Origin of the sequence: Histidinibacterium lentulum (assembly GCF_003789055.1) — a bacterium.
Classification (GTDB): Bacteria; Pseudomonadota; Alphaproteobacteria; order Rhodobacterales; family Rhodobacteraceae; genus Oceanicola; species Oceanicola lentulus.
The window spans coordinates 56,349-110,219 of record NZ_ML119085.1 but is presented as its reverse complement, the minus strand read 5'-3'; the positions used below and the strand labels follow the sequence as shown (position 1 = coordinate 110,219).

The window sequence follows — 53,871 nt, the reverse complement described above, 5'->3', positions numbered from 1 at the left end:
GAACAGGGAGTGCTCGAGGTCGTCTGCCGGGTGCAGGACGAGGATGCGCCCGCCCTCCGCCCCGAAGGCGACGACCGCTTCGGCATCCGGGGCGCTGTCGGGCAGACGGGCGGCGGCATCGGGGATGTCGAGGGCCGCAAGGAAGGCGAGAGGATCGTCGGTGCCGAGACCGAGGGCCGCCGCCAGTTCCGCGGCGGCGGTGAGGGCACCGGCGGGCGGGCTCTCCGGGGTGCCCAGGCGTGCTGTTCGCCAGTCTCCGTCTCCCAGCGAGGGAGGCCAGGGCCACGGAGCGTAGAGCGGATCGTAGAGATCGGTCCGGGGACCGTCCTGCAGGATCACCAGGGCTTCGAGGCGTTCGGGAAAAAGGCAGGACAGGGAGGTTTCGGCGCAGGCGAGGCGGAACGGGTCGAAGTTTGCCCGGCAGCCTTCGATGTCGAAGACGATGCCGTCCGCGAGGCCGTCAAGGGCGTCGCAGGCCGCCAGAACCGCATCGGCGACGAGGGTCAGGTCGGCCTCGGAGAAAGCCTCGTGCAGCGGGCCGCGCAGGGGGGCGAGAGTCTGGATACCGTGCGCCTCCTGCAGGAAGCGCCGGGCCCCGCCCAAGGCTGGAGAAACGAGGTAAAGGCCATCGTAATCGCCGGGGACCGAGACGGCGGCGGCGAGGGCGGCCAGCGCCCCGGCGCCCGTCCCGGCGGCGTAGACATGATCGGGGAGGCGACCGTAGGCTGCCAGCGCGAGATCGTCGGCGCGGGGCAGGGTCTCTGCCTCGAAGGGCGCCTCGAGCACGGCGGCGCCCCCGGTCAGCAGGTCGTCGCGGGTCAGGGGGGAGGGGTCGAAGAGGTGGAAGAGCCGGCCCGACCAGTCGACGGGGAGGTGCAGGTCGAGAGCCTGCCCGGAGGCCATGAGGACCTGCACCCGGCAGTGGGGCACGGGGTCCGTGCCCTCGACATTGGCGAGGAGGGGCAAGTCGACTTCCGCCACGGACTGGCAGGCAAGCGCCGGCGCGCTTGCGACGAGACCGGGAATGAGACAGCGCAGCAGCATGGACCCTCTTGATCTGGGACGATTTGGTCGCACCCGGCGCGCCCTGTCAAAGGCCGCGGGCAGCAAGGCTTCCCATTTCCATCGCGGGCGGTCCGGTTTATCACGTCCTGCACCAATGAGCCGCGGAGGGCGCAGCATGGCCGAGGACCTGGTCAACAGCTTCATGACGGGACCGGACGAGACCGGCCGATTCGGCCAGTTCGGCGGGCGGTTCGTGTCCGAGACGCTGATGCCGCTGATCCTCGATCTGCAGACGGAATACGAGCGGGCGAAGACGGACCAGAGCTTCTGGGACGAGATGCACGACCTGTGGACCCATTACGTGGGCCGTCCCTCGCCGCTCTATTTCGCGGAGCGGCTGACGGAGCGGTTGGGCGGCGCCAAGGTCTACATGAAGCGCGACGAGCTGAACCACACCGGCGCCCACAAGATCAACAACGTGCTGGGGCAGATCATCCTGGCCCGGCGCATGGGAAAGAGCCGCATCATCGCCGAGACTGGCGCGGGCCAGCATGGCGTGGCGACGGCGACGGTCTGCGCGAAGTTCGGGCTGAAATGCGTGGTCTACATGGGCGCCCATGACGTGGAGCGGCAAGCACCCAACGTGTTCCGGATGAAGCTGCTGGGGGCGGAGGTCGTGCCCGTCACGAGCGGGCGCGGCACGCTGAAGGACGCGATGAACGACGCGCTGCGCGACTGGGTGACGAACGTACGGGACACGTTCTACTGCATCGGCACGGTGGCGGGGCCGCATCCCTATCCGGCCATGGTGCGCGATTTCCAGTCGATCATCGGCAAGGAGACGCGTGAACAGATGATGGCCGCCGAGGGGCGGCTGCCCGACACGCTGATCGCGGCGATCGGTGGCGGATCGAACGCGATGGGCCTGTTCTATCCCTTCCTCGACGACAAGGAGGTCCGGATCATCGGCGTCGAGGCCGGCGGCAAGGGCGTCAACGAGAAGATGGAGCATTGCGCCTCGCTGACCGGCGGACGGCCCGGGGTGCTGCATGGCAACCGGACGTATCTCCTGCAGGACGAGGACGGTCAGATTCTCGAGGGGTTCTCGATCTCGGCAGGGCTGGATTACCCGGGAATCGGGCCGGAACATGCATGGCTCCATGACATCGGGCGGGCGCAGTACGTGGCGATCACCGATGCCGAGGCGCTTGAGGCGTTCCAGCTCTGCTGCGAGACGGAAGGCATCATCCCGGCGCTGGAGCCGAGCCATGCCCTTGCCCATGTCATGAAGATCGCGCCGAAACTGCCGCGGGATCATCTCCTGGTGATGAACATGTGCGGGCGGGGCGACAAGGACATCTTCACCGTCGCGAAGGCGCTGGGCTGGGATCTCTAGCCGAGCGCCCGCGTCGCGTAGAGCTCGAGAATCTCCAGCGGCACGATCTCCAGCGCGGCGCGGTGGGTGGCGGCGAGGTTCACCTGGGGCGCCACACCATCCTCGTGGGCCTGAAGGAAGCGCCCGGCGCAGAGGCACCAGTGATCGCCGGCCTTGAGGCCGGGGAAATTGTACTCGGGTCTCGGGGTCGAAAGATCGTTTCCCACATATTTCGAGAAGGCGAGGAACTCGTCCGTCATCACCGCACAGACGGTGTGGCTGCCGCGGTCGGCGGCGCAGGTATCGCAGGCACCGTTGCGGAAGAATCCGGTGACGGGATCGAGCGAGCAGGGCAGCAGGGTTTCGCCGTGCACGTTCAGGGACGGGTCGGGGGTCATTGTGGCTCTCCTTCGCGTATCGAGGGTAGCGGAGAGGCGGCGCGCGTCAAAGCGGCGCGGCGCGCCAGTCGATCCATCTTCCGTGAAAGTCGATGCGGCCGAGGTCGTGGAGTTCCCCGCCGGGCCAGAGCCTGAGCGTCAGGGCCGCTCCCGGGGTGGCACCGTCGTTCTCCATTGCAAGCCAGGCGAGCGGCGTCTCGGGCGTCGCGCGGGCGCCGGCTGCCTCGATTGCGGCGCGGGCGCGCTCCCGGGTCGAGGTCGGGAAGTACTGCCAGGCGATGGTGTTGCAGACCATGTGCAGCCCTACGTGGTGTCCGGCGAGCCGGTCCTCGATCCACGCCGCGGCGTCGGCCTTGTCCACAACGGGTTCGGCCACGGAAAGCGCGGCGGAGGTCAGGCGCAGCCGCTCGGGCTGGTCGGGCCAGATATAGGAGAGGATGCGCAGGCGGTCCCGAGACGGGTCGAGGGGCAGCAGGTCGCAGCCGCGCCGGCCGGCGATCGACGGAACCGCGCCGCGTGGCGGAGGGGAGCGCCAGTCGGGGGTCAGTGTGAGGGCAGGATCGGCGGCGCCGAGCCGGCCATCGGGCGTCAGCAAGGCGAACCTGTCGGCCATGAGGTTCAGGCCCGCGCTCGCGCCGAGTTCGCTCAGGGTGGCGGGACCGGGCCAGCGGGCGCCAAGCCAGGCGAGGGCGGAGAGGATCGCCGCGGAGCGGCGGACCTCGTTGGTCTGGGGCGGGCTGTCGAGGATACGCCCGATCTCCGGTTCCCGGGTGTGGAGCACCTGGGCGACGGCCTGCCAGAGCCGTGCGTCGGGCACGTCATGAGGCGGGTAAACCGCGGCGAGGGCCGGATCGCCTCCGAGTTTCAGCGCGTGGAGTGCCCCGGCAAGGCGCAGCGGGACGGAATCGCCTGCGGGGCCAAGGTCTCCATCCCAGGCGAAGAGCCGGTCCGTGAGCGGCGTTCCGGGGGACAGCCGATCCGCCAGAAGGCGCAGGAGGCGGGCCATGAAGGGAGAGCCGAGGTCCGCGCAGGAGGCGGCCTGGTATCGCAGGGCGCGGTAGAGGGCTGTCGTCACCGGAACTTGTCGGCAAGACGGCGCAGGGCGCTGCGCGTATCCTGCGGAGGGTCTTCGGCCGGCGGTCCGGCTTTCGGGTCTGGGGACGGCGCCTCAGGTGCCGCCCGGTCCGCGGGCTTCGGTTTCGGCGGCGGGGGCCTGCGGCGCGCGATGGCGTTGAGGAATTCCGGGCCGTCGCCGCGGGCCAGCGCGGGCGCCCCGTCGCCTATGCCGCGGAGTACGTCGTCGAGCCACTCCTCCTCGGCTTTCGGGAAATCATGGAGGACGTAGCCCGAGACCGCCTCCTTCCGGCCCGGATGGCCGATGCCGAGGCGGACGCGGTCGTAGTCCGGCCCGACGTGCTGGTGGATCGAACGCAGCCCGTTGTGGCCCGCATGGCCGCCGCCGGTCTTCAGCCGGACCTTGCCGGGGGCGAGGTCGAGCTCGTCGTGGAAGACGGTGAGCTCGGCGGGGTCGATCTTGTAGAAGCGCAGGGCCTCGCCGACGGACTGGCCGGAGAGGTTCATGAAGGTCTGGGGTTTCAGCAGGACGACGCGACTGTCGCCGAGCCGGCCCTCGGTCACGAGACCCTGGAATTTTGCCCGGAAGGGGGGAAAGCCGTGATCCTCGGCGATCCGGTCCACGGCCATGAAGCCGATATTGTGCCGGTTGCGCGCGTATTTCGCGCCGGGATTGCCGAGGCCGGTGAAGAGGATCATGGGCGCCTTCTAGCCCGTTACGGCAGGCGATTGAAGAGCGCCGCGAGGGCCAGCCCTGCAGGAGTGCGAGGCGGCGGCGCGCCGCCGCCTCGGCTGGCCTTACCGCAGCTCCATCGCCGTCTGCAGGTAGGTGTCGGCGAGATCGCGCAATACGGCCGGATCGCCGTCTTCCGAGGCCAGATGCACCTCTTCGAGGGTCGCGGGCAGCTCGGTCAACGTCTCGTTGATCTTCGCCAGCGCGATCTCGAGGGTGTAGGTATACTGGTGGATCTCCTCCATGTCCGCGACGGTGAGATCGTCCTTCTCGAGGATCGCGGAGACCCGGGCATTGTAGTCGTTGAAGTTGGCCACCGCCTCGGCGAACGTTTCCGAGGGTTCGGCGGCGTAGTGATCGATCTCGTCGGCGGCAAGCGGCCCGGCGAGTGCAGCCGCCAGCGTGGCGGGCAACAGGTATTTCAGCATGCTGTGTCTCCAGTTCTGACATGAACCTTGCGCGCCGATGGGCCAGCCGCAAAGTCTGACAATTATTGTCAGAATTCGCGGCGCGCCGCAACTGGCGTCAAGCCCGGGGAAGTATTGTCATGGGACCGGCGCGTCGGCGGTCGGCACTGCAAGCCGTCCGCGCACACGAAAAAGGGGGCCAGCGGCCCCCTCTCGCAAACCTGCTCAAGCGATCAAGCGTCAGTCTTCGACGGTCTCTTCCTCTTCCTCGGTATCGCCGCCGGAGGAGCGTAGGCCGGAGGGTGCGCTGATGTTGGCGATCACGAAGTCGCGGTCGATCGTGGGCTTCGCGCCCTCGGGCAGGGTCACGCTGGAGATCGTGATGGTGTCGCCGATCTGCAGGCCGGTCAGGTCCACGGTGATGCTTTCCGGGATGTCGCCCGCGGTCACGATCAGTTCGACCTCGGGGCGGACCACGGTGAGCACGCCGCCGCGTTTGATGCCGGGAGCGGCGGAGTGGTTCTGGAAGTCGACGGGGATGAACAGCGCGACTTTGGAGGTGCGGCGCAGGCGCATGAAGTCGGCATGGACCGGCAGGTCCTTGACCACGTCACGCTGCACATTGCGGCAGATGACACGCACGTCGTCCTCGCCCTCGACCTTGAGGTTGAAGAGCGTCGACAGAAAGCGGCCGGCGCGCAGGCGCTTGAGCAGCATGTTGAATTCGAGCTCGATCGCGAGCGGCTCCTTCTCGCCGCCGTAGACGACCGCGGGCACCATGCCGCGACGACGGGCGTCGCGTGCGCCGCCCTTGCCTGTCCGCGCGCGCGTGGACGCGACGAGATCGGGGGTTTCACCAGCCATGGGATGTTCCTTCTAGTTCCCGCACCCCGGTCCGTCCCCGGGGCCCGCTTTTCGAATGGGAGGCTGTGGCGCCGCCCGGTGAAGGCTGGCCCTTAGCGGGATTCCCATCCTTTGAAAAGGTCCCGCATGCGGGGTTTCAGAGGGCCGAGCCGAGCCAGAGGCGGCCATAGGGGGCGAGGCGGATCGTGTCGTCATGCTCCCACGGGACCGGTGCGCCGGTCAGGCGGTCGGCAAGCGGCTGGCCCGGAGCGAGATCGAGGAGATGGCCGGGGACGGAGAGCGGCGTTTCGGTGAAGTTGAACACTGCCGTGAGCCGCCCGGTGTCGGCGTGGCGGTGGAAGGCGAAGAGGCCGCGCGCGCCGGTGTCGATCACCTCGGTGGGCACGTCGCCCGCCAGTTCGGGTGTCGCCTTGCGGGCGGCGAGGATCGCCAGAACGCCCTTGTGAATGCGGCTGGCGGGGCTGCCGTCACCGAGGGCGCGGATGGCGGCCCAGTCCATCGCGGGGCGCTGCATCCAGCGGCCGTCCTGGGCCTTCTCGGGATCGTCCAGGAAGCGGGTGTCGTTCGTCAGGCCCAGTTCGTCGCCCATGTAGATGAGCGGCATCCCCCCGAAGCTGGCGATCAGGGCATGACCCATCAGGATGCGCTCGATGGCGAGGTTGCCCGCCTCCCAGTCGTCGCGCTCCAGCGCGTCCTCGAGCCCGGCGAGGGAGGCAAGTGTGCCGTTGGTGCGCTTGTCGCCGGTCTCCTCGTTCACCTGGAAATCCGCGCCGCGGGCGAAGGAGCCTGGAAAGCGCCCGGCGTAGAAATCGGCGAGAAATCCGCGGTGGCCCGGACCGGTCATGCCGCCCACGGCCTCGGCATCCTCCTCGGTCACGGCCCAGCCGATGTCATCGTGGCAGCGGAGATAGGTGGCGAATTGCGCGCGGCGGATGGTGCGGGGGAAGTGGCGGGAGAGGACGTGGGTCATCAGCCGCGTGTCGCGGGAGGCGAGCGCGGACCAGTACTGCACCATGAGCGAGTTGTGATAGGCGAGATGCGCCTCGCGCCCGGCATGTCGTCCCGCGCCGAGATAGGGGACGAGATCGCGGGGCGCCACGATGGCCTCGGCCTTGTGGATCACGGCGGGCGCCACGATGCGGGTGGCCTGAACCAGCGCCTGCAGGATGTCGTGCACCTCGGGCAGGTTCTGGCAGTTCGTGCCCATGCGTTTCCACATGAAGGCCACGGCATCGAGGCGGAAGACCTCCACGCCCTGGTTGGCGAGGTGCAGGATCGTGTCGAGGATGGCGAGGAAGACCTCGGGGTTTTCCCAGTTCAGGTCCCACTGGTATTCGTTGAAGGTGGTCCAGACCCAGCCCAGCCCCTCGTAATGGGTGAAATTGCCGGGAGCCTGGTCGGGGAAGACCTCGAGGAGGGTGCGTTCGAAGGCTTGCGGTTCCTCGGGGCTGGGGAAGATGCGGTAGTACCTGCGGTAATGGGGGTCGCCTGAGCGGGCGGCCTCGGCCCAGGGATGCTCCTTGGCGGTGTGGTTCAGCACGAGGTCGATGCAGGGGCTGATGCCGGCGGCGCGGAATCTCGCCGCGAGCTTGCGGAAGTCGGCCATGGTGCCGAGGCGGGGGTCGATCTCGCGGTAGTCCATCACCGCGTAGCCGCCATCGTTCTCGCCGGGCCGGGGCTTCAGCAGGGGCATCATGTGGGCATAGGTGACGCCGAGGTCGGTGAGGTAGGGGATGTGTTTCGCCACGTCCTTCAGCCGACCGGCGAAGCGGTCGACGTAGAAGACGTAGCCGACCATCTTCTCCGAAAGGAACCAGTCGGGATCGAGGTCGCGCTGAAGGTCCAGGCGGCGCAGGTCCGCCGGGCGCTCGGCGCGGCGGGTCTCTAGGAGGGCGCGGAGACGGTCCATGAACCCTGCGGCCATGGCCTCTGGGTAGAGACGTCGGAGCGCGTCCGTCAGGTCGCGCTGACCGCGCTGCCAGCGCATGTCGAAGAGGGCGGATTCAGTGACGGCCGAGCGGCCGGGACGGGGGGATTGGGACATGAACACCTCCGGTCCGGAAGTATCGCAGGCCGGAGGCGGCTGTTGAAGGGCCGGTGCGCGCGATGGCAGACCGGCGACCCTCAGTTGGAGAAATCGCCCTCGAAGTCGCGCGGGATGTAGAGGATGTCGCGGCCCACTTCGGCAAGATTCCTATGGCCGCAGAGGGCCATGGAGACGTCGAGCTCCTTGTGGATCACCTCGAGCGCGCGGGTCACGCCCTGCTGGCCCATGGCGCCGAGGCCGTGGATATAGGCGCGGCCGATCCAGGTGGCCTTCGCGCCCATGGCGATGGCCTTGAGCACGTCCTGGCCGGAGCGGATGCCGCTGTCCAGGTGGATCTCCACCTGGTCGCCGACGGCGCGGACGATCTGCGGGAGCATCCGGATCGACGAGAGCGCCCCGTCGAGCTGCCGGCCGCCATGGTTCGACACCACGATGGCGTCGGCGCCGAGGTCGGCGGCGCGGCGCGCGTCCTCGGGGTCGAGGATGCCCTTCAGGATCACCGGGCCGCCCCACATGTCCATGATCCGCTTGACCTTCTCCCAGTCGAGTGCCGGGTCGAACTGCTCGGCTGTCCAGGACATCAGCGAGCTGACATCGGTCACGCCCTGGGCATGGCCCACGATGTTGCGGAAGGTGCGGCGGTGGGTGCCGATCATCTCCAGGCCCCATTCCCACTTGGTCATGAGGTCGAGGATGTTCCGGGGTGTCGGCTTGATCCGGGTGGACAGGCCGTTCTTGAGGTCCTTGTGCCTCTGGCCGAGGATCTGAAGGTCGAGCGTGATGACGAGGGCGGAGCATCCGGCGGCCTTGGCGCGGCCGATCAGGTTTTCGACGAAGGCCCAGTCCTTCATGACGTAGAGCTGGAACCAGAAGGGCGCGGTGGTGAATTTCGCCACGTCCTCGATGGAGCAGATCGACATGGTCGAGAGGGTGAAGGGCACGCCGAAACGTTCGGCCGCCTTCGCCGCCTTAATCTCCCCGTCGGCGCGCTGCATGCCGCAGATGCCCACGGGCGCGAGGGCCACGGGCATCGTCGTCTGCGAGCCGATCATGGGCATGGCGGTGGTGCGGTCCGTCATGTCCACCGCCACGCGCTGCCGCAGGCGCAGGAGGTCGAAGTCGGAAGAATTCTCGCGGTAGGTCTGTTCGGTCCAGCTGCCGGAGTCGCAGTAATCGTAGAACATCTTCGGCGTGCGCCGTTTGTGCAGGCGGCGCAGGTCCTCGATTTCGGTGATCACTGGCGGCATGGCCGGACTCCCCTGGCCCGATTGGTCATGTGGCTTGACCAATACCCTGATTTCGGGGGCGTGCAATGCGGCATGTTGCAATTGGTTCGGTATCGTACTAACTAGTACGAAGTCGCACCAAAAGGAGTCGCGCCATGTCCTTGTCCCGTCGCCGGACCCTTGCCCTCATCGGAGGCGGCACGATCCTAGCCGCCACCGGCGGGGTGGCCTGGGAAGTCACCCGCCCCCTCACCGATGCCGTGGCCCCCTGGGACCTTGCCGGCAGTTATCCCGATCCCAGGATGCGGGCGCTGAGCTGGGCGATCCTCGCGCCAAACTCGCACAACCTGCAGCCCTGGAAGGTGGACCTGTCACGGCCGGACGAGGTCGTACTCTATCCGGACCTCGACCGGCTGCTGCCAGAGACGGACCCGTTCAACCGCCAGATCACCATCTCGCTCGGATGCTTCCTCGAGCTGATGCGGATGGCCGCGCTGGAGGACGGGCTGGCGGTCGAGGCGGAGCTGTTTCCCGAAGGGGCCGATCCGGGCGGGCTCGACGGCCGGCCCGTCGCGATCTGCCGCTTTCGTCCCACGACCGAGGCGCGCGATCCGCTCTTTGCCCAGGCCGCAATCCGGCGCAGCAACAAGGAGCCCTATGACATGGCGCGGCGCGTGCCGACGGAGGCGCTGGCCCGCATCGCCGCCGCGGCGCGGCAAACGGAGGTGGGGGTGACCGACGATCCCGAGACGGTGGCAGCGCTGCGCGAGATCACCGTGCGGGCGATGGAAATCGAGATCGACACGCCTCGGACCTATGCCGAGAGCGTCGAGGTCTTCCGCATCGGACGGCGCGAGGTGGAGGCCAATCCCGACGGGCTCGAGTTCCACGGGCCGGCGTTCGAGACGATGCGCCTCTTCGGCCTCTTCACCCGCGAGGCGGCGGGCAATCCCGAAAGCGCCGCATTCGCCCAGGGCAAGACCGCCGTGCTCGGGCCCATCGCGACGGCCATGGCGCATATCTGGCAGGTCACGCCCGACAACAGCCGCGAAACCCAGATCGCCACAGGGCGGGACTGGCTGCGGATCAACCTCGCGGCGGTAGAGGAGGGCATCGGCTTTCATCCGCTGAGCCAGGGCCTGCAGGAATATCCCGAGATGGCCGATGTCTTTGCCGGTCTCCATGACCGTCTCGCGCCGGACGGCGGAACGGTTCAGATGCTCGGCCGGCTGGGCTATGGTCCCGAGATCGGACCGACTCCCCGTTGGCCGCTGGAGGCGAAGATCATGGCATGACCGATGCGAGGCCAGACAGCGGGAGAGAGCCCGACCCGGCACTCTACTTCCGGCTGTTCAACGAGATCGGCATCCTGAGCCAGCTCAGCCGCGCCAAGCTGGAGACGGTGTTGCCGGAGGGGCTGATCCTGCCGCATTTCGCGGTGCTGAACCATCTCGTGCGGGTCGGCGACGGACGAACGCCGCTGGAGATCGCGCGGGCTTTCCAGGTGCCCAAGACCTCGATGAGCCACACGCTCGCGGGTCTCGAACGGGCGGGGCTGGTGCGGCTTGGTCCGAACGAGAAGGACCGCAGGTCGAAGCGGGTCTGGATCGCGCCCGAGGGACGGGACCTGCGAGAGCGGGTCGTCGGGCGGATGGGGCCGCTTCTGGGCGGGTTCACCTCGGCCTTTCCGCCGGAGCGGGTGGCCGAGGTGCTGCCGCTGCTCGAGGAGATGCGCGCCTGGCTCGACGCGGAGCGGGAGGTCTAGCTGCCGCCGTGGTCCGCGTGGCCGTGGTCCATGGTGCCGTGATCCATCGTATCGTGGCCCATCTCTGCGGGCATCCGCTCCTGGTCGACGGGCACCTCGACGACGATCTCGCCGGCGGTCTCGAAGGTCAGGGTGACCTCGAGGCCCGCGCCGTCCTCGAAGGGAGCCGACAGGCCCATGAACATGACGTGCTTGCCGCCGCGCTCGAGAAGGACCGAGTCGCCGGCGGGGATCTCGAATCCTTCCTCGACATGGATCATGCGCATGACGTCGCCGTCCATGACATGGGTGTGCAGTTCCACCCGGGCGGCACTGTCGGAGGCGGCGGCGACGAGGCGGTCCGGGGAGGTGCCGGTGTTCTCGATCACCATGAAGGCCGCTCCGGCCATGGTGTTGGAGGCCCGTGCATAGGCGTCGCGGATCTCGATGACCGGCTCGGCGGCGGCAGGCAGAGCGATGAGCGCGGCGAGGGCCGCTGCGGGAAACGTGGGACGCATGGCGTCTCTCCTTCGGGAAACTGGGGTTCGTCTCGGCTCTCGGTCAGGCCGCGGAAGGCGGACCGCGAGCGCAAGGCGAGAGAGGCGCCGTGGAGGAGGCGTCGCGCGCCGTCGCGGGCAGGCTGAGCCGAAGGGGCGACGGCGCATGGCCCGTGACAGGGTCCGGCGCAGAGACTGCGGCGAGGGCGTGGAGCGCGCAGTCGGGGCAGATGTGGGGTGGCTCCACCGGCTGACCGGTGGCATCCACCAGCACCGTCACGAGTTGCCCGCCGGAGCAGATCACCATTTCTCCTGCGACCATCACATGTCCGCGCGCGGAGGCGAGGCTCTGCGAGGTCAGGGCGAGGAGGAGCGCAAGGGCGAAGAGAACTGCGGACCGCATGACCGACTGTCTAGCCCGGGGCGATGCTGCGCGAAGCGCGACAAAAAGGCCCGCCGCCATCAGGCGCGGGCCTTTGCCATCATCCCGTGAGAGTGCCTCAGGCGGTCTGAGCCGCCTTGGCGATCTCTTTCTTGACCTTCAGCGCGGCGGGCGACAGCTCGTCTTCCTTGGCGCGTGCAAGATAGGCGTCAAGGCCACCGCGGTGGTCCACGGTCCTCAGGGCGGCCGAGGAGACGCGGAACTTGAAGGTGCGGCCGAGCACCTCGGACTGCAGCGACACGTCCTGAAGGTTGGGCAGGTACCGGCGCCGGGTCTTGTTGTGGGCGTGGCTCACGTTGTTTCCGGAGACGGGGCCCTTCCCGGTCAGTTCACAGCGGCGCGACATTGGCTGATCCTCATCATCTGGGCTGGCGGCGATGGCGCCAAACTGAGAAGGGCGCCACCGGGCGCCCCGAATTCCATGAAGGCGTTGGCTAGGCGATGGTCCCGGTACTGTCAAGGGTCCGCGGGTGCACCCGGGCCGAGCATTCGTTCGATGAGGAGCCTCGCGGCTGCGGCAGGTGTCTCCTCGCCGCGTTCCACCCTGCGTGCGAGGTCGGCCATGAGGCCGCGCACGGGTTCGCGCCGCAGCCGCGCGAGGAGGGCCTGACGGACTTCCTCCTCGAACCAGTGCACCGCCTGATCGGCGCGCGACCGGGCGAGCCAGCCGCTCTCCCGCCGCTTCCGGTGAAGGGTGCGAATCTCCTGCCAGGCGGTCTCGAGGCCCGTGGTCTCGATCGCGGAGACGCACATCGCCTTCGGAAAGCCCTCGGGATCCTGGGGGCGCTTGCGCAGGAGCCTGAGGGCGCCCGCGTAATCCGCGCAGGTGCGCAGCGCCTGCGGGCGCAGGTCGCCGTCGGCCTTGTTCACGAGGATGATGTCGGCGATCTCCATGATGCCGCGCTTGACGCCCTGAAGCTCGTCGCCGCCGGCGGGCGCGAGGAGCAGCAGGAAGAGGTCGGTCATGTGGGCGACCTGGGTTTCGGACTGGCCCACGCCCACGGTCTCGATCAGCACCACGTCATATCCCGCCGCGGCGCAGAGCTGGGCGGCCTCGCGCGTGCGCCGGGCGACTCCGCCCAGTTCGGACTGTGAGGGCGACGGCCGGATGAAGGCGGCGGGGTCCCGCGAGAGGTGCTCCATCCGGGTCTTGTCGCCGAGGATCGACCCGCCCGAGCGGGCCGAGGAGGGATCGACGGCCAGCACCGCGACCCGGTGGCCCTGGCCGGTCAGCATCAGGCCGAAGCTCTCGATGAAGGTCGACTTGCCGACGCCGGGCGTGCCCGAGAGGCCGATCTTCAGGCAGTCCTCGGGGTCCGGCAAGGCCGCGAGCAGGTCGAGCGCCGCGGCGCGATGGTCCGCCCGGCCGCTCTCGACGAGGGTGATCGCGCGCGCCAGGGCGCGGCGGTCGCCCGAGCGAAGTCGGGCGGCGAGGTCGTCTGTCCCGGTCATGGCGCGGGGTATGGGCGTGGCGGTCGCGGCTGTCCAGAGCGGTGGCGTGGCCCGGCGGGACCGGCCCTGTCCGTGCAGCGGTCGACGCATGGAACGGACGTGATGCGGGATCGCGTTGCGCCGGTGTGGTTCCACCCGACGCTCAGGCCGCGTTTTCCTTGGCCGGTTCGGGTCGGGCGGTGTCGCCGCGCTCGGACAGCAGGACGGCGATGAAGCGCGTGGATTCGAAGTTCGACGTCACGATGATGAGGATCGAGGTCATCGGGATCGCGAGGATCGCCCCCGGGATGCCCCAGAGCGCGCTCCAGACCGAGAGGGCCACGAGGACGACGAAGGGGCTCATGTTGAGCTGGCGCCCGATCCAGCGCGGTTCCAGCACGTTGCCGACCCAGACCTGCGCCGCGACCAGCATCGCGAGGAGAACCAGCGTCGTCTGCAGCGAGGCGAACTGTCCCAGGGACAGGATTACCGGGAAGGCCACCCCGAGATAGGAACCGACATAGGGGATGTAGTTCAGCAGGGCGATGGTGATCGCCCAGAACAGGGCGAAATCGACGCCGAGGAGCCAGAGGATCGCATAGGAGATGAGGCCGAGGATGAGGTTGATCAGCGTCTTGACGGAAAGGTACTGGCTGATCTGACCGTTGATGTCGGTAATCACGCGCAGGGTCTTCGAGGCGGTTTCGGCGTCGGTCAGCGCCGCCGAGATCTTGGCCGGGAAGACCCCGCGTTCGCCGATCAGGAAGCCCGCGTAGATCACGACGAGGAACACCGTGATCCCCACCGAGGTGAACCCGCCGAGTGCCGCGAGCACGAGCTGCTGCATGTCGATCCGCTCGAGGGTCACGGCGCGGATCTCGTCCCACAGCATCTGGCTCTCGAGGTCGAAGCGCTGCGCCACCGCCTGGACCATGGCCTCGATGTTCTCCTGGTAGACGGGCAGCGCGGCGGCGATGTCCCGCACGGTACCCGCGACGACCACGGCGAACGCGAGGACCGCGACCGTGAAGGCCAGCAGAACCAGCGCCCGAAGCAGGATCTTCGGCGCGCGGCCGAGGATCGGCATGCGGCCGAGCATGTCGGAGGCGGACACCATGACGTAGACCGAGATCACGGCGGTCACGATCGGCAGGATGATCGGGCGCCCCGCGACGAGCAGCCATCCGACCGCGATCACGAGGATCACGGCCAGGACGAGATTGAGGAAGGGTGCATTCTTCACGGGGAGGTTCACCTGGCGGCGCGGAGCTGTGCCGACGCTGAGAGGAAACGGAGAGCGGGTCAACCTTCCCCTGCGGGAAGTCCGTCGTGAGGTGCCGCGATGCTCTGCCCAGGTCGCCGGGATGTCGCTGCCGCCCTCGACCGAAGAGCGGGGAGAAGACCGTGGCGAGGTGCTCGAGATCGCTGGTGGATTTCATCCTCATCAGCAGGAGATTCTCGCACCGGGAAAGAACGATGACATGGATCTTCTGCGGCCTCGCGCCCGCCTCCGCTGTCCGCGCGTCACGATGGGGTAAGGCCGTGCCCGAGTCTTTGATCCTCGGCGGTCTTGCCGGGTGGATCATTGCATCCTGTCGTCGTCCTGTCGCCGGGGCGGCAGTATCGCAGGTCAGTCGGCGAGGACGCGCCTTTTCAGGGTCTGGAACTCGTCTTCCGTGATGGTTCCAGCCTGTTTCAGGGCGGCGAGCTTTTCGAGCTCGGTCGCAGGCGAGGCTCCGACGAGGCCACGGACATACTCGCGCTGCGCGTCGTGGGCCTCCTTGGCCACGGCCATCTGGTTCTCCTGCATGCGATCGCCGCGGAGGATGATGTAGGCCAGCACGCCGAGCCAGGGAATGAGGATGATGAAGAGCACCCAGAGCGCCTTGGGCACACCACTGATATCGCGGCTGCGGAAGACGTCGGCCAGGACCGAGATGACCACCCAGATCCAGGCGACCATGAGGAACAGCCAGAAGATCGACCAGAAGATGTCGACGAAGCCCAAGGTCTCTTCCACTGATCCGCCTCCCTCGCCCCGGCTGTCACAGTCAGGCCCCGGCCAGCACCGGCTCTCGGAGCCGCAACGGGTTGCCCTGCACGGTTGACGTCACAGCATGCCGCAGGGGAAGAAATGCTCCGGACGTCGCAGTTCGGATCTTTCTCGTGGAGGGGCGGGCGTGCGGAACACGCTGACCGCGATGGGGTGGCTCGACGGAGCGCCTCCGGCCCTGCAGGCCGGGATCGCTCGACGCTGCGACCGGATCAGGTTGCGCAACCCGCAGCGATGACGACCCTGAACATGCGGCCGCTGATCGATATGGCCGAGGCGCTCGGGTTCTTCGATCCGGTGCGGCGTGTCGCGGCCTGTCTTGCCCGGATCGACCGCAGTTCGCCGGGCTGGTCCGGCCGGCTTTTTCTGACCCAGATCCGCCGCCGGCGGGATCGTGGGGGAGGAGCGGCGCTCCTCCCTGTCCAAGAGGGTCAGACGATGTTCTGGCCGGTGGCTGCCCAGTCCTTGAGGAACGCGTCGAGGCCCTTGTCGGTCAGGACGTGCTTTGCCATCGCGTGGATCACCGACGGCGGCGCGGTGGCCACGTCCGCGCCGATCCGGGCGGCTTCGGACATGTGGTTCGGGGTCCGGATCGAGGCGGCCAGGATCTGGGTCTCGAAGCCGTAGTTGTCGTAGATCTCGCGGATGTCCGAAATCAGCTCCATCCCGTCGATGTTCAGGTCGTCGAGCCGCCCGACGAACGGGGAGATGAAGGTGGCGCCGGCCTTGGCGGCGAGGAGCGCCTGGTTGGCGGAGAAGCAGAGGGTCACGTTGACCATGTGACCCTGATCCGTGAGCGCCTTGCACGCCTTGAGCCCTTCCCAGGTCAGCGGCACCTTGATGGCGATGTTGTCGGCGATTTCCTTGAGGATCAGGCCTTCGCGGATCATGCCCTCGGCGTCGAGCGCGACGGTTTCGGCAGAGACCGGGCCGTCGACGAGATCGCAGATTTCCTTTGTCACCTCCTTGATGTCGCGGCCGGACTTCATGATCAGGGAGGGGTTGGTCGTCACCCCGTCGACCATGCCAAGGGCATGCAGCTCGCGGATGGCGTCGATATCTGCGGTGTCTACGAAGAATTTCATCGGGCGGGCTCCCTTTCGCCAGGTGTCGGAAGCGGGCATATCGCAAGCGGACGGGGGCGGGAAGGCGTGGCGGGGAAGGGGCGCGGCCCGAGTTTCGCCACAATCCGGCGATAGGGGCGCGGTCGAAGTTCGGTTCGGGAGCGTCGCGGGTGAGACGGAGCAGACGGACAGGGCGGGAGGGCAGGCTCGCGGAGTTGTGGACGGACCTCGCTGCGTTCGGTCTGGGGGGCGTCCTGGTGGCCTGGTGCCTGCTCAATGCCTGGGTCCTGGGGAACATGCGGCTGTTCGGTTACGACACGCTGGGCTACGCGGGGGTCTTCCTGTTGCTCGCGGGAGTGATCTGGGTCCTGACGCATATCCGCAACCGGTAGGCGCCGCGCCGCGGACAGGGTCGTTGCGGGGCAGGCGCCGGGCAGCGAGGGGTGGCGCCGGGCGGCGTCCGTGACTATCCCCGGACGGATCCCGCCATGTCGAGGCCAGAGGTCCATCCCGTGTCCGAGTTCTTTGCCGAGGGCGAGCTTGTCGGCGTGCTGACCACCCAGCCCATCGACCGGGTGCTCGACTACCGCGCCCCCGAGGGGGGGTGTCTGACGGGGCAGTTCGTCGAGGTCCCGCTGGGTCCGAGACGGGTGCCGGGCGTCATCTGGGGGAAGGGTCGCGGGGATTTCGATCCGTCGAAGGTGAGGTCCGTGGCGCGGGTGCTGGATGCGCCACCCATGACGCCGCACATGCAGGAGTTTCTCGAGCGGGCGGCGGCCTACACGCTGACGCCGATGCCGGCGATGCTTCGGCTGGCCACCCGGGCACCGGGGCTGGGCGATCCGCCGTCGATGCGCAAGGTCTACCGGCTGGGACAGGACGTGCCCGACCGGATGACCGCGGCGCGGGAGAAGGTCTTGGCAGTGCTTCGCGAAATGGGCGGCCTTGCCTTCACGCTGGGAGAGCTGGCGGAGCAGGCGGGGGTCGGGCCGTCGGTCATCAAGGGGCTGGTGGCGCAAGGGGCCGTGCGCGAGGAGGACAGTCCGCGCGATGCGCCCTATCCGCGGCTCGACCCGGACAGGCCTGGCAAGGTGCTGACCGGGGACCAGGCGGCGGGCGCCGCCGCGCTGCGCCGGGGCGTGGCGCTGGGGGGCTATGGCACGACGCTGCTCAGGGGCGTCACCGGATCGGGCAAGACGGAAGTCTATCTGGAGGCGGTAGCGGAATGCCTCGCACGGGGCAGGCAAGCGCTGGTGCTGCTGCCGGAGATCGCACTTTCGGCGGAGTTCCTGGACCGGGTCCGGGCGCGGTTCGGGGCCTTTCCGGCGGAATGGCATTCGGGCGTTACCCTGACCGAGCGCCGGAGGGCCTGGCGCATGGTCGGAGAGGGCCGCGCGCAGATGGTGGTCGGCGCGCGGTCGGCTCTGTTCCTGCCCTTCCGGGATCTCGGGCTGATCGTCGTCGATGAGGAGCACGACACCTCCTACAAGCAGGAGGACGGAGTGCTCTACAATGCGCGGGACATGGCGGTGCTGCGGGCCTCGCTTGCGTCGGCGCAGGTCGTGCTGGCATCGGCCACCCCTTCGCTCGAAAGCTGGGCCAATGCCGAGGCCGGCAAATATGCGCGGATCGACCTTGCCGCACGGTTCGGGACGGCGGTCATGCCGAAGATGGCCGCCATCGACATGAGGACCGAGGATCTGCCAGCGGGCACCTGGATCTCCCCGACGCTGAAGCGGGCGGTGACGGCGCGTCTGGAGAAGGGCGAGCAGGCGATGCTGTTCCTGAACCGGCGCGGCTATGCGCCCGTGACACTCTGCCGGGCCTGCGGGGCGCAGATCGGCTGCGACCATTGCGACGCGCGGATGGTGGAGCACCGGTTCCTGAAGCGGCTGATGTGCCATCAGTGCGGCGAGACGAAGCCGATTCCCACCGCCTGTCCCTCCTGCGGGGCGGAGGACCGGCTGGCTCCGGTGGGGCCCGGCGTGGAGCGGCTGGCCGAGGAGGTGGCGGCGGCCTTTCCCGAAGCGCGGGTGGCGCTGCTGTCGTCCGATCTCTACGGGACGGCGCGACAGCTGAAGGAGAAGGTGGCGGAGATCGCGGGGGGCGGAGCGGATATCGTCATCGGCACCCAGATCGTGGCCAAGGGGCACAATTTCCCGCTTCTGACGCTGGTGGGGGTGATCGACGCCGACCTCGGCTTGCAGGGTTCGGACCTGCGCGCGGCGGAGCGGACGTTCCAGCTGATGCGGCAGGTGGCGGGGCGGGCCGGGCGTGCAGATGCGCCGGGCGAGGCGCTCCTCCAGACCTTCCAGCCCGAGCATCCGGTGATCCGGGCCATTCTCGGCGGCGAGGAGGAGGCCTTCTGGCGCGCCGAGGCCGAGGAGCGGCGGCAGGCGGGTGTGCCTCCGTTCGGACGGATGGCGGGGATCGTGCTGTCGGGAAGCGACGTACAGGACGTCTTCGACCTCGGCACGCATCTGGCGCGCAACGATGCGCCGCTGCGGAAGGTGGGAGCCACGGTCTACGGTCCCGCACCCGCGCCCATCGCGCGGATTCGCGGGCGGCACAGGGTGCGGCTCCTGGTGAAGGCGGACAAGGGCGTGGCCTTGCAACCGGCGCTGGCGGCCTGGGCGGGGCAGGTGAAGCCGCGGGGTGACACGCGGCTTTCGATCGACATCGATCCGCAGAGCTTCTTCTGATCGGCATTGTCCCGCCGCGACATGGGCGTGTCGCATCGGGACAATGCCGCGCCGCGGCAAGTCGGGAAGCGACATCCGGCTGAAAGGATGTCGTTTCTCCGCGATCCTCCCGCACGCGAATCGGTCACGGCGGCATCAGGCACGACACCGCGGGAGGCCCCATGGACGAGAGCTTCGCAGAGACCTTTCCCGACCCGGTGCCCGAAGCCGCGAACGCGCCCCACGCGCCTTCGGGCGCCGTGCTCGTGGATGCCGCGTCCCTGCCGCTGGAAGAGCAGCCGGGCTATGGCACGGCCCGCTGGAGGACGCTGTTCGACGCCGACAGAACCGCGACCAGCGAGATGGTGGTGGGAATTGCCGAGTTCGGCCCCCATGCCACGCTCCTGCCGCACCGCCATGCGCCGGCTGAGGTCTATGTCTGCATGTCGGGCGAGGGCACGGTGACAGTGGACGGGGCGGAGCATGTCCTCCGCGCGGGAGTGGCGCTCTTCGTCCCGGCGGATGCGGAGCATGGCGTGGTGGCGGGGCCCGAGGGGCTGAGCTTTACCTATGTCTTTCCGCGAAGTCGGTTCTCGGAAGTCGAATACAGGTTCACCGCCTCCGCCGTGGCCTGACGCCCGGCCGGCTGCGCCTGCCCGCGTCGCCCATCGATGCGGCTCACTCGCGGAGCCTCTCGATGAATCGCTCGTGCTGTTCGGCCAGGGTCATCTGTGACAGCGGCGGAGACAGGAGCCGCACGAGCAGGGCATCGACCTCCTCCCGCCCCCAGGGCCGAGGGGAGCCGGTGTCGACAACCTCCGGCGGAACCCAGCCCGGAGTGTCGGTGACGGGCAGCGCGTCCGGGTGCAGCCCGGTCAGATCTTCGACGATCCGACCCGTTCCCGAATCGTAGAGAACGCAGGCCTCCATGTCGGTCTCCCACCGGCACGCGTAGCCCGCCGACAGCAGGATGTGTCCTTCGATGCCGATGCGGTAGACCATGTGGCAATGGGCCGTAGAGCCTGCGTCGCAGGCGCTGTCATATGCGCGGGCAATGACCGCGAGCGCCTCGACAAGCGTGGGGTCCGCCGACTGCAGGACATGATCCGCTGCGGCAGATCCCCCGGCACTGCAAAGTGCCAGGACCAGCGCCGCGGGCCGGTGGCCCATCAGTTGCGCAGCGTCTGCATGAACTGCTCGTGCCGCTGGTCCATGATCGCGCTCTGCTGGTTGCCCCACTCGAGGCGCGACTGGCCCCAGTTGTGGATGTTGGTCATCCGCTCCTCGTGAGTCGCGCCGAGCGGGTTGCCGCCTCCGCCGAGCTGGGCCTGCTGCATCTGCATCATGTTGTTGTAGGCCGCCTGCGTGCCCTGCTGATAGAACCAGCAGGCCTCCTGGTTCCCCCGCATGCATTCGTATCCGGCGTTGAGCAGGTAATGCCCTTCGCTCATGGCCATCTGTGCGAGTTCGCAGCCCATCGGGTTCCCCATCTGGCAACCCTGCTGGTACATGCCGACGATGGTGTTGATCATGCCCACCACCTGCGGATCGGCGGATTGCATGTAGTGATCGGCACTGGCCGCCGTGCCGAGCCCCGCGAGGGCAATGGCCGCGAGTTTCAGGGTCCTGAGCATCTGTCGTCTCCCACACTGACGCTGCGACAGCATACGATATCTTCCGAGTCGCGCCAAATCGCAAATCCCTGCCGGTGTGGTGCGGCGGCACCGACGGGCGAGCGCGAGATCGGCGTACCGGTCATCTTCGTCGTCACGACGCTGAACACCGATGGCACCTGGGCCCATCTGCAGGGCAGACCGGTCAACCCCGACGGCAGCCCCATCGACTGGTCGCGGACCAATGTCGGCCGGGAGATGGCCGGGGACATGATGAGCGATGTCGCCATGGTCCTGACGCGCAAGGTCGGGGAAGGCTGGGGCGTGGTGGATCAGGTCTTCGGCCCGACAGACCGGCACCGGGTCGGATGAATGGAAAACATCGGCCGTCCGGAGAGCCTGTTCCATCCGCAGGACCCGTGTCCGCGGATGGGTGCCTGACAACCGACAGGGGATGTCGCGGAGCGACGCCAGGCGATCTCGTGTCGGCGCAGATCGGCCCTATATGGAAGGAAAGCCATCAACGGAGCAGGCCGATGTTCGGATTCATGTCGAAGTCCCTCGAGATCCCCACCGCTGCCGAGGCGCTGCCGGGCCGCGATACGCCGATTCCCACCGCCGAAACGCATTTCGTCTCCGGGCGGCCGCTGACGGCCGATGTGCCCGAGGGCATGGAGGTGGCGATGTTCGGCATGGGCTGTTTCTGGGGTGTCGAACGAATGTTCTGGAAGCTCGACGGCGTCTGGCTGACGATGGCGGGCTATGCCGCCGGGCCGACGCCGAACCCGACCTACAAGGAGGTCTGCTCGGGCCGCACAGGCCATAACGAGGTGGTGCGCGTGGTCTACGATCCCTCGAGGATCAGCTACGACGACCTGTTGCGGGTGTTCTGGGAGGGGCATGACCCGACGCAGGGCATGCGGCAGGGCAACGACCGGGGAACGCAGTACCGGTCGGGCATCTACACCTATACCGAGGCGCAGAGGGCGGCGGCTGAGGCGAGCCGGGAGGCGTTCCAGCCGCGGCTCGACGCGGCGGGGTATGGTCGGATCACGACGGAGATCCTCGACGCGCCGCCCTTCTATTTCGCCGAGGATTATCACCAGCAGTACCTGGCGAAGAACCCGGGCGGCTATTGCGGGATCGGCGGGACCGGGGTGACCTGCCCGATCGGCACCGCAGCCTGACGCCGGGCGCGGCACGCTTGTCCCGGGGGGCGGGGCTGGGTAAGCGGGCCGCGCATAGCCTTGCCGGATGACCCCCATGACCACCTGGACCGCCCTCACCCTTCTCGACGCCGAGACCGGCGCACGCGGTCTCGGAGAAGCGCTGGAGGATCTGGAGCCTGCGCCGACGGGCGTGGGTGTGTTCGAGCTGGAGGATGGTTCGGGACTCTGGGAGGTCGGCGCCTATTTCGACACTGCCCCCGACGAGGTGGCGCTGGCGCTTCTCGCGGCGGCACATGGAGCGCGGAGGTTCGCCGTTTCGGAGCTGCCAGAGACCGACTGGGTCGCCAAGGTGCGGAGGGACCTGTCGCCGGTTGAGGCGGGACGCTTCTTCGTCCACGGCAGCCACGATGCCGACCGGGTTCCGGAGGACCGGGTCCCGCTGCTGATCGAGGCCTCGATGGCCTTTGGCACCGGCCATCACGGCACGACGCTGGGGTGCCTCAGGGCGCTCGACGCCCTCGCGGCCGACAACCGGAAGACGGCGGTGCTCGATCTGGGCTGCGGCACCGCAGTGCTGGCCATGGCGGCGGCGCATCTGTGGCCCGGCGCGCGGGTGCTCGCCTCGGATATCGACCCGGTGGCGGTCGAGGTCGCGAAGGCCAATCTGGAGGCGAACGGGTTCGCCGGGCGGATCGAGGCGCTCGAGGCCGCAGGCTTCGACGCGCCGGCGCTGGCCGCAGCCGCGCCCTTCGACCTGGTGATCGCCAATATCCTGAAAGGACCGCTGATCGACCTTGCGGGGGCCATGGCCGCCGCGACGGCGCCGGGCGGACATGCGATTCTGTCGGGGCTACTCACCAGCCAGGCCGAGGAGATCACCGCGCATTATGTCGGCTTCGGATACGATCTGGCCGAGCGCGCGGACATTGGCGAGTGGTCGACGCTGGTCCTCGTGCGGTAGGGGTATCTGCCCAGAAATTGCCTCATTTCACCCGAATTACGGCAGACCATCGCGATTTCTGCCATCGGGAGGCCATCTCCATGTCCACAAGTCAGTTACAGCCCTTTCAGGCCCGGGTGCGCCGGATCGAGCGTCGGCACAATCGCATGACCGCCCACGGCGCCGCGCCGAGGGTCGGCAAGGACGGGCTGATCGTGATGCGGCCGAAACGGGCGCTGCCGCGGCCGGGACTGAGGTCCGTCCTGCTGATCGTGGCATTCGCCTTCGGGTTCAAGGTCTTCGCATATTCGGCGCTCGGACCGGACGGCTACGGCGACCGGCTGGCCGACCTGACCGGCGGGGATGCCGTGCGGCAGGCGGGGGCCTTCGTGATGCAGCCTGATCCGGCGACGGTCTGGGTTCACGAGCGGTTGATGGAGTTGCGCGCGCTGATCCCCGCGGACTGAGTCCCGGAGAGATGCTCAGCGGGTGCGGCGGCGGCCCTCGGCGATCACGTCCATGTCGGCGTGATCGAGGCCGATGTCGGCCAGTTCATGGGGCGACAGGCGAGACAGGGCCTTCTGCGTCGCATGCCGGTCCTTCCAGGACTGGAGCGCCGCCATTAGCCGGGCAAGGGCGCGGCCGGGACGGAAGACACCGCGGGAAGCGGCTGCAAGGCGGGTCGTGTCGTAGAGGGCCATGGGAGGCGTTCCTTGCCGGTCCCGGGGGGCGGCGCGTGTCGTTCGATCACATCGGTTAGCGAAAAACCGTGCCGCGAAGAAGCGCGTTTTCGGCAAGGGTCCCATGCTTGCGGCGCATGTCACGGGAGCGGCACAAGCTGCTGGAAAAACGACATGTTCCGGGCGATGCGCGGTGGCATCGGGGCGTGTAGCCGCCGCTCGGGGACCGCGGGCGGCCGCGGACGGCCGATGCGGCCAGCACCTTTGTCGTGGACGGTGTTCGCGTTTTGTGCTTTCCTGCGGCAAAACAACGACGGGCAGGGGCAAGGATGCGGGTGATCGGGATCGACCCCGGGCTGCAGCGCACGGGCTGGGGGGTGATCGAGGTTCAGGGCTCGAAACTCAGTCATGTGGCGAACGGCATCTGCCTGTCCGAAGGGGAGACGCTGGGTGAGCGGCTGTTGTCGCTTGCCGTGGCGCTGCGCGAAATCTTCGCCCGCCATGCGCCGGAGGCCGCGGCGGTGGAGCAGACCTTCGTCAACCGCGACGGAGCGGGGACGCTGAAGCTGGGGCAGGCAAGGGGCATCGCGATGCTGGTGCCCGCCGAGCGCGGGCTGGCGGTAGGGGAATACGCGCCCAACGCGGTGAAGAAATGCGTCGTGGGCGTCGGCCATGCCGACAAGCGGCAGGTGGACCACATGGTGCGGCTGCACCTGCCAGGCTGTGCGCCGAAGGGCCCTGATGCGGCCGACGCGCTGGCCGTGGCGATCTGTCATGCCCATCACCTACAATCGGCACGGGCGCTGGTGCGGGCGGGGGCGGGGCGGTGATCGGGCGGCTCTCGGGACGACTCGATTACCGGGCGGCGGATCACGTCCTGATCTCGGTCGGGGGCGTGGGCTATGTCGTCTACGTCTCGGAGCGGGTCCTGGCGACGTTGCCCGGCCCGGGGGAGGCGATCACGCTGTGGACGGACCTGCTGGTGCGCGAGGACCTGTTGCAGCTGTTCGGGTTCACCACATTGCAGGAGAAGGAGTGGCATCGCCTTCTGATGAGCGTTCAGGGGATCGGGGCGAAGGCGTCCCTCGCCATTCTGGGCGCACTGGGCGCGGAGGGGATCTCGCGCGCAGTGGCGACGGGGGATGCGGTGTCGATCGCGCGCGCCAAGGGCGTGGGGCCGAAGACGGCGCAGCGCGTCGTGCATGAGCTGAAGGACAAGGCGCCGGCAGTGATGGCGCTGGGCGGCACGGCGACGGCGGCGCCCGCGATAGCGCCGCCGGATGTTGTGGAGAGCGACGGACCCGCCCCTGTCGCGGCGCCGGGCGTGGGTGCGGGAAGCGGGGCGGCGCAGGCGGAGGCTCTGTCGGCGCTGTCGAACCTGGGCTACGGGCCGGGAGATGCGGCGCGCGCGGTGGCGGAGGCGGCGGGCGAGGCGCCGGAAGCGGGGACGGCGGAGCTCATTCGCGCGGCCTTGCGGCGGCTCGCGCCGGCGGGATAGGGGCCACACATCCGCCCCGGGCGGGGCGGTCTCGTGAGGGAAGAAGGCAGCGGCGATGCATGAGCCCGATCCGGACCTGAGGCCCGAGCGCCAGCCCGGCGACGCGGACCGCGCGCTGCGGCCGCAGGCGCTGGACGAGTTCATCGGTCAGGCCGAGGCGCGTGCCAACCTGAGGGTCTTCGTGGAGAGCGCCCGCAGGCGGGGCGAGGCGATGGACCACGTGCTGTTCCATGGCCCGCCCGGACTGGGCAAGACGACGCTGGCACAGATCATGGCGCGGGAGCTGGGGGTCGGCTTTCGCATGACCTCGGGACCGGTGCTGGCCAAGGCCGGCGATCTGGCGGCGATCCTGACCAACCTCGAGGCGCGGGACGTGCTGTTCATCGACGAGATCCACAGGCTCGCGGCCAATGTGGAGGAGGTGCTGTATCCCGCGCTCGAGGATTACGAGCTCGATCTGGTGATCGGCGAGGGCCCTGCGGCGCGGACGGTGCGGATCGAACTCCAGCCCTTCACGCTGGTTGGGGCGACGACGCGGCTGGGGCTGTTGACGACGCCGCTGAGGGACCGTTTCGGGATCCCCACGCGCCTCGAGTTCTACTCGGTCGAGGAACTGCACGAGATCGTCACCCGGGCGGCGCGGCTTCTGGGGGCGCCCGCGACGAATGACGGGGCGCGGGAGATTGCGCGGCGGGCGCGCGGGACGCCGCGGATCGCGGGGCGGCTGTTGCGCCGGGTGGTGGATTTCGCGGTGGTGGAGGGCGACGGCACGGTGACGGCGCAGATCGCGGACCGGGCCTTGACGCGGCTTGGCGTGGACGGGCTGGGCCTTGACGGCGCAGACCGGCGGTACCTGCGGCTGATCGCGGAGAGCTACGGCGGCGGGCCGGTGGGCATAGAGACCCTGTCGGCGGCGCTAAGCGAGAGCCGCGACGCACTGGAGGAGGTGATCGAGCCCTACCTTTTGCAGCAGGGGCTGATCCAGCGCACCCCGAGGGGACGGATGCTGGCCGATGGTGCGTGGCGGCATCTGGGGCTGGCGCGTCCGGCGCAGCAGGGAGGGCTCTTCGAGTGATCCTTACCTCGCGGCATAGGCGGTGAGGGCGGCGGACGTGCCCTCGCGCCAGATCATCGAGAGCCAGTCCGCGAAGGGGGCCGCGAAGGCGGGGGCCTCGGCCAGGTCGCCGTAGATCGCGCGCTGGGCCAGCCATGCACCGGGCGTGCCACGGGAGGCCCTCGACGCGGAGACGAGACTGTCCCAGTGCGGATCGTTCGTCTCGATCACCGTGCCGTCCTCGCGGGTGCCCGCGCACATGCGCGCCCAGAGTGCCTCCACGAGGGCGAGGCCCGACACGGGCCCCCCGGTGGCGAGGGCATCGCGCAGGATCGGCAAGAGAAAGCCGGGGTGGCGGGACGAGCCGTCGAAGGCCACGCGGCGGGTGGTGTCGCGGATGCTCGGGTTGGCGAAGCGGCGTTCGATCAGGGCGAGGTAGCCTGCGGGGGTCATGCCGGGGACCGCCTCGACATGGGGCAGGATCTCGGTGAACTGGACCTTGCGGAACATGGCGGCGATGGCGGAATGGGCCATGCAGTCGGCGATGGTCGGCACGGAGAGGAGTTCGCCCGCATTGGCGAGAACCTGGTGGCCCGCGTTGAGGATGCGGATCTTCATCATCTCGTAGGCGTGGACATCGTCGGTGAAGGTCGCGCCGACGCGGTCCCAGTCGGGGCGGCCTGCGCAGAATCTGTCCTCGATCACCCACTGGCGAAAGTTCTCGTGGGTGACGGGCGCATCGTCGTGGATACCGATGTCGCGGACCAGGGCCAGTTCCGCGGGTCCGGTGGCCGGCACGATGCTGTCGACCATGGAATTGGGGAAGGCGCCGTGGGTGTCGATCCACCGGGCGAGGTCGGGCTCCTGTAGTCGGGCGAGGCCCACGACGGCCTGCCGCAGGATCGCGCCGTTGCCGCGCAGGTTGTCGCAGCAGAGGCCGGTGAAGGGCCCGTGCCCCGCCGCGCGGCGCAGGCGGAGGGCCGCGACCATCGCCCCGAAGGCGGTGCGGGGCTGCCCGGGGTGCGCTGCGTCATGGGCGATGTCGGGGTGGGCAGTGTCGAGGCCGCCCGTGGGGTCGACGTAGTAGCCGCCCTCGGTGACGGTCAGGGACACGATGCGGATGCGGGGGTCGGCCATGGCGTGGATGAGGGGGGCGTTGCCCTCCTCTATGGGCAGGTAGTCGATCATGGCGCCCGTCACCTCCGCCGAGCGGTGTGCGGGGGCGAGTTCGATCAGGGTCGTCAGGCAGTCCTGCGCCAGAAGCCTGTCGCGCAAGGCGGCGTCATGGGGTCGGACGCCGGCGCCGAGGATCGCCCAGTCATGGGCGTCCCCCTCCTGCATCAGGCGATGGAGATACCAGGCCTGGTGCGCACGGTGGAAATTGCCGAGCCCGATATGAACGATACCGGGCGTGAGGCGCCCGCGGTCATAGGTCGGGCGCAGGATCTCGCGGGGCAGGTCGGAGAGGGTGGCGTCGGAGAGGCGGAGTCCGGACATCAGCTCATCCATTGGCCGCCGTCGACGTTGTAGCATTGCGCGACGATGTACTCGGCCTCGTCGGAGGCGAGGAAGACCGCCATGCCGGTGAGGTCGGACGGGCGGCCCATCCGGCCGTAGGGCACGCCGGCGGCGACCTCGCGTTTCTTCTGGCCGGGGGCCTTGTTCTCGTATCGGGCGAAGAAGGCGTCGACGCCGTCCCAGTGCTCTCCGTCCACCACGCCGGGGGCGATGGCGTTCACGTTGATGCCGTGGCGGATCAGGTCGAGGCCGGTGGACTGGGTCAGGCTGATGATCGCGGCCTTGCTGGCGCAGTAGACGGCGACAAGCGGTTCTCCGCGGCGGCCCGCCTGGCTGGCCATGTTGATGATGCGGCCGCGGATGCCGCGGTCGATCATGTGCCGGGCGACGGCCTGAAGTGTGAAGAGCGCGCCGGAGACGTTGATGTCGAAGACGCGGGCATAGTCCTCGCGGGTGATCTCGACCGTGGGGGCGGCGGAGAAGATGGCGGCGTTGTTGATCAGGATGTCGATCTGGCCGAAGGCGTCCGCGGTCTCGGCCACGGCGGCGTCGATGCTGTCCTGCCGGGTCACGTCCATCTCGACGGCGATGGCGGCGGCGCCGATCGCCGTGGCGGCGGCGCGGGCGCGGTCGATGTCGATGTCGCCGATGGCGACGCGGGCGCCCTCGCGGACATAGGCCTCGGCGAAGGCACGGCCGATGCCGCGTGCGGCTCCGGTGATGAGGGCAGTCTTTCCGTCGAGGCGACTCATGTGATGCGCAGGCCTTGCTTGTCGAAGCGGTGGAGCTGGTCGGGATCGGGGGTGAGCCAGACCTCGTCGCCGTGCCGAACGCCGACCTCGCCGCCGACGCGGACGGTCACGGGGTCGGGGATGCCCTCGCAGGCGACGTGAAAGAAGGTGTCGGAGCCAAGATGTTCGGACACGCCGACGCGGCCGTGCCATTCGCCTCCGCTGTCGGAGACGGCGATGTGCTCGGGGCGGATGCCGATGGTCTCGGCGCCGTGGCGGGAGGCGATCTCGCCCGACACGAGGTTCATCTTCGGACTGCCGATGAACCCCGCAACGAAGGTATTCCGGGGCGAGCGGTAGAGCTCGAGCGGCGTGCCGACCTGTTCGATTTGCCCGGCGCGCAGGACGACGATCCGGTCGGCCATGGTCATGGCCTCCACCTGATCGTGCGTGACATAGATCATCGTCGTGCAGAGACGGTTGTGCAGCTCGCTGATCTCGAGCCGCATGCCGACGCGAAGGGCCGCATCGAGGTTCGACAGCGGCTCGTCGAAGAGGAAGGCGGAAGGCTCGCGCACGATGGCCCGGCCGATCGCGACGCGCTGGCGCTGGCCGCCCGACAGCTGCCCGGGGCGGCGGTCGAGGTAGTCGGTGAGGTTCAGCACCTCGGCGGCGGCGGCGACCCGGCGGTCCTGCTCGGCCTTGTCGAGACCAGCCATGCGCAGCGGGAAGGCGATGTTCCTGCGCACGCTCATGTGGGGGTAGAGCGCGTAGGACTGGAACACCATGGCGAGGCCGCGCCTTGCGGGCGGCGCGTTGGTGGCGTCCTTGCCGTCAATGCGGATCTGCCCGCCGGAGAGGTCCTCAAGCCCCGCGATCATCCGCAGCAGCGTGGATTTCCCGCAGCCCGAGGGGCCGACGAAGACGACGAATTCGCCGTCCTCGATCTGGAGATCGAGAGGAGGAATGACCTCGACGTCTCCGAACGCCTTGCGGACTTTGTCGAGCGTGATGCGTCCCATGGGTCTCGTCCTTGTTCTGGCCTGCCGCGTAGCTGCGTCCGGGCCTATTTCACCGCGCCGAAGGTCAGGCCGCGCACGAGTTGCTTCTGGCTGAACCAGCCGAGGATCAGGATCGGCGCGATGGCCATGGTCGAGGCGGCGCTGAGTTTCGCGTAGAAGAGGCCCTCGGGGCTGGAATAGCTGGCGATGAAGGCGGTGAGCGGCGCGGCGCTCGCTGCGGTCAGGTTGAGCGTCCAGAAGGCCTCGTTCCAGGCGAGGATGACGTTGAGCAGCACCGTGGAGGCGATGCCGGGGATCGCCATGGGCGTCAGGACGTAGAGGATTTCCTGCCTGAGGCCCGCCCCGTCCATCCGCGCAGCCTCGAGGATCTCGCCGGGGATTTCCTTGAAGTAGGTGTAGAGCATCCAGACGATGATCGGCAGGTTGATGAGCATCAGCACTAGGATCAGGCCGATGCGGGTGTCGAGCAGGCCGAACTGCACGAAGAGCAACGAGATCGGGTATAGCACGCCGACCGCCGGGAGCATCTTCGTCGAGAGCATCCAGAGCAGGATGTCCTTGGTGCGGCGCGACGGCACGAAAGCCATGGACCACGCGGCGGGTACGGCAACCAGGATGCCAAGGAGGGTGGAGCCGCCCGCGATGATCACCGAGTTCCACAGGAAGCGCATGTAGTTCGAGCGCTCCTGCACGACGGCATAGTTCTCCAGCGTGAAATCGAAGCCCCAGAAGAGCGGGGGATTCGCGATGGCCTGGGCCTCTGTCTTGAAGCTGGTCAGGATGGTCCAGTAGATCGGGAAGAAGATCAGCAGGCCGATCGTCCAGGCCACTGCGGTGGTGGCGATCTTGCGGGGGGTGGAGACTGCGCGTGCCATGGTCGTCCCCTCAGCGGTCCAGGTTCTTGCCGACGATGCGCATGAGGAACAGCGCGATGATGTTGGCGAGGATGATGGCGTAGACGCCGCCCGCCGAGCCGAGCCCGATGTTCTGGCTGTCCACGACGCGCTGGAAGATCAGGTAGGTCAGCGTCCGGGTTCCGAAGGAGCCGCCGGTGGTGACGAAGATCTCGGCGAAGATCGACAGAAGGAATATGGTCTGGATCAGGATCACGATGGTGATCGCGCGCCCCAGATGCGGCAGGACGATGTGAAGGAAGCGCGACAGCACCGGCGCGCCGTCCATTTCCGCGGCCTCGAGCTGTTCGCTGTCCAGGGACTGGATCGCGGTCAGCAGGATCAGCGTGGCGAAGGGAAGCCACTGCCAGGACACGATGATGATGATCGACTGCACCGAGGCATCCGACATCCACGATACGGGCTGTGCGCCGAAGAAACGCCAAAGATGGGCGAACATGCCGTTCACCGGGTCCATGAACATGTTCTTCCACACCAGCGCCGAGACGGTGGGCATGACGAAGAAGGGCGCGATGACCAGGATGCGGACGACCCCCTGGCCCCAGAACGGCTGGTCGAGGAGAATGGCGAGGAGGATGCCGAGGGCCACGGTGATCACAAGCACGCCGCCGACGATCATGAGCGTGGCCTGCACGCTGGGCCAGAAGGAGCTGGAGCCGATGAAACGGGCATAGTTCTCGAAGCCGACCCAGTCGAGGCCCCGCTCCAGCGAGTCGCCGCGCATGGGCAGGTACTGCTTGAACGAGAAGAAGACCGTCATGGTCAGCGGCACCAGCATCCAGCCGAGCAGCAGGATGACCGCGGGCGCCATCATCAGCCGGGCCGCGGAGCGTGAGTGACGGGTGGCCATGGGCGTGCACCTTTCCCGGAGGCAGGAACGTTCCGCGCGACGCGGCGGCGGAGGGCGGTCCGGGGGCGGGCGGGTCCGCCCCCGGACGTCATGCGGGGAAAATCAGCGGTAGCCCGCCGCCTCCATCGCGTCGTTGGTCAGGGCCTGGGCGTTCGCCAGCGCCTCCTCCACGGTCTGCTGACCGGCGTAGACCTCGGCGAATTCCTGGCTGACCTCGGTGGCGATGCCCGCGAATTCCGGGATCGCGACGAACTGGATGCCGATGTAGGGAACCGGATCGACCGTCGGGTTCGTCGGGTCGGCGGCGTTGATCGAGTCAAGCGTCATCGCGGCGAAGGGCACTTCCTGGTAGGCGGGGTTCTCGTAGAGCGAGTTCCGCGCGCCGGGGGGGACGTTGGCCCAGCCCTCGTTCTCGGCCACGAGCTCGATGTAGTCCTTCGAGGTGGCCCATTCGATGAACTGCTTGGCTGCGTCCTCCTTCTGGGTGCCGGCAGGGATGGCGAGGGCCCAGGCCCAGAGCCAGTTCGACCGTTTCTCGACGCCGTCGGCATTGGGCGCGAGGGCGAAGCCGACGCTGTCCGCGACGGAGCTGTCGGCTGGATTGGTCACGAAGGAGGCGGCGACGGTGGCGTCGATCCACATGCCACAGCGGCCCTGCTGGAACAGCGAGAGGTTCTCGTTGAAGCCGTTGGTGGCGTAGCCCGGAGGGCCGAAATCGTTCATCAGCTCGACGAAGAAGGTCAGCGCCTCTTCCCACTCCGGCTGGTCGAACTGGGCGTTCCAGTCCTGATCGAACCAGCGCGCGCCGAAGGAGTTGCCGGCGACGGTGATGAAGGCCCCGCCCTCGCCCCAGCCGGGCTTGCCGCGCAGGCAGATCCCGTAGACCTCGTTCTCGGGGTCCGTCATCGCCTCGGCGGCCTGACGGATGAACTGCCAGGTCGGCGCATCCGGCATCTCGAGTCCGGCCTGTTCCATAAGGTCTGTGCGGTACATGACCATCGAGCTTTCGCCGTAGAAGGGCGCGGCATAGAGCGTGCCATCATGGCTCAGGCCGCCACGCATCGCGGGCAGGATGTCGTCGACGTCATACTCTTCGGACAGGTCGTCAAGCGGCACGAGCCAGCCGTTCGCGCCCCAGATCGGGGTTTCGTACATGCCGATGGTCATGATGTCGAACTGACCGCCGTTGGTGGTGATGTCGGTGGTGACGCGCTGGCGCAGCACGTTCTCCTCGAGGGTGACCCACTCGACGCCGATGCCGGTCTCCTCGGTGAAGAGGTCGGTGTAGCCCTGCATCCGGATCATGTCGCCGTTGTTGACGGTCGCGATTGTGATGGTGGTGTCCTGGGCCGCGGCGGCGGTGGCGAAGGCGACGAGCGCAAGGGCACTGGTCGCGCGAAGCGCGGTTCTGGGTGACATCCGTATCCTCCCTGGTCTGGATGCTATGTCCGGAAAAGCTACGGGCGTGCGTTGCCTCGCGTCAAGAATAATCTTTGCGCGTGTCAAGTTTTGGGGTCAGGCGGAGGCCCTTAGAATCAGGCGCGCAGGGATCAGCGTTTCGGTCCGGGTCGAGAACCTGCCTCCCGCCTCGATCAGGGAAAACAGCGTTTCCATGCACTTGTCGGCCACGGCCTCGTATTCATGTGCGGCGGTCGTGAGCGACGGGCAGGTGAAGCGGGAGAAAGGATGGTCGTCGTGGGAGGCCACGCGTAGCGCGCAGCCGTCGCCGCGGCCGACGCGCAATCCGCGCTCGTAGCATGCCGACAGCAGGCCTATGGCGAGTCGGTCGTTGCTGCACAGAACGGTATCGGTGGCGAATCCACCTGAGTCGAGAATCTCGTGTGTGCCGCGCCGTCCGATCTCCTCGAAGGCCCAGCCCTCGCCCTCGATCTGGACGACGCGGGGCTCGTGGCCGGCCTCCTCCATGACGCGCAGATAGGCGTTGCGGCGCTTGTTGGCGTTCGGGTTGGCCGGCGTGCGCATCTCGAAGAAGCAGGGCGGCGCCCCGGTTCGGCAGAGGTAGTCCACGGTCTGCTCGACGAAACTGTGGTTGTCGGAGCCGACGAACGCCTCTCCCATGTCCTCGATATTGCTGTCGAAAAGCACGGTGGGCACGTCCCGGCAGAAGCGAGCGACCGCGGCGCGGTCCGAGAGGCGCCCGAGCGGCGCGAGAAAGACGCCGGCCGGTTTCAGTGCGGTGAGGCCCTCGAGGATCTCGTTCTCGAGCTTCATCTCGCCATGGGCGCTGTAGAGGATCGGGGCGAACCCCGCATCGATGCAGCGACGCTGGATGATCCGTGCGATCTCGGCGAAGAAGGGGTCGGCGAGATAGGGTACGACGATCCCGACGTTCTTCGTGAGGCTGCGGTTCTGGTTCACCGCGTAGATGTTGGGGCGGAAATCGTAGCGCTCGAGCGCGGCCTCGATCCGTTCCCGCGTGGCGGGGCGGACGCTGGCGGGGTCGTTGAAGTATTTCGACACGGTCGGCCGGGAAAGGCCGCTGAGGGCGGCGAACTGCTCCATGTTCCGGATCTTGCGCTGGCTCATGGTCCTGTTCCGCGTGGCCGCTGGGGCTCTTGGGCTGAAAGAAACCCACGAAATATTGCGCGGGTAAAGAACTTTGTCCCCCGAAACGGGCCGATCCCGGTATTTCCTGTGGGGCAGGGCCTTCTATGGCTCGAAAGGCGGGGGACGGGAAGGCATCCTGCTGGCGGCTTGCACATCCCGGGGCGGTCCGCACAGTCTGCGGTGAGGCCGGATCGGGAGGATTGATGGCGCACGGCGGCAGGTTTCTGGTGGACACCCTAGAGAGGTTGGGGGCGGAGAGGGTGTTCTCCGTGCCCGGCGAGAGCTTTCTCGCGGTGCTCGACGCGCTGCACGACAGCCCGATCCAAAATGTCGTCTGCCGGCAGGAAGGCGGGGCGGCGATGATGGCGGAGGCGACCGGCAAGCTGACGGGGTTGCCCGGACTGTGCTTCGTCACGCGGGGTCCGGGCGCCACCAACGCGAGCGCGGGCGTGCATGCGGCGCGGCAGGACTCCACGCCGATGATCCTGTTCGTCGGGCAGATCGCGCGGGGCGACCGGGACCGGGAGGCGTTCCAGGAAGTGGACCTTGCCGCGATGTTTGCACCGCTGGCGAAATGGTCGGCGGAGGTGCGGGAGCCTGAGCGGCTGGGCGAATACGTCGCGCGGGCCTGGGAGGTGGCTCTGTCGGGCAGGCCCGGGCCGGTGATGCTGTCGCTGCCGGAGGACGTGCTGTCGGCGAAGGTGGAGGGCGTGACGGTTCCGGGGCCGGTGGTGCGGGCGGGGGCGGACTGGTCGGGCGTCGCGCAGGAGATTGCGGCGCGGGTCGACCGGGCGCAGCGACCGCTTGTGGTTGCGGGCGGTCCGGGATGGTCGCACCGCGCGGCGGGCGATCTGGCGGCCTTCGCGGAGGCGCGGGGCCTGCCCGTCGCCACGGGCTTTCGGAGACAGGATCACTTTGACAACCGGCATTCCCATTATGCAGGGGACCTGAACCTTGGAGTGAACCCGAAGCTGGCAGCGCGACTGCGGGACGCGGACGCGCTGCTCGTGCTGGGGTCGCGGCTGGGGGATATCGAGACGCAGGGCTACACGCTGCTCCCGCCGGGGTCGCATCCGGGGATGATCCACGTACATTCCGACCCGGACGAGATCGGGCGCGTGTACCGGCCCGGGCTCGGAGTCGTGGCGCGGGCGCCGGAGGTGCTCGAGGCGCTGGCGGCGCTGCCCGGGGGGGCGGACCGGGGCGATTTCGTCGCGGAGGCGCGGGCGGAGTTCGAGGACTGGACCCGGCCCAGGGAAACGCCCGGCGAGGTGAAGCTGGAGGCGGTGATCCGCTGGCTGTCGGATCATCTGCCCGAGGATACGGTGGTGACGAACGGGGCCGGGAACTACGCCGCCTGGCTGCACCGGTATTTCCGCTGGAAGCGGTTCGGCACCCAGCTGGCGCCCACTTCGGGGAGCATGGGCTACGGCTTTCCCGCGGCGGTCGCGGCGTCGATCGCGTATCCGGGACGGGCGGTGGTCTGTCTGGCGGGGGACGGGTGTTTCCAGATGACGCTCAACGAGATGTCCACGGCGGTGCAGGAGGGCGCGACGCCTGTCGTGATCGTGGCAAACAATGGCCAGTACGGCACGATCCGCCTGCACCAGGAGCGCAACTATCCCGAGCGGGTCTCGGGCACGGCGCTGGCCAATCCGGATTTCGCGGCGCTTGCGCAGGCCTACGGCGGCCACGGCGAGGTGGTATCACGGACGGAGGACTTTGCCGCGGCCTTTGGTCGGGCGAAGGAGGCCGGAACCGTGGCGGTGATCGAGCTGCGGCTCGATCCCGAGGCGCTGTCGCCGGGAGCGACCCTGAGCGGGGTTCGCGGCCAGTGATCTTGTATATACAAATGATAGGCATTACTCTGCGGATTGCCTGACCACAGGAGGGACGAATGGCAGAGGTGGAGAGCGTGCGCGGCGTCGGAAAGGTTCTGGCGTTTCACCTGCGGGAGAAGGGGATCACCACGGCAGAGGCGCTGGCCGCGACGCCGCCCGACGACCTTGTGACCGTGCCGGGGATCGGCGCCTCGCGGGCGATGGTGCTCGTGCTGGCCGCCCGGGAGGCGGCGGGGACGCCCGAGGCGCCGGCGAGGGACAAGGCGGCGAAGTCCGTGCAGGCGGAGGCGCCCGTCAAGGCGGAAGAGGCGCCGGCGCCCGCGACGGCGCAGTCCCCCGCAAAGGCCGGGAAGGCGGCCAAGCCGGAGAAGGCCGCGAAGGCGAGGAAGGCCGAGAAGCCTGCGAAGGCGGAGAAGGTGAAGAAGGCGAAGAAGGCCGAGAAGGCCGAGAAGGCGGAGAAGCCGGCCAGGGCGGAGAAGGCGAAAACGCCCGCCAAGGCGGAGAAGGCCGCCAAGAAGGACGCCAAGGCGAAGAAGAAGGACGCCAAGGCGAAAAAGAAGGACAAGTCCGGCAAGGCCGCGAAGAAGACCGCGAAAAAGGGGTGACCGGCAGCGTCTTTTCTCCGCCATCGCGGCGGGTTAAGGGCGCAGGGTGACGATTACCGAGACATACGAGGCGCGGGTCGCCGAAGGACAGCTCGATCCCGATCCGGCGCAGCGCGCGGTGCTGCCCGAACTCGACCGCGTCCGCGAGGAGCTGTTGCGCCCGGTCAGGCGCGGCCTCTTCCGCAAGGCCCCCGAGCCGGTGCGCGGCCTCTATCTCTGGGGTGGAGTCGGGCGCGGCAAGTCGATGCTGATGGACCTTCTCGCGGAGGAGGTCGACGTCCCGCGGGAGCGGCGGCATTTCCATGCCTTCATGCAATGGGTGCAACATCGCATGAACGTGGCCCGCCGGGAGGGCGTGACCGATGCGATCAAGCCGGTGGCGGAGGAGCTTGCCGGGCGAATCCGGCTTCTGGCGTTCGACGAGATGCAGATCACCGACATCGCGGACGCGATGATCGTGGGACGGCTGTTCCAGCGGCTGTTCGACGGGGGCGTCACCTTGGTGACCACCTCGAACCGACATCCGGACGACCTGTATGAAGAGGGGCTGAACCGGCATCTGTTCCTGCCCTTCATCGAGATGATCAAGACGCGCTGCGTGGTGTGGGAACTGGCCTCGGAGACCGATCATCGGCAGGGCAAGTACCACGGCGCACAGAGCTATTTCCATCCGAACACGCCCGAGGCGCGGGCGGCGCTGCGCGACATCTGGGATCGGCTGACGGGAGGCGTAAGCGAACCGCTGATCCTGAAGGTGCACGGGCGAGAGGTGGAGGTTCCCGCGTTCCACAACGGGGTCGCGCGGGCGACGTTCTACGATCTCTGTGCGAGGCCGCTGGGACCGGCGGATTACATCGCGCTGGCGGAGGCGACGCGGGTGCTGATCCTCGAGGACGTGCCGCAGCTGTCCTCTGCGAATTTCAACGAGGCGAAGCGGTTCGTGACTCTGATCGACACGCTCTACGAGGCCAAGGTGAAGCTGTTCGTCTCGGCGGCTGCGCGGCCCGAGATGCTCTACATGGAAGGCGCCGGGTCGTTCGAGTTCGGGCGCACGGCGAGCCGTCTGGAAGAGATGCAGACGGCGGTCTGGGCGGGGGAATAGGCCCGGCAGTTACTGCCCGCCAGAGATCAGAAGGACGGGATCAGGAGGGTCGTGCCGGGCCTGAGGCCGTTCTCGAGCACGGCACGGTTCGCCGCGGCGATCCGGGGGGCGAGGTCCGGGTTTCCATAGAGCTTGGCCGCGATGCCCGCGAGGTCCTCGCCCGGTCCGGCGGTGTAGGTCGCAGGACGTGCCGCAGGTGCGCCGGGCGCGACGGGGGTGGCGGTGCGGATCAGGTGGCCGGCGGCCTCGGCCTCGGCGAAGGCGACGGCGGGATCCGGTCCGGCCAAGGGCGCACCGGCAGACGTCGCGGCGGCGGTGTAGGTCGTTATGCGCGCCTCGTGGCGGTCATGGGCCAGCAGGGCAAAGCCAAGGGCGGCGACGCCCATGGCAAGCAGCGCGGGGGCCGCGGGGGTCCGCATAAGGGAAAACGGCCGGAGGGCCGGCTGGTCCGTCATGAAATGCTCCTGCTCGCTGCCTGTTGGCCAGGTCAGATGCTGTGGTTCTTGCCTCAACTGGGCCGAAATGTAGCAGGTCGAAGGCGGCTCTGTCAAAGTGGAAGGGGCGGGCGCCCCCCCCCACTCCTTCGGCGGCGATCGTTTCTGAACCGACGGGAAACCAGGCTCCGGAAACAGAAGGACGGGCCTGAGCCCGCCCTCCCGCCCTGCCAAGACGGGGACTTCCCTAGCCGGGAAGAATGAGGATCTGCCCGGAGGTCAGTTGACCGTTTCGGGCGAAAGTGCTGGCGTTGGCCTCGCCCATGCGCATCGAGGCTTCGGGCGAGCCATAGTGACGCTCGGCGATCGAGCGGATCGTGTCGCCGGCCACGGCGGTATGGGACCGTGCGCTGGCTGCGTCACGGCGAGATATGTCGAGCATGCCGCGAGCGGTCATCAGCCGTTCGGGCACGCGGAGCGCAGTGCGGGCGCGCTTCACCTCGAGTTCGGGAGCGGATGCCCGGGACGGTTGCAGGGGCGGACGATCGAAGCCCATGACGACGGCAGCGGAGAGGGGGATGGCGGCGACGGCGTGACCCGGGGCGGCGCGGGTCATGACCGGCCCGTCCGGCCGGTGGGCGGGTCAAGATCTGCCGTGGGCGACCTCAACATCCTCAGCTTCCTCTCGAACGCCCCTTGGGTAGGGGGCGGTTCCGTTCTGCTTACAAGATGTAGAGGACAGGGTGATTCGCAGTCAACAGGGAGTTGCGTCCGCCCCCGCTCGGCCGCCCACATTCTCGCGGAGGACATGCCCGGCAAGATAAAGGGACCCGCAGATGAGTATGCGGGACCCGGGCTCGGCGGCGGCCAGATCGCGGAGCGCGGCCTCGAGTGAGGGGGACTCGACGATCCGCTTGAAACCCGCGCGGCGCCCGGCCTCCGCGGTTTCTCCGGCGCTGAGGGTCGCGGTCTCTCCCGGTATCGCGAGGGCGGTGAGACGTCCGGCCCGCGGCGCGAGGGGGCGAAGGTAGCCTTCGGCATCCTTGGTGCGAAGCATCCCGCAGACGAGATGGGTAGGCCGAGCCGGCAGGGTGGCGAGGGTATCGGCCACGGCCTGTCCGGCGGCGGGATTGTGACCGCCGTCGAGCCACAGCTCGCAGCCCGCCGCCCAGTCGACGACTCGTCCCGAGACGAGACGCTGCATCCGGGCGGGCCATTCGGCGCGGGTGACGGCGGCCTCGCAGGCGGCTTCGTCCGCGCCGAGATGGCGCAGCGCGGCGAGCGAGGTGCCCGCGTTGGTGATCTGGTGCGGTCCGGGCAGGCGCGGCAGGGGCAGGTCGAGAAGACCGGTTTCGTCCTGAAAGATCAGGCGGCCGCGTTCGGCGGAGACATGCCAGTGCTGGCCCGCGGCGATGAGTGGCGCACCGGTCCGGGCGGCGCGATCCTCGATCACCGCGAGGGCGGCGTCCGATTGCGGGGCGACGATGCAAGGCGTGCCGCGCTTCAGGATTCCGGCCTTCTCGAAGGCGATTTCGGGGACGGTCTCGCCGAGATACTGCTGGTGGTCGAGATCGACCGGCGTGATGACGGTGAGGCGGGGAGCCTTCACGACGTTGGTGGCGTCGAGCCGACCTCCGAGGCCGACCTCTATCAGGCACCAGTCCGCGGGGGTCTCGGCCATGGCGAGAAGCGCGGCGCAGGTGGTGATCTCGAAATAGGTGATCGGCTCGCCGCCGTTCGCGGCCTCGCAGCGGTCGAGGACGCGGGCGAGGTGGTCCTCGTCGATCAGTTCGCCCGCGATGCGGATGCGTTCGTGAAACCGCGCGAGATGGGGCGAGGTATAGGCATGAACCCGGGCGCCGGTGGCCTCGAGCCCTGCGCGGATCGTGGCAAGGGTGGAGCCCTTGCCGTTGGTTCCTGCGATATGGACCACGGGGGGCAGGCGGTCCTGGGGGTCGCCGAGGGCGGCGAGCAGTCGCCACATGCGGTCGAGCGTGAGGTCGATCACCTTGGGGTGCAGCGACATCAGCCGGGCGAGGAGGACGTCCGAGGTTTCGGTCATGGGGCGCTCGTGGAGGGGTGGAGTTGACGGCCGGCCGGGGCTCAGTCGCGGGAGGCGGCGTCGGCTGGGTCGGTCACGGCCTCGGACCGGGAATTGTCCCCGGGCGCGGGCAGTTCACCCTTCACCGCCGGGTCGAGACCCAGCAGCATCCGGGTGATCGAGATGAGTTCGTCGCGCAGTTCCCCACGCGGGGTGACGCGGTCGAGCATCCCGTGGTCGAGCAGGTATTCGGCGCGCTGGAATCCCTCGGGCAGTTTCTCGCGGATGGTCTGTTCGATGACCCGGGGACCGGCGAAACAGATCAGTGCTCCGGGCTCCGCGATCTGGACATCGCCGAGCATGGCGTAGCTGGCGGTGACTCCGCCCGTCGTCGGGTGGGTCAGCACGACGATGTAGGGCAGGCCCGCCTCCTTGAGCATCTGCACCGCGACGGTGGAGCGGGGCATCTGCATCAGCGAGAGAATGCCCTCCTGCATCCGCGCGCCGCCGGCGGCGGAGAAGAGGATGAGCGGGCGTTTCATCTCCACCGCCTTCTCGGCGGCGGCGATGATGGCGTTGCCCACGTACATGCCCATGGAGCCTGCCATGAAGGAGAAATCCTGCGCCGCGGCCACGATGGGCGTGCGGCCGATCTCGCCGGTGGCCACGAGCATCGCCTCGGCCTCTCCGGTGGCCTTCTGCGCGGCACGAAGGCGGTCGGGGTACTTCTTCTGGTCACGGAAGTGGAGCGGGTCGACGACGGGTTCCGGCACGGGAACCTGGCTGAACACGCCGCCGTCGAAGAGGGCCGCAAAACGCGCACGGGGCGACAGCGGCATGTGATGGCCGCAGTTCGTGCAGACGTTTAGGGCGTCCGACAGTTCCCGGTGGAACAGCATCGTGCCGCATTCCTCGCACTTCTTCCAAAGGTTCTCGGGCACTTCGCGGCGCGAGAAGATGGAGTTGATGCGCGGGCGGACGTAGTTGGAGATCCAGTTCATCGGGACCCTTCTGCCGGCTCGTGGGTTGCAGATATTCGGGCGGGGGTGTGAATGCAATCGGCCCCCGGCCTGCGATGTCATGCAAGGGAGGGACACGCCATGCGCCCAGGTCACATTCTGCCGGTTTGCCTCTTGATCGCGGCCTGTGCCGCGCCGCCGCCGGTGATTGTGCCCGCCCCCCCGCCGCCTGCGCCGGAGCCCGTCCCGGCCGCGGCGCCGGAGCCGAGCCCCTCGTCCTCGCAGAGGCGGACGCCGCCGCCGCCGCCGCCGGAACCCGCTCCCGGTCCCGAGGGAGACGCGGAGATCCTCGATATCCCGCCTCTGGACGAGAGCGAGATTCCCGAACCGGGCGGCGAGGGGACGAACGTCGAGGAGGTGGCCGCTCCGGAGGAGAGCCCTCAGGAGCCGCCCGGCGAGGGGACGGGCGAAGGAGCCGGCGATGCCGATGGCGCGGCCGGTGGCGGCGAGGAAAGCGGTTCTGCAACCTTGCCCCAGCCCGATCCCGCGAGCGAACCGGCGGACGAGGGCGTGATTTCGGCGGGCTCGGACCTCTAGCACACGGCAAACGGCAGAACGGCCTTCCGCAACGCGGGCCGAGCGGCTAGTGCTGTGGCGGCTGACGCCGCTTCCCGGCGCGTCGGCCCTTGGCCAGGGAGGAGAAAGCCCGATGTTTCGTTTCGCCAGCCTTGCACCGGTGTGCCTGATCCTTGCGGGATGCGCCGACATCGCGCTGCCCGACCTCGGGATCACGATGCCGGGGGCGGCCGAAACGCCGGCGGTGCGCGACTTTCCGGTTCAGGATTCGGCCTGCGTCGGTGCCGTTCGGCAGGAGGTGCGGGTGGTGGATGTGCGCATCGAGGAGCGCACGCCCGCGGCCGGCGAGACGGTGATCTACGAGCTTGCCGTGGGACGGGACGGCACGCGCTGGACCTGCACCGCGAGCGCGGCCGGAGAGGTCACCGCCGTGGGGCTGCTCAGGGGACCGGAGCCGACCCCGCCGTTGAACGCGACCGCGCCGCGACCCGCCGCACCGGTTGCAACGCAGCCTGCCGCGCCTGCGCCGTCGACCGGCGCAGTCTCGCCGGCGCCCGCGCCCGCGACAGTGACTGACACACCTGCGGCAGTGCCCTCGAGCGGCCCTGTGATCCTGCGGGAGACCGAGTCGGGTCCGGCCGTTCTGCCGACGCCTGATCCAAGGTCGACCCAGCCGACGGAGCCGTTGCCCGCGTTCAACTGAGTGCATCGACGGGGGCGAAACCGGCGAAGCGGTGAACCGGCGCGCATGAACGCGCGCCGTCAGTTTTCCTTCAGCAGGCGCTGCTTCTGACGCTGCCAGTCGCGCTTGGCCTCCGTGGCGCGCTTGTCCTGGGTCTGCTTGCCCTTGGCGGTGGCGATCTTCAGCTTCGCGATCCCCTTGTGGTTGAAGTAGAGCACCAGCGGCACAACGGTCATTCCCTGGCGCTGGGTGGCGTTCCAGAGCCGCGCGATCTCCCGCTTGTTGGCCAGGAGCTTGCGCCGGCGGCGTTCCTCGTGGGGGAACATCGCCTCCTTAAGGGGGGCGATGTAGGCGTTCACGAGCCAGAGTTCGCCGTCGTCGACCGCGACATAGCTGTCGGCGATGTTCGACTGGCCCGAGCGCAGGGATTTGACCTCCGAGCCGGTGAGCATGAGGCCGACCTCGAGATCGTTCTCGATCGCGTAGTCGTACCGCGCGCGACGGTTCTCGGAGACGACCTTGTAGTTCTTGTTCTCGTCAGTCTTTGCCATCGGCTTCAGATATGGAACCCGGGAGCTATAGCCAAGAGACGATCTGCCAGCCGATCGCACCCGCGCAGAAGGCGGCACCGAGGAGGGGCACCGCTTTCCACATGTCGGGCACGCCTTCTGGCTGGCTCTCGCGCTTGAGCCGCCAGAGAGCGAGGTTCACTAAGAAGAAGACCACGAGGATCGAGAGCGAGGTCGCGGCCGCGAGGTTCTTCAGGGGAAAGAAGAGCGCGAGCGCGAGGACGATCCCGAGCGTCAGCAGCGTGGCTGGAATGGGTGTCGCGGTGGTTCGGTTGACCCGCGCCAGGAGACCCGGTGCGCCGCGGCCGTCGCGTCCGAGGTCCAGCAGCAGGCGCGAGGCGGCGACGATTTGCGTAAGGCCCCCGTTGACGATGACGAAGAGGGAGGCGATCGCGAAGGGCAGCCCGGGCCAGCCCTGCCGTTCGACGGCGGCGACGAGCGGGGCCTCTGCCGTGGCGATCTCCTCCACGTCACCGCTGCCGGTCACGGCGGCGGAAATGCCGATGTAGAAGAAGAACACCACGACGAGAGAGGCGATCATGGCGGCGGGAAGGGTGCGGCGGACGTCGCGGACCTCCTCGGCAGTCTGGGTCATGTCGCCGAAGCCGATGAAGGAGTAGATCGCGAGGAAGGCTGCGGCGAAGACACCCGAGATCGCGCCGGTCTCCATGTCCGTCGCGGCGGAGGCGATGGCGGAGGGGGAGGACAGGAGCCCGTCGCGGGCGATCCAGAGGATCAGCAGAAGGGTGGCCACGCCGATGATCGTTGTGACGGTCATGAACCAGGCGGTGTGCTTCATGCCCGCGATCGCGACAACGCCCAGAAGGACGATGAGGCCCGTGGTGGCCATCCAGTCGGGCACTTCGGCGAAGCTGTTCACATAGGAGACGAAGCCCGTGGTGATCGTGGCGCCGGAGACGATGTTTGCCACGGTGAGCACCCAGCCTGTGGCGGAGCCCGCGCGGCGGCTGTGAAAGGCCTTCTGCACATAGTCTATGGGCCCGCCCGCGGTGGGGATGCGGGCGGCTATCTCGGCATAGCTGAGCGCGGTGAAGATAGCGACGAGGCCCGCCACGGCATAGGCCACGGGAGAGAGGCGGCCGGCCTCGGCGATCACCTCGCCGATGACGACGAAGATGCCGGCCCCGAGGATGGTGCCCGATCCGTAAAAGGTCAGGCCCCAGAAGCCCATGGAGCGTTCGAGCCCGCTTCCGGGGCGCTGGTCTGTCGTCTCGGACATGGCGATGGAACGTCGCGTGGAAGGGGGCGGTTCCGGGCCGGCGTTGCGGTTTATCCTGCCACGGCTTTTCAATGCAGGTTGCCGACGTCATGGTGCGGCGATGATCCTGCCGCGCCTGTCCAACGCCGCCGCCCGCGCCCATTTTCTCGACCGGCACGGGCTCGCCGGTGCGCCGGCGGGCCCGGGGCGCGGAGACGACCTTTCGGAGGTCATCCGGGCGCTGGGTTTCGTCCAGGTGGACAGCGTCAACACGCTGGCCCGGGCCCATGACCTCATCCTTTGGTCGCGAAGACCGCGCTACCGGCCACCGCAACTGGACCGTCTGCTGGCCGGGCGGCGGGTTTTCGAGCACTGGACCCACGACGCCGCGGTGCTGCCGATTGAGGCCTTCCCCCATTGGCGCCTGAAGTTCGACCGGGACCGGGCGCACCTCGACCGTCGCTGGCCCAACTGGCGGCGGGAAGGCTGGCACCACCGGATGGACGACGTTCTGAAGCGGATCGCGGCGCATGGCCCCTTGACCTCGGCCGAGGTCGGCGAAGGTGAGGAGAAGGGGCGCGGGGGCTGGTGGGACTGGCATCCGTCGAAAACGGCGCTCGAGTACCTGTGGAGGTCGGGGGAGCTGTCGATCACCCGGCGGGAGGGGTTTCGCAAGGTCTACGACCTGACGGAACGGGTGATCCCGCCCGAGTGGCTGGACCGGAGGGCGGAGCCGGGCGAGACGGTGGACTGGGCGATGGCAGGTGCGCTCGACCGGCTGGGATTTGCCACGACGGCGGAGCTGAGGGCGTTCCATGACCTCGTGACTCCGGCCGAGGCGAAAGCCTGGGCGGAGGCGGCGCTGGCCGAGGGGCGGATTGTCGAGATGGAGGTGGAGACGGCCGAGGGCGGTGTGCGGCGCTGCCTCGCCCGGCCCGGGTTGGCGGAGGCTCCCGTGCCGGAGGCGGCGGGCAGGGTGCGCGTGCTCTCGCCGTTCGATCCGGCTCTGCGGGACCGGGCGCGGGCGGAGAGGCTCTTCGATTTCCGCTACCGGATCGAGATCTTCGTGCCGGCCGAGCGACGGCGCTACGGCTATTACGTCTTTCCGGTCTGGGAGGGGCTGCGGGCCATAGGGCGGATCGACATGAAGCGCGAGGAGGGCTGTCTGGCGGTCCGGGCCTTCTGGCCGGAGCGGGGCGTCGGCATGGGGCAGGCGCGGCGGCGGCGTCTGGTGGCGGAACTCGAGCGCGTCGCGCGGCTGGGGGGATGCGGGGACCTGAGGTTCGAGGCGGGGTGGGTGCGCGGCTGACGCAGGTGGGCGCGCGCCTCTGGACTTGCAGCAGCGGACAACCGCAGGATCACGGCAGCCCGGAAAACGCGCCGTTTCCATCCCGAAAACGGCCTCAATCCCGCGTCATGGTCAGGCGCGGATAACGGCGGAGGACGGGCATGGCGCTCGACGGTGTTTTCGGCGGCCTGATCGGCCTCAACGGGTTGGCGCTGGTTCTGGCGCTGTTCCTGATCGTTGCAGTGCTGACGGCGGTGCGGATCGTCCCGCAGTCGGAGAAATTCGTGGTCGAGCGGTTCGGCCGCCTGCATTCGGTGCTGAGCCCCGGCATCAACGTGATCGTGCCCTTCATCGACCGCGTGGCGCACCGGATCTCGATCCTCGAGCGGCAGCTGCCGACGAACACCCAGGACGCGATCACTTCGGACAACGTGCTGGTGCAGGTGGACACGTCCGTCTTCTACCGGATCATCGAACCCGAGAAGACCGTCTATCGGATCCGGGACGTTGACGGGGCGATTTCCACGACCGTGGCGGGGATCGTGCGGTCGGAGATCGGCAAGATGGAGCTCGACGAGGTGCAGTCGAACCGTTCGACTCTGATCCTCGCGGTGCAGGACCAGCTGGCGAACCAGGTTGACGACTGGGGCATCGAGGTGACGCGGGCGGAGATCCTCGACGTCAATCTCGACGAGGCGACGCGGGCGGCGATGCTCCAGCAACTCAACGCCGAACGCGCGCGGCGGGCGCTGGTCACGGAGGCGGAGGGCAAGAAGCGCGCGACGGAACTGGAGGCGGACGGGCAACTCTATGCCGCCGAGCAGGAGGCCAAGGCGCGGCGGATCGAGGCCGAGGCGGAGGCCTATGCGACGGCCATCGTGGCGGATGCGATCACCGAACACGGACTGGAGTCGGCGCAATACCAGGTGGCGTTGAAACAGGTCGAGGCGCTGAATAAGCTCGGTGGCGGGCAGGGCAGCCAGACGATCATCGTTCCTGCCCAGGCGCTGGAAGCGTTCGGAAATGCCTTCAGGTTCTTCGGGAGGGGTACGTGATCGGCGGGATCGTTCTGTGGAACGCCTGGTGGGCCTGGATCATCTTCGGCCTCATCCTCGGCATGCTGGAGATGCTGTTGCCGGCCTATGTCTTCATCGGTTTCTCGGTGGGGGCGATCCTGACAGGACTGGGCCTGTGGGTCGGGATTTTCGGCGGGTCGCTGGCGTGGACGCTGGTGACCTTCGCAGCGGTTTCGGGGCTGGCGGTGGTGGCGCTGCGACTGACCTGGGGCGCGCCCACGCGCAAGGCGAAGGTCTGGAGAACCGACATCAACGATTGAACGACTGACGTCCGGGTTCGGAACGGAAAGACCCCGGCCGGAGGAACAGCCGGGGTCTCTGCCGGAGGAGGGAGGAGCTCCGGCGCGGGATCGGTGGGACGGCCGACCCCGGGGACGAGGAAAAATCAGTAGACGGCCCGCAGTCCGGGGCTGTCGGACATGGCGCGGGCCTGGCGCTTCAGGGCCTCGCGCAGATCGGCCTCCGGCATGTCGAGCGGCGCCGCGACCTGGCAGGGATAACGAAACGTGCGCCCGGCGCGATGGATGTCGACACGGGCCTCGAATGCCGCGAGAGCGGCGTTGTAGCGGATAGGTCCGATTTCGGTACGGCTCATGGTCCGGCCTCCTCAAGGGCTGTCACCTGCGTCGGTGTCGCGTCCATAACAGCGCCGGGGCAGGTTTGGTTGCACCGCTCACGACAAAAATCGAAGAATTTCGCTTTTCGGGGTGGACAGCCTGTCGGGCGCCACGACTCAGGGTCGGGTCAATGCGTCCCGGATCGAGCGCGCAGCCGCGGCCGGGTCGGCAGCCTGCCAGATCGGGCGCCCCACCACCACATGATCCGCGCCGGCCGCTATGGCGGCCTCGGGGGTGGCGATCCGCTTTTGGTCGCCGGGGTCGGACCCCGCGGGACGGACACCGGGCGTGACGATGAGCCGGCCCGCGGCCTCGGGCAGGGCACGGATCGCGGCGGCTTCCGCCGGGCTCGCGATGACCCCATCGGCCCCGGCTTCGAAGGCGCGGGCCGCACGTTCGGACACGAGGTCCCCGACCGCCCCGGCGCGGATCATGGCGTTGTCGAGGTCCTCGCGGTCGAGGGAGGTCAGGATGGTCACGGCGAGGATCTTCATGTCGGACCCGGCGGCCCCTGCGCGCGCCGCGCGGACCACATGGGGGTCGCCGTGCACGGTGAGGAAATCGAGGTCGAAGCGGGCAAGGCCCCGGACCGCGGCCTCCACGGTCGCGCCGATGTCGAAGAGCTTCATGTCGAGGAAGATGCGCTTGCCATGCTCGTCCTTGAGTTCGCGCGCCAGCGCGAGGCCACCCCCGGTGAGCATGCCGAGGCCGATCTTGTAGAAGCTGACGCTGTCTCCGAGACGGCCGGCAAGGGTCAGGCCCGCATGGGCGTCGGGCAGGTCGAGGGCCACGATGAGGCGGTCGTCTGCGGTCTCGGTCATGGCGGTCTCCCTCGGCTGTGGCGGGGGGGTGCCCGGTGCCGGGTGTCTCGTCAAGCGCCCCGACAGATTCCCCGATGCGGGGGTGGCCGGCCGTGGTATGGGAGGGCATCGTGGGGGGAGGGCGGTCATGACCCGCATTCTGGTACTGCTGGGAACGAGCAAGGGCGCGTTCTTTCTGGAGAGCGACGCGGCGCGAGAAGATTGGGTCCTGCACGGCCCGTTCTGCGAGGCGACGGATCTCAATCACGTCAAGGGCGATCCGTCGACGGGTGCAATCTACGCGGCGGGCGGCAACCCTTGGTTCGGGCTCGACATCTGGAAGACTAGCGATCTCGGTTCGAGCTGGACGAAATCGGCGGAGGGTCTGTCTCTGCCCGGCGAGGAGGCCCTCGATTCGGTCTGGTCGCTGGGGATCGGCGAGGGACGCATCTATGCGGGAACCCGGCCCGCCGCGCTGTTCGAGAGCCGGGACGGTGGAGAGACATGGCACCATCTCGAGGGATTGCAGGCGCATCCGTCCCGGCCCGAGTGGCCCCCTGGAGGCGCGGGGCTGACGCTGCATCACATCGTGACAGATCCGGCGAACCCGGAGCGGCTGTGGGTCGGGATTTCCTCTGCGGGAACCTTCTATTCCGAGGATGGCGGGGTGAGCTGGCGGACCCGCAACAGCGGCATCAAGGTCGTGGGCTGGGAGAAGGGGGACGTGACCTATCCCGAGTTCGGCAATTGCGTGCACGGGCTGGCCTTGGGCCCCGGGGGGACGATGTACCAACAAGGGCATCAGGGTATGTACCGCAGCGATGACCTCGGCGCGGAGTGGCAGGACATTTCCGCGGGGCTCCCCTCGACCTTCGGTTTTCCGGTCGTCGCGCATCCGCACGATCCGGAGACCGCGTGGTTCTTCCCGATGAACGGCGACATCAAGGGTCGTCATTGTCCGGACGGCAAGGCAGCGGTCTGGCGCACGCGGGACGGCGGTCGGAGCTGGGAGGACCTGCGAGAGGGGCTGCCGCAGGAGCATTGCTACTTCACCGTCCTCCGGCAGGCGATGGCGGGTGACGGGTTGGATGAGGTCGGGATCTATTTCGGCACGAACTCGGGATCGGTCTATGCCAGCCGGGACGGGGGTGCGCGCTGGTCCTGCCTGCGCCGCGATCTGCCCATGATCCGCTCGGTGGAGACGATGATTCTGGCGTGACTCCGCCGGTTGAGAAAGGTCTTGGAACGTCGCGGCCTCCGCCGGGTTCACTTGCCGATCAATTGGCAAGGAGTGAACCCATGGCGAACGAGCGAGACAACCGGCGCAGCGATGTGCCGAAGAGCGGCGGCAACACCTCCACCATCATCGGCGTGGTCGTCGTCGTGATCGTGGTGCTGGTCCTGGCCTTCTGGCTGTGGCCGACGGGCGATGGCGACATGATCGACGAACCCAATGTCGAGAGTATCCGGCAGGGTGAGGGCACCGATCCGGAGGGGGTTGCCGACATTCCTGGCGAGACGGGCGTCGGCGACGACGAGTCCGTGATCCAGAACGGCGAGAATACCGAACTCGATCCGATCACCGACCAGACGCTCGAAGTGCCGGACAGCGAGGGTCTCGACACCACGCCGGGCGAAGCGCCGGAGGGCGCCGAGATTGCGCCGAACGAGCCTGACACGCTGGAAGCGCCGACCCTCGAGGACGAGGCGCCAGCGGTCGAGGACGACGCTCCGGTCGTCGAGGAAGACGCTCCGGTCGTCGAGGAAGACGCTCCGGTCGTCGAGGAGCAGTAATTCTCTCCGGGCAGGCGTTCACGCTGCCTTGAACGCCTGCCCGCATCTCCCCACATCCTGTGCCGAAGGCCGGTAAGGACTGCGCTGCGTGGCGGGCGGTCCATGGGTCCGGTGCTTGAAGAGGAGAGATGGCGATGAACTTGGACAAGTTCACGGAACGGTCGCGCGGCTTCGTACAGGCGGCGCAGACCATCGCGATGCGGGAAAATCATCAGCGGCTTGCGCCGGAGCATTTGCTCAAGGCGCTTCTTGACGACGAGGAGGGTCTCGCGGCCAACCTGATCGGCCGCGCGGGCGGGTCCGCCGACGCGGTACGGCAGGCGCTGGATCTGGCGCTTGGCAAGCTGCCCAAGGTGTCGGGCGAGGGCGCCCAGCTCTATCTCGACCCGACAATGGCGAAGGTCATGGACGAGGCGGAGAAGCTGGCGAAGAAGGCCGGCGACAGTTTCGTGCCCGTGGAGCGGCTACTGACCGCGCTAGCCATCGTGAAATCGAAGGCCAAGGAGGCTCTGGACGCGGGCGCGGTGACGGCGATGGGCCTCAATTCCGCGATCAACGACCTGCGCAAGGGCCGGACCGCAGACAGCGCCTCGGCCGAGGACAGCTACGAAGCGCTGAAGAAATACAGCATCGACCTGACGGAGCGCGCGAAAGCCGGGAAGATCGACCCGATCATCGGGCGCGACGAGGAAATCCGCCGCGCGATGCAGGTGCTGAGCCGCCGGACCAAGAACAACCCCGTGCTGATCGGGGAGCCCGGCGTCGGCAAGACCGCCATCGCCGAGGGTCTTGCTCTGCGCATCGTGGACGGCGACGTGCCGGAAAGTCTGCGCAACAAGCGGCTGCTGGCCCTCGACATGGGCGCGCTGATCGCGGGCGCGAAATATCGCGGCGAGTTCGAGGAGCGGCTGAAGGCGATCCTGAAGGAGATCGAGACCGCGGCGGGCGAAATCCTGCTGTTCATCGACGAGATGCACACGCTTGTCGGTGCTGGCAAGGCCGACGGCGCGATGGATGCAGCCAACCTCATCAAGCCGGCGCTGGCGCGGGGCGAGTTGCACTGCATCGGGGCCACGACGCTCGACGAGTATCGCAAGCATGTCGAAAAGGACGCGGCGCTCGCGCGGCGGTTCCAGCCGCTGATGGTGGAGGAGCCCACGGTCGAGGACACCGTCTCGATCCTGCGCGGCATCAAGGAAAAGTACGAGCTGCACCACGGCGTGCGGATCGCCGACGCGGCGCTGGTGGCTGCGGCGACGCTGAGCCATCGCTACATCACCGACCGCTTCCTGCCCGACAAGGCGATCGACCTTGTCGACGAGGCGGCGAGCCGTCTCAGGATGGAGGTGGACAGCAAGCCCGAGGAGCTGGACCAGCTCGACCGGCAGATCCTGCAGCTTCAGATCGAGGCCGAGGCGCTGAAGAAGGAAGACGACCAGGCGTCGAAGGACCGGCTGGAGAAGCTGGAGAAGGAGCTGTCGGATCTTCAGGACCAGTCCGCGCAAATGACCGCCAAGTGGCAGTCCGAGCGCGACAAGCTCGAGTCGGCCCGCGACCTGAAGGAAAAGCTGGACCGCGCTCGCGCGGACCTCGAGATCGCGAAACGGGAGGGCAACCTGGCGAAGGCGGGGGAGCTCAGCTACGGGATCATCCCGCAGCTCGAGCGGGAGTTGGGCCAGGCCGAGGCCGCCGAGGACGAGGGGCTCATGGTCGAGGAGGCCGTGCGGCCCGAGCAGATCGCCGAGGTGGTGGAGCGCTGGACCGGCATTCCGACGTCCAAGATGCTGGAGGGCGAACGCGAGAAGCTCCTGCGCATGGAAGAGGGCCTGCATGCCCGCGTGATCGGACAGGAGACGGCCGTGCGTGCCGTGGCCAATGCTGTGCGGCGCGCCCGCGCGGGCCTGAACGACGAGAACCGGCCGCTGGGTTCGTTCCTGTTCCTCGGCCCCACGGGCGTGGGCAAGACCGAGCTGACAAAGGCCGTGGCGGAGTTCCTCTTCGACGACGACAGCGCCATGGTGCGGATCGACATGTCGGAGTTCATGGAGAAGCACTCCGTGGCCCGGCTGATCGGCGCGCCCCCGGGCTATGTCGGATACGACGAGGGCGGCGTGCTGACCGAGGCGGTGCGGCGAAGGCCCTACCAGGTGATCCTGTTCGACGAGGTCGAGAAGGCGCATCCGGACGTGTTCAACGTGCTTCTGCAGGTGCTGGACGATGGGGTGCTGACCGACGGCCAAGGCCGGACGGTCGATTTCAAGCAGACGCTGATCGTGCTGACCTCGAACCTCGGGTCCCAGGCGTTGAGCCAGCTGCCGGAGGGGGCGGATAGTGCCCAGGCGCGGCGGGACGTGATGGACGCGGTGCGCGCCCATTTCCGGCCGGAGTTCCTGAACCGGCTCGACGAGACGGTGATCTTCGACCGGCTGACACGCGGCGACATGGACGGGATCGTGACGATCCAGCTGCGTCGGCTGGAGAAGAGGCTGGCCCAGCGCAAGATCGTGCTGGAACTGGACGAGGGCGCGCGGAAGTGGCTGGCCGACGAGGGCTATGACCCGGTGTTCGGCGCGCGGCCCCTGAAACGCGTGATCCAGCGGTCGCTGCAGGATCCGCTCGCGGAGATGTTGCTGGCGGGCGACATCCTCGATGGCCAGACGCTCCCGGTGACCGCCGGGTCCGAAGGGCTGATCGTGGGCGACCGCGTGGGCAGCTCGAACCGCGGGCGGCCCGAGGACGCGGTGGTGCATTGACCGGTCCGGATGGAAGGGCTGGAGGGGGTTCGCCGGGTGGTGGACCCCCACTTCGCGCGCCGGGTTGACCGAAGATGCGACCAACCGGATACGAGCCGCTCCATACCCTGAAGCCGGTCACGACCGATGTCTGGGTGGTGGACGGGGGTTGGATCCGGTTTTATGGCCTGCCGTTTCCGACCCGGATGACGGTGATCCGCCTGGCGGATGGCGGCCTTTGGGTGCATTCGCCGGTCGCCGACCGGAACGGTGTCGCTGCCGCGGTCGCCGGTCTCGGCCCGGTGCGGCACCTGATTGCGCCCAACTGGATTCACTATGCCTGGATTCCGGACTGGCAGTCCCAATTTCCCGAAGCGGCGACCTGGGCGAGTCCCGGTGTCGCGGATCGCGCGAGGAGCCGGGGCATGAGCCTCGCGGTCGATGCCGTCCTCTCCGATGCCGCGCCTCCGGTCTGGGAAGGTCAGATCGACCAGCGCCTGGCGGACTCAGGCCAGCACCGTGAGGTCGTGTTCTTTCACCGGGCCAGCCGGACGCTGATCCTCACGGACCTGATCGAGAATTTCGAACCCGCCAGGATGCCGTGGTGGGCGCGACCGCTGCTGAAGTTCGGACGGGTGTGTCACCCGGACGGAAGGATGCCCCGCGACATGGCGGCGACGTTCCGGCGGGACCCGGAGCATCTGAAGGATGTGGTCGAGACCATGATCGGCTGGCAACCCGAACGCGTCATCCTTGCCCATGGCCGATGGTACGAGCGGGATGGCGTGGTGGAACTGCGGCGGGCCTTCCGGGACCTTCTGTGAAGGTTTGTGAGGTTCGGGTGAAACCCACCCCATCCGGGCACGATATCCGCTCTTCTCAGCGGCGCCCCTCTCGCAGCCAGGCGGCAACGACAAGGCCGGCGGCAAGGAGCAGGAACAGCCAAGCGGGCAAGAGCGGCGAGATTCGGATATCGGCGGTCAGGTAGGCCTCGCGCGGGGTGATGCCGAGCCAGCCGCGGCCCGAGGCGGGGCGCCCCTCGCGAACCGTACGGATGTCGGGAGCACCTTCGGACATGGCGAGAATCGCGCCGTTCGGGCCCTCGACGAAGGGCTCCAGCGACTCGGCGGAGGCGATCGTCTGCTCGAACTCGCGTGGCGCGGAGGGCCCGAGGGCGATCACCGTCTCCTCGGTGCCGTCCGTCAGGCGGTAGAGGCCCATCTCTGGCGCTTCCCATGTGGTCGTGAACCGCCCGGGACTCACCTCTTCCAACGAAAGCTCGGTTTCGGTGCCGTCGGGATGGGTCACGGTGACGGATCCCACGTCCTGTCCGAGGCTGCGGCGGGTGATGCGCATGGTCTGGCCGGTGGCCTGGGCGACGAGCGCCTCCTCCTCCAGCTCGGGCTCCTTCATCATCCAGTGGGCGAGCCGGCGCAGGAGTTCCAGCTGAGGCCCGCCGCCCTCGTAGCCTCGGTTCCAGAGCCAGATGTGATCGGAGGCCATGAGCGCGACGCGCCCCTCGCCATAGCGGTCCAGCAGCAGGAGCGGGCGCTCGCCCACGCCCTCCATCAGCACATGGGCGGAAGGGGTGGCCTCCACCTCGATCTGGCGGAACCATCGGCCCCAGGCCGGCGGGGCATCGTCGTCGGCGGTGGCGAGGGTCGGAGGCTCCAGCCCCTCGGTGACCGGGTGGCGCTGGCCGAGGTCCGACAGGAGCGGGGTGAATCCCTCCTCGATCACGCGGGCGGTGGGCGCTCCCGGCAGCATGTCCGCAAGGGGCGAGCGGTACAGGCTGTCGGCGCTGGCGTAGTCGGGACCGGCGGCGACCAGGACTGCTCCGCCCGCCTCGACATAGGAGCGGATGTTGTCGAAGTAGATCGACGGGAGGATGCCGCGGCGCTTGTATCGGTCGAAGATGATGAGATCGAACTCGTCGAT

58 protein-coding genes (2 of these 58 running past the window's edge) are annotated in these 53,871 nt (G+C 68.3%); 24 read left to right on the top strand and 34 right to left on the bottom strand.

The annotated features are described in order from the left end of the window. A protein-coding gene (locus EAT49_RS11305; protein WP_185020731.1) for a tannase/feruloyl esterase family alpha/beta hydrolase crosses the window boundary here: on the bottom strand, window positions 1–1,044 show its 5' portion. It extends 264 nt beyond the left edge of the window; only the first 1,044 of its 1,308 coding nucleotides appear in the window; its start codon is at window positions 1,042–1,044; the stop codon falls past the left edge of the window. Window positions 1,045–1,180: 136 nt separating this feature from the next. On the opposite strand from EAT49_RS11305, the gene trpB reads away from it, so the two are divergent. Beyond that, window positions 1,181–2,401: a tryptophan synthase subunit beta gene (trpB, locus tag EAT49_RS11300; RefSeq protein ID WP_123642433.1), complete on the top strand. Its 1,221-nt coding sequence runs from the start codon at window positions 1,181–1,183 to the stop codon at window positions 2,399–2,401. Here the strand turns inward: trpB and EAT49_RS11295 are convergent. The 7 genes from EAT49_RS11295 to EAT49_RS11265 form a co-directional block, all read right to left on the bottom strand. Further along, window positions 2,398–2,778 carry a DUF2237 family protein gene (locus EAT49_RS11295; RefSeq protein ID WP_123642432.1) on the bottom strand — a complete coding sequence of 127 codons (381 nt, stop codon included), beginning with the start codon at window positions 2,776–2,778 and terminating at the stop codon, window positions 2,398–2,400. The genes trpB and EAT49_RS11295 overlap by 4 nt on opposite strands. Before the next feature lie 46 nt (window positions 2,779–2,824). Continuing rightward, entirely contained in the window at window positions 2,825–3,853 is a 1,029-nt protein-coding gene (locus EAT49_RS11290; protein WP_123642431.1) for a DUF2332 domain-containing protein, read from the bottom strand. Beyond that, complete coding sequence (gene pth, locus EAT49_RS11285; RefSeq protein ID WP_123642430.1) at window positions 3,850–4,551, bottom strand: aminoacyl-tRNA hydrolase; 702 nt, start codon at window positions 4,549–4,551, stop codon at window positions 3,850–3,852. Before pth ends, EAT49_RS11290 begins: the two co-directional genes overlap by 4 nt. Before the next feature lie 99 nt (window positions 4,552–4,650). Further along, window positions 4,651–5,013: a DUF6746 family protein gene (locus EAT49_RS11280; RefSeq protein WP_123642429.1), complete on the bottom strand. Its 363-nt coding sequence runs from the start codon at window positions 5,011–5,013 to the stop codon at window positions 4,651–4,653. A gap of 219 nt (window positions 5,014–5,232) precedes the next feature. Further along, the gene (locus tag EAT49_RS11275) at window positions 5,233–5,856 is read right to left on the bottom strand and encodes a 50S ribosomal protein L25/general stress protein Ctc (RefSeq protein WP_123642428.1); all 624 of its coding nucleotides are present in this window, start codon (window positions 5,854–5,856) and stop codon (window positions 5,233–5,235) included. Between the two features lie 136 nt (window positions 5,857–5,992). Continuing rightward, window positions 5,993–7,900 carry an amylosucrase gene (locus EAT49_RS11270; protein WP_123642427.1) on the bottom strand — a complete coding sequence of 636 codons (1,908 nt, stop codon included), beginning with the start codon at window positions 7,898–7,900 and terminating at the stop codon, window positions 5,993–5,995. Window positions 7,901–7,980: 80 nt separating this feature from the next. Next, window positions 7,981–9,150, bottom strand: a complete 1,170-nt coding sequence (locus tag EAT49_RS11265; RefSeq protein WP_123642426.1) for an alpha-hydroxy acid oxidase — start codon at window positions 9,148–9,150, stop codon at window positions 7,981–7,983. Window positions 9,151–9,284: 134 nt separating this feature from the next. Between EAT49_RS11265 and EAT49_RS11260 the strand changes: the two genes are divergently transcribed. Further along, a complete protein-coding gene (locus tag EAT49_RS11260; protein WP_246003832.1) occupies window positions 9,285–10,424 on the top strand; it encodes an Acg family FMN-binding oxidoreductase in 1,140 nt (379 codons plus the stop codon). Continuing rightward, window positions 10,421–10,894: a MarR family winged helix-turn-helix transcriptional regulator gene (locus tag EAT49_RS11255; RefSeq protein WP_123642425.1), complete on the top strand. Its 474-nt coding sequence runs from the start codon at window positions 10,421–10,423 to the stop codon at window positions 10,892–10,894. The genes EAT49_RS11260 and EAT49_RS11255 overlap by 4 nt, the downstream gene beginning before the upstream one ends. Here the strand turns inward: EAT49_RS11255 and EAT49_RS11250 are convergent. From EAT49_RS11250 to fsa, 7 genes are all read right to left on the bottom strand, one after another. Next, window positions 10,891–11,391: a copper chaperone PCu(A)C gene (locus tag EAT49_RS11250; protein ID WP_123642424.1), complete on the bottom strand. Its 501-nt coding sequence runs from the start codon at window positions 11,389–11,391 to the stop codon at window positions 10,891–10,893. The two genes, EAT49_RS11255 and EAT49_RS11250, sit on opposite strands and share 4 nt — an antisense overlap. Window positions 11,392–11,434: 43 nt before the next feature. Then, the gene (locus EAT49_RS11245) at window positions 11,435–11,773 is read right to left on the bottom strand and encodes a hypothetical protein (protein ID WP_123642423.1); all 339 of its coding nucleotides are present in this window, start codon (window positions 11,771–11,773) and stop codon (window positions 11,435–11,437) included. 97 nt (window positions 11,774–11,870) lie between these two features. Next, window positions 11,871–12,158, bottom strand: a complete 288-nt coding sequence (gene rpmB, locus EAT49_RS11240; protein ID WP_123642422.1) for a 50S ribosomal protein L28 — start codon at window positions 12,156–12,158, stop codon at window positions 11,871–11,873. A 110-nt stretch (window positions 12,159–12,268) separates the two neighbouring features. Then, window positions 12,269–13,264 carry a methylmalonyl Co-A mutase-associated GTPase MeaB gene (gene meaB / locus EAT49_RS11235; protein WP_123642421.1) on the bottom strand — a complete coding sequence of 332 codons (996 nt, stop codon included), beginning with the start codon at window positions 13,262–13,264 and terminating at the stop codon, window positions 12,269–12,271. 142 nt (window positions 13,265–13,406) lie between these two features. Beyond that, window positions 13,407–14,486, bottom strand: coding sequence for an AI-2E family transporter (locus EAT49_RS11230; protein ID WP_123642420.1), 1,080 nt, complete (start codon window positions 14,484–14,486; stop codon window positions 13,407–13,409). A 387-nt stretch (window positions 14,487–14,873) separates the two neighbouring features. Then, window positions 14,874–15,263, bottom strand: a complete 390-nt coding sequence (locus tag EAT49_RS11225; protein ID WP_123642419.1) for an SHOCT domain-containing protein — start codon at window positions 15,261–15,263, stop codon at window positions 14,874–14,876. Window positions 15,264–15,727: 464 nt separating this feature from the next. Beyond that, window positions 15,728–16,381 (bottom strand): fructose-6-phosphate aldolase, encoded by a 654-nt coding sequence (gene fsa / locus EAT49_RS11220; protein ID WP_123642418.1) that lies wholly within the window; start codon window positions 16,379–16,381, stop codon window positions 15,728–15,730. 149 nt (window positions 16,382–16,530) lie between these two features. Between fsa and EAT49_RS11215 the strand changes: the two genes are divergently transcribed. The 3 genes from EAT49_RS11215 to EAT49_RS11205 all read left to right on the top strand — a co-directional run bounded on the left by EAT49_RS11215 (window position 16,531) and on the right by EAT49_RS11205 (window position 19,676). Then, on the top strand, window positions 16,531–16,752 hold the full coding sequence (locus EAT49_RS11215) for a hypothetical protein (protein WP_123642417.1): 222 nt from the start codon (window positions 16,531–16,533) through the stop codon (window positions 16,750–16,752). Window positions 16,753–16,848: 96 nt separating this feature from the next. Next, a complete protein-coding gene (locus tag EAT49_RS11210) occupies window positions 16,849–19,062 on the top strand; it encodes a primosomal protein N' (RefSeq protein WP_123642416.1) in 2,214 nt (737 codons plus the stop codon). A 161-nt stretch (window positions 19,063–19,223) separates the two neighbouring features. Then, the gene (locus EAT49_RS11205) at window positions 19,224–19,676 is read left to right on the top strand and encodes a cupin domain-containing protein (RefSeq protein WP_123642415.1); all 453 of its coding nucleotides are present in this window, start codon (window positions 19,224–19,226) and stop codon (window positions 19,674–19,676) included. 43 nt (window positions 19,677–19,719) lie between these two features. On the opposite strand, the gene EAT49_RS11200 is transcribed toward EAT49_RS11205, so the two are convergent. Continuing rightward, the gene (locus tag EAT49_RS11200) at window positions 19,720–20,211 is read right to left on the bottom strand and encodes a hypothetical protein (RefSeq protein ID WP_123642414.1); all 492 of its coding nucleotides are present in this window, start codon (window positions 20,209–20,211) and stop codon (window positions 19,720–19,722) included. Beyond that, on the bottom strand, window positions 20,211–20,675 hold the full coding sequence (locus EAT49_RS11195; RefSeq protein ID WP_123642413.1) for a hypothetical protein: 465 nt from the start codon (window positions 20,673–20,675) through the stop codon (window positions 20,211–20,213). Before EAT49_RS11195 ends, EAT49_RS11200 begins: the two co-directional genes overlap by 1 nt. Window positions 20,676–21,190: 515 nt before the next feature. Between EAT49_RS11195 and msrA the strand changes: the two genes are divergently transcribed. From msrA to EAT49_RS11180, 3 genes are all read left to right on the top strand, one after another. Beyond that, a complete protein-coding gene (gene msrA, locus EAT49_RS11190) occupies window positions 21,191–21,841 on the top strand; it encodes a peptide-methionine (S)-S-oxide reductase MsrA (protein WP_123642412.1) in 651 nt (216 codons plus the stop codon). 76 nt (window positions 21,842–21,917) lie between these two features. Next, window positions 21,918–22,784: a 50S ribosomal protein L11 methyltransferase gene (locus tag EAT49_RS11185; RefSeq protein ID WP_123642411.1), complete on the top strand. Its 867-nt coding sequence runs from the start codon at window positions 21,918–21,920 to the stop codon at window positions 22,782–22,784. Between the two features lie 80 nt (window positions 22,785–22,864). Beyond that, window positions 22,865–23,230, top strand: coding sequence for a hypothetical protein (locus EAT49_RS11180; protein ID WP_123642410.1), 366 nt, complete (start codon window positions 22,865–22,867; stop codon window positions 23,228–23,230). A 15-nt stretch (window positions 23,231–23,245) separates the two neighbouring features. On the opposite strand, the gene EAT49_RS11175 is transcribed toward EAT49_RS11180, so the two are convergent. Beyond that, window positions 23,246–23,464 (bottom strand): DUF1127 domain-containing protein, encoded by a 219-nt coding sequence (locus EAT49_RS11175; protein WP_123642409.1) that lies wholly within the window; start codon window positions 23,462–23,464, stop codon window positions 23,246–23,248. A gap of 308 nt (window positions 23,465–23,772) precedes the next feature. Here EAT49_RS11175 and ruvC point away from each other — a divergent pair, with 308 nt between their 5' ends. The 3 genes from ruvC to ruvB are packed head-to-tail and all read left to right on the top strand — an operon-like array spanning window position 23,773 to window position 26,016. Next, the gene (gene ruvC, locus EAT49_RS11170; RefSeq protein WP_123642408.1) at window positions 23,773–24,273 is read left to right on the top strand and encodes a crossover junction endodeoxyribonuclease RuvC; all 501 of its coding nucleotides are present in this window, start codon (window positions 23,773–23,775) and stop codon (window positions 24,271–24,273) included. Beyond that, the gene (gene ruvA / locus EAT49_RS11165) at window positions 24,270–24,941 is read left to right on the top strand and encodes a Holliday junction branch migration protein RuvA (RefSeq protein ID WP_123642407.1); all 672 of its coding nucleotides are present in this window, start codon (window positions 24,270–24,272) and stop codon (window positions 24,939–24,941) included. The genes ruvC and ruvA overlap by 4 nt, the downstream gene beginning before the upstream one ends. A gap of 55 nt (window positions 24,942–24,996) precedes the next feature. Next, window positions 24,997–26,016 carry a Holliday junction branch migration DNA helicase RuvB gene (ruvB, locus tag EAT49_RS11160; RefSeq protein WP_123642406.1) on the top strand — a complete coding sequence of 340 codons (1,020 nt, stop codon included), beginning with the start codon at window positions 24,997–24,999 and terminating at the stop codon, window positions 26,014–26,016. 3 nt (window positions 26,017–26,019) lie between these two features. Here ruvB and EAT49_RS11155 read toward each other — a convergent pair whose 3' ends face one another. From EAT49_RS11155 to EAT49_RS11125, 7 genes are all read right to left on the bottom strand, one after another. Next, window positions 26,020–27,492, bottom strand: coding sequence for a mannitol dehydrogenase family protein (locus tag EAT49_RS11155; protein WP_123642405.1), 1,473 nt, complete (start codon window positions 27,490–27,492; stop codon window positions 26,020–26,022). Next, window positions 27,492–28,265: an L-iditol 2-dehydrogenase gene (locus tag EAT49_RS11150; protein ID WP_123642404.1), complete on the bottom strand. Its 774-nt coding sequence runs from the start codon at window positions 28,263–28,265 to the stop codon at window positions 27,492–27,494. Before EAT49_RS11150 ends, EAT49_RS11155 begins: the two co-directional genes overlap by 1 nt. Continuing rightward, the gene (locus EAT49_RS11145; RefSeq protein ID WP_123642403.1) at window positions 28,262–29,266 is read right to left on the bottom strand and encodes an ABC transporter ATP-binding protein; all 1,005 of its coding nucleotides are present in this window, start codon (window positions 29,264–29,266) and stop codon (window positions 28,262–28,264) included. Before EAT49_RS11145 ends, EAT49_RS11150 begins: the two co-directional genes overlap by 4 nt. A gap of 44 nt (window positions 29,267–29,310) precedes the next feature. Continuing rightward, the gene (locus EAT49_RS11140; RefSeq protein WP_123642402.1) at window positions 29,311–30,141 is read right to left on the bottom strand and encodes a carbohydrate ABC transporter permease; all 831 of its coding nucleotides are present in this window, start codon (window positions 30,139–30,141) and stop codon (window positions 29,311–29,313) included. A gap of 10 nt (window positions 30,142–30,151) precedes the next feature. Continuing rightward, window positions 30,152–31,030, bottom strand: coding sequence for a carbohydrate ABC transporter permease (locus EAT49_RS11135; RefSeq protein WP_123642401.1), 879 nt, complete (start codon window positions 31,028–31,030; stop codon window positions 30,152–30,154). A 102-nt stretch (window positions 31,031–31,132) separates the two neighbouring features. Then, on the bottom strand, window positions 31,133–32,449 hold the full coding sequence (locus EAT49_RS11130; protein WP_123642400.1) for an ABC transporter substrate-binding protein: 1,317 nt from the start codon (window positions 32,447–32,449) through the stop codon (window positions 31,133–31,135). Window positions 32,450–32,545: 96 nt separating this feature from the next. After that, entirely contained in the window at window positions 32,546–33,577 is a 1,032-nt protein-coding gene (locus EAT49_RS11125; protein ID WP_123642399.1) for a LacI family DNA-binding transcriptional regulator, read from the bottom strand. 224 nt (window positions 33,578–33,801) lie between these two features. Between EAT49_RS11125 and EAT49_RS11120 the strand changes: the two genes are divergently transcribed. From EAT49_RS11120 to zapE, 3 genes are read left to right on the top strand one after another with little or no spacing between them, the layout of a single operon-like run. Next, window positions 33,802–35,436, top strand: coding sequence for a thiamine pyrophosphate-binding protein (locus EAT49_RS11120; protein WP_123642398.1), 1,635 nt, complete (start codon window positions 33,802–33,804; stop codon window positions 35,434–35,436). Window positions 35,437–35,495: 59 nt separating this feature from the next. Next, window positions 35,496–36,044, top strand: coding sequence for a helix-hairpin-helix domain-containing protein (locus EAT49_RS11115; RefSeq protein ID WP_123642397.1), 549 nt, complete (start codon window positions 35,496–35,498; stop codon window positions 36,042–36,044). Window positions 36,045–36,090: 46 nt separating this feature from the next. After that, complete coding sequence (gene zapE / locus EAT49_RS11110) at window positions 36,091–37,146, top strand: cell division protein ZapE (RefSeq protein ID WP_123642396.1); 1,056 nt, start codon at window positions 36,091–36,093, stop codon at window positions 37,144–37,146. Between the two features lie 26 nt (window positions 37,147–37,172). On the opposite strand, the gene EAT49_RS11105 is transcribed toward zapE, so the two are convergent. The 4 genes from EAT49_RS11105 to accD all read right to left on the bottom strand — a co-directional run bounded on the left by EAT49_RS11105 (window position 37,173) and on the right by accD (window position 40,622). After that, window positions 37,173–37,601: a LysM peptidoglycan-binding domain-containing protein gene (locus tag EAT49_RS11105; RefSeq protein ID WP_123642395.1), complete on the bottom strand. Its 429-nt coding sequence runs from the start codon at window positions 37,599–37,601 to the stop codon at window positions 37,173–37,175. Between the two features lie 226 nt (window positions 37,602–37,827). Beyond that, window positions 37,828–38,196 (bottom strand): LysM peptidoglycan-binding domain-containing protein, encoded by a 369-nt coding sequence (locus EAT49_RS11100; RefSeq protein WP_123642394.1) that lies wholly within the window; start codon window positions 38,194–38,196, stop codon window positions 37,828–37,830. 138 nt (window positions 38,197–38,334) lie between these two features. Next, the gene (locus EAT49_RS11095; protein WP_123642393.1) at window positions 38,335–39,642 is read right to left on the bottom strand and encodes a bifunctional folylpolyglutamate synthase/dihydrofolate synthase; all 1,308 of its coding nucleotides are present in this window, start codon (window positions 39,640–39,642) and stop codon (window positions 38,335–38,337) included. Window positions 39,643–39,683: 41 nt separating this feature from the next. Then, window positions 39,684–40,622, bottom strand: coding sequence for an acetyl-CoA carboxylase, carboxyltransferase subunit beta (gene accD, locus EAT49_RS11090; protein WP_123642392.1), 939 nt, complete (start codon window positions 40,620–40,622; stop codon window positions 39,684–39,686). Window positions 40,623–40,721: 99 nt separating this feature from the next. On the opposite strand from accD, the gene EAT49_RS21415 reads away from it, so the two are divergent. After that, complete coding sequence (locus EAT49_RS21415) at window positions 40,722–41,177, top strand: hypothetical protein (protein ID WP_123642391.1); 456 nt, start codon at window positions 40,722–40,724, stop codon at window positions 41,175–41,177. A gap of 112 nt (window positions 41,178–41,289) precedes the next feature. Further along, window positions 41,290–41,859 (top strand): hypothetical protein, encoded by a 570-nt coding sequence (locus EAT49_RS11080; protein WP_123642390.1) that lies wholly within the window; start codon window positions 41,290–41,292, stop codon window positions 41,857–41,859. A gap of 59 nt (window positions 41,860–41,918) precedes the next feature. Here the strand turns inward: EAT49_RS11080 and smpB are convergent, their stop codons facing one another. Together smpB and EAT49_RS11070 are read right to left on the bottom strand one after the other, a co-directional pair. After that, entirely contained in the window at window positions 41,919–42,389 is a 471-nt protein-coding gene (gene smpB / locus EAT49_RS11075) for an SsrA-binding protein SmpB (RefSeq protein ID WP_123642389.1), read from the bottom strand. Window positions 42,390–42,414: 25 nt separating this feature from the next. Further along, entirely contained in the window at window positions 42,415–43,647 is a 1,233-nt protein-coding gene (locus tag EAT49_RS11070; RefSeq protein ID WP_123642388.1) for an APC family permease, read from the bottom strand. Between the two features lie 100 nt (window positions 43,648–43,747). Between EAT49_RS11070 and EAT49_RS11065 the strand changes: the two genes are divergently transcribed. The 3 genes from EAT49_RS11065 (at window position 43,748) to EAT49_RS11055 (ending at window position 46,250) form a co-directional block, all read left to right on the top strand. Continuing rightward, a complete protein-coding gene (locus EAT49_RS11065; protein ID WP_123642387.1) occupies window positions 43,748–44,935 on the top strand; it encodes a winged helix-turn-helix domain-containing protein in 1,188 nt (395 codons plus the stop codon). Window positions 44,936–45,075: 140 nt separating this feature from the next. Beyond that, complete coding sequence (locus EAT49_RS11060) at window positions 45,076–45,969, top strand: SPFH domain-containing protein (protein ID WP_123642386.1); 894 nt, start codon at window positions 45,076–45,078, stop codon at window positions 45,967–45,969. Further along, window positions 45,966–46,250, top strand: coding sequence for an NfeD family protein (locus EAT49_RS11055; protein ID WP_123642385.1), 285 nt, complete (start codon window positions 45,966–45,968; stop codon window positions 46,248–46,250). Before EAT49_RS11060 ends, EAT49_RS11055 begins: the two co-directional genes overlap by 4 nt. A 125-nt stretch (window positions 46,251–46,375) precedes the next feature. Here the strand turns inward: EAT49_RS11055 and EAT49_RS11050 are convergent, their stop codons facing one another. Together EAT49_RS11050 and pyrF are read right to left on the bottom strand one after the other, a co-directional pair. Beyond that, window positions 46,376–46,585, bottom strand: coding sequence for an orotidine 5'-phosphate decarboxylase (locus EAT49_RS11050; protein ID WP_123642384.1), 210 nt, complete (start codon window positions 46,583–46,585; stop codon window positions 46,376–46,378). A 138-nt stretch (window positions 46,586–46,723) separates the two neighbouring features. Beyond that, window positions 46,724–47,428 (bottom strand): orotidine-5'-phosphate decarboxylase, encoded by a 705-nt coding sequence (pyrF, locus tag EAT49_RS11045; RefSeq protein WP_123642383.1) that lies wholly within the window; start codon window positions 47,426–47,428, stop codon window positions 46,724–46,726. A 127-nt stretch (window positions 47,429–47,555) separates the two neighbouring features. Here pyrF and EAT49_RS11040 point away from each other — a divergent pair, with 127 nt between their 5' ends. The 4 genes from EAT49_RS11040 (at window position 47,556) to EAT49_RS11025 (ending at window position 52,757) form a co-directional block, all read left to right on the top strand. Further along, window positions 47,556–48,626 carry a WD40/YVTN/BNR-like repeat-containing protein gene (locus EAT49_RS11040; RefSeq protein ID WP_185020729.1) on the top strand — a complete coding sequence of 357 codons (1,071 nt, stop codon included), beginning with the start codon at window positions 47,556–47,558 and terminating at the stop codon, window positions 48,624–48,626. Between the two features lie 80 nt (window positions 48,627–48,706). Continuing rightward, complete coding sequence (locus EAT49_RS21130) at window positions 48,707–49,201, top strand: hypothetical protein (protein ID WP_185020728.1); 495 nt, start codon at window positions 48,707–48,709, stop codon at window positions 49,199–49,201. Window positions 49,202–49,335: 134 nt separating this feature from the next. Beyond that, a complete protein-coding gene (clpB, locus tag EAT49_RS11030; RefSeq protein WP_123642381.1) occupies window positions 49,336–51,954 on the top strand; it encodes an ATP-dependent chaperone ClpB in 2,619 nt (872 codons plus the stop codon). 74 nt (window positions 51,955–52,028) lie between these two features. Beyond that, window positions 52,029–52,757 carry a DUF4336 domain-containing protein gene (locus tag EAT49_RS11025; RefSeq protein WP_123642380.1) on the top strand — a complete coding sequence of 243 codons (729 nt, stop codon included), beginning with the start codon at window positions 52,029–52,031 and terminating at the stop codon, window positions 52,755–52,757. Window positions 52,758–52,812: 55 nt separating this feature from the next. On the opposite strand, the gene EAT49_RS11020 is transcribed toward EAT49_RS11025, so the two are convergent. Beyond that, a protein-coding gene (locus tag EAT49_RS11020; protein WP_123642379.1) for a hypothetical protein crosses the window boundary here: on the bottom strand, window positions 52,813–53,871 show its 3' portion. The gene runs 1,017 nt beyond the window's last position; 1,059 of the gene's 2,076 nt are visible here — the last part of the coding sequence; the start codon falls outside the window, past its right edge; the stop codon is at window positions 52,813–52,815.

Coding starts and splice junctions, on each gene's coding strand:
- trpB (WP_123642433.1), top strand. CDS start 1,181: ATGGCCGAGGACCTGGTCAACAGCTTCATGACGGGACCGGACGAGACC.
- EAT49_RS11295 (WP_123642432.1), bottom strand. CDS start 2,778: ATGACCCCCGACCCGTCCCTGAACGTGCACGGCGAAACCCTGCTGCCC.
- pth (WP_123642430.1), bottom strand. CDS start 4,551: ATGATCCTCTTCACCGGCCTCGGCAATCCCGGCGCGAAATACGCGCGC.
- EAT49_RS11280 (WP_123642429.1), bottom strand. CDS start 5,013: ATGCTGAAATACCTGTTGCCCGCCACGCTGGCGGCTGCACTCGCCGGG.
- EAT49_RS11275 (WP_123642428.1), bottom strand. CDS start 5,856: ATGGCTGGTGAAACCCCCGATCTCGTCGCGTCCACGCGCGCGCGGACA.
- EAT49_RS11270 (WP_123642427.1), bottom strand. CDS start 7,900: ATGTCCCAATCCCCCCGTCCCGGCCGCTCGGCCGTCACTGAATCCGCC.
- EAT49_RS11265 (WP_123642426.1), bottom strand. CDS start 9,150: ATGCCGCCAGTGATCACCGAAATCGAGGACCTGCGCCGCCTGCACAAA.
- EAT49_RS11260 (WP_246003832.1), top strand. CDS start 9,285: ATGTCCTTGTCCCGTCGCCGGACCCTTGCCCTCATCGGAGGCGGCACG.
- EAT49_RS11255 (WP_123642425.1), top strand. CDS start 10,421: ATGACCGATGCGAGGCCAGACAGCGGGAGAGAGCCCGACCCGGCACTC.
- EAT49_RS11250 (WP_123642424.1), bottom strand. CDS start 11,391: ATGCGTCCCACGTTTCCCGCAGCGGCCCTCGCCGCGCTCATCGCTCTG.
- EAT49_RS11245 (WP_123642423.1), bottom strand. CDS start 11,773: ATGCGGTCCGCAGTTCTCTTCGCCCTTGCGCTCCTCCTCGCCCTGACC.
- rpmB (WP_123642422.1), bottom strand. CDS start 12,158: ATGTCGCGCCGCTGTGAACTGACCGGGAAGGGCCCCGTCTCCGGAAAC.
- meaB (WP_123642421.1), bottom strand. CDS start 13,264: ATGACCGGGACAGACGACCTCGCCGCCCGACTTCGCTCGGGCGACCGC.
- fsa (WP_123642418.1), bottom strand. CDS start 16,381: ATGAAATTCTTCGTAGACACCGCAGATATCGACGCCATCCGCGAGCTG.
- EAT49_RS11210 (WP_123642416.1), top strand. CDS start 16,849: ATGTCGAGGCCAGAGGTCCATCCCGTGTCCGAGTTCTTTGCCGAGGGC.
- EAT49_RS11205 (WP_123642415.1), top strand. CDS start 19,224: ATGGACGAGAGCTTCGCAGAGACCTTTCCCGACCCGGTGCCCGAAGCC.
- EAT49_RS11200 (WP_123642414.1), bottom strand. CDS start 20,211: ATGGGCCACCGGCCCGCGGCGCTGGTCCTGGCACTTTGCAGTGCCGGG.
- EAT49_RS11195 (WP_123642413.1), bottom strand. CDS start 20,675: ATGCTCAGGACCCTGAAACTCGCGGCCATTGCCCTCGCGGGGCTCGGC.
- msrA (WP_123642412.1), top strand. CDS start 21,191: ATGTTCGGATTCATGTCGAAGTCCCTCGAGATCCCCACCGCTGCCGAG.
- EAT49_RS11185 (WP_123642411.1), top strand. CDS start 21,918: ATGACCACCTGGACCGCCCTCACCCTTCTCGACGCCGAGACCGGCGCA.
- EAT49_RS11180 (WP_123642410.1), top strand. CDS start 22,865: ATGTCCACAAGTCAGTTACAGCCCTTTCAGGCCCGGGTGCGCCGGATC.
- EAT49_RS11175 (WP_123642409.1), bottom strand. CDS start 23,464: ATGGCCCTCTACGACACGACCCGCCTTGCAGCCGCTTCCCGCGGTGTC.
- ruvC (WP_123642408.1), top strand. CDS start 23,773: ATGCGGGTGATCGGGATCGACCCCGGGCTGCAGCGCACGGGCTGGGGG.
- ruvB (WP_123642406.1), top strand. CDS start 24,997: ATGCATGAGCCCGATCCGGACCTGAGGCCCGAGCGCCAGCCCGGCGAC.
- EAT49_RS11155 (WP_123642405.1), bottom strand. CDS start 27,492: ATGTCCGGACTCCGCCTCTCCGACGCCACCCTCTCCGACCTGCCCCGC.
- EAT49_RS11150 (WP_123642404.1), bottom strand. CDS start 28,265: ATGAGTCGCCTCGACGGAAAGACTGCCCTCATCACCGGAGCCGCACGC.
- EAT49_RS11145 (WP_123642403.1), bottom strand. CDS start 29,266: ATGGGACGCATCACGCTCGACAAAGTCCGCAAGGCGTTCGGAGACGTC.
- EAT49_RS11140 (WP_123642402.1), bottom strand. CDS start 30,141: ATGGCACGCGCAGTCTCCACCCCCCGCAAGATCGCCACCACCGCAGTG.
- EAT49_RS11135 (WP_123642401.1), bottom strand. CDS start 31,030: ATGGCCACCCGTCACTCACGCTCCGCGGCCCGGCTGATGATGGCGCCC.
- EAT49_RS11130 (WP_123642400.1), bottom strand. CDS start 32,449: ATGTCACCCAGAACCGCGCTTCGCGCGACCAGTGCCCTTGCGCTCGTC.
- EAT49_RS11125 (WP_123642399.1), bottom strand. CDS start 33,577: ATGAGCCAGCGCAAGATCCGGAACATGGAGCAGTTCGCCGCCCTCAGC.
- EAT49_RS11120 (WP_123642398.1), top strand. CDS start 33,802: ATGGCGCACGGCGGCAGGTTTCTGGTGGACACCCTAGAGAGGTTGGGG.
- EAT49_RS11115 (WP_123642397.1), top strand. CDS start 35,496: ATGGCAGAGGTGGAGAGCGTGCGCGGCGTCGGAAAGGTTCTGGCGTTT.
- EAT49_RS11105 (WP_123642395.1), bottom strand. CDS start 37,601: ATGACGGACCAGCCGGCCCTCCGGCCGTTTTCCCTTATGCGGACCCCC.
- EAT49_RS11100 (WP_123642394.1), bottom strand. CDS start 38,196: ATGACCCGCGCCGCCCCGGGTCACGCCGTCGCCGCCATCCCCCTCTCC.
- EAT49_RS11095 (WP_123642393.1), bottom strand. CDS start 39,642: ATGACCGAAACCTCGGACGTCCTCCTCGCCCGGCTGATGTCGCTGCAC.
- accD (WP_123642392.1), bottom strand. CDS start 40,622: ATGAACTGGATCTCCAACTACGTCCGCCCGCGCATCAACTCCATCTTC.
- EAT49_RS21415 (WP_123642391.1), top strand. CDS start 40,722: ATGCGCCCAGGTCACATTCTGCCGGTTTGCCTCTTGATCGCGGCCTGT.
- EAT49_RS11080 (WP_123642390.1), top strand. CDS start 41,290: ATGTTTCGTTTCGCCAGCCTTGCACCGGTGTGCCTGATCCTTGCGGGA.
- smpB (WP_123642389.1), bottom strand. CDS start 42,389: ATGGCAAAGACTGACGAGAACAAGAACTACAAGGTCGTCTCCGAGAAC.
- EAT49_RS11070 (WP_123642388.1), bottom strand. CDS start 43,647: ATGTCCGAGACGACAGACCAGCGCCCCGGAAGCGGGCTCGAACGCTCC.
- EAT49_RS11065 (WP_123642387.1), top strand. CDS start 43,748: ATGATCCTGCCGCGCCTGTCCAACGCCGCCGCCCGCGCCCATTTTCTC.
- EAT49_RS11060 (WP_123642386.1), top strand. CDS start 45,076: ATGGCGCTCGACGGTGTTTTCGGCGGCCTGATCGGCCTCAACGGGTTG.
- EAT49_RS11050 (WP_123642384.1), bottom strand. CDS start 46,585: ATGAGCCGTACCGAAATCGGACCTATCCGCTACAACGCCGCTCTCGCG.
- pyrF (WP_123642383.1), bottom strand. CDS start 47,428: ATGACCGAGACCGCAGACGACCGCCTCATCGTGGCCCTCGACCTGCCC.
- EAT49_RS11040 (WP_185020729.1), top strand. CDS start 47,556: ATGACCCGCATTCTGGTACTGCTGGGAACGAGCAAGGGCGCGTTCTTT.
- EAT49_RS21130 (WP_185020728.1), top strand. CDS start 48,707: ATGGCGAACGAGCGAGACAACCGGCGCAGCGATGTGCCGAAGAGCGGC.
- clpB (WP_123642381.1), top strand. CDS start 49,336: ATGAACTTGGACAAGTTCACGGAACGGTCGCGCGGCTTCGTACAGGCG.
- EAT49_RS11025 (WP_123642380.1), top strand. CDS start 52,029: ATGCGACCAACCGGATACGAGCCGCTCCATACCCTGAAGCCGGTCACG.